Raw genomic sequence first — 48,077 nt, 5'->3', positions numbered from 1 at the left:
ACTTGGGGAAGAATGGCTCAAGGCGCGCCATCTGCGCGTCGCTCAACCAGAAAAGATCAGACATGTTCACCGCTCGTTTTCGAGCCGTGAATCATGCCCTCAACCCGAAATCAATGGGTCCTGACTCTAAGAAAATCGGCGAAAGGCGACGGTATGAAAAAGGGCATCTTACTTCTGGCGGCGGTGGTGATCATCGCAGCATTGGCTTTCGCATTCAGCAAGAAAGACGAATCCGGAACTAAAACAGTTGAAGAGGTACCCACGCCCCAAGTTGAGGCATACGAAATTTCCGTCGAAGCAACCGCGATATCCGCCTACAAAGTTTTGCTAAAAGTCCAAACGACCATCCCCTTGCCCGTTGACGTTATGGCAAGTGTGTCCATCAAAGACCAGAAGCCAACCGACACCTATATTGGTGCATCGAGAAGAGTGACGCTTAACACACCGGAGCAAATCATAGAGATTGATGGATCAAGTGAAAATTTGCCCCGTGGCGCCTACTTCGCCGAAGTGACGTTCTATCCAAGATGGGGTGCGGAATCTGGTCCTGCGGCAGCAAAGAAGATCAAAGAAGAAATCTCGGGTCAGGATAGCGTCGCGCTTGCAGGTTCAGGCGCAAGCAAAGACGACACAGATAGGAAGAATGATTCCCAAAAGTGGGTCATGTTGAATGTAGAAATTGGAACACCATGGAACGAAAATCTCTTTGTTTCGAAGCTTGGTAGATTCACGAAATCGGCGGCTGACCTGAATCTTCACGATGCATATTACTTCCCGGATACAGACATGACTATCATCGTAAGCCGCATTAAAGGGACAGTGGCGATTTGGAGAATGGGGCGGGCCACGAAGTAGCTCGCCGAAATAATTAAGACTGTAACGAAAAAGCCCCGACGCAGTGAAGCGCCGGGGCAAAGCCGTTCGGAACAATCCCGAAGAACGAACGCCCATCAGGCCGACAGGCCATGCCGCCCGAGTTCGAAGGTCATTCAATCGCGTTGACGATGGGTCCGGTTGCGAACGGGGCGTCAATTTCGACGCGGGTTCCGATCTGTTCTGCCATGCCTTGCGAGTAGAAAGAGGGGCGCAGCCCTTTCAAGGCCGCGTTCCAGCTGGTCGGCTTCACCGCTAACACGATCCGCGACCAGCCGGTTCCGCCCGCTCCAGACACAAGTCAGGATGCAGGCGTAAAATTTCTTCACTTCCCCTCTTGCGCCCGGTTTCAGAGTTGCATAGAGAGGCGCTCACCACAGCGTGGCCCGTTCGTCTATCGGTTAGGACGTCAGGTTTTCAACCTGAAAAGAGGGGTTCGACTCCCCTACGGGCTACCACTGGTTTTCCCCGACATTTCAGATGTGATCGCGCAGCGCTGACATCAGGCTTTTCGCCCGATTGCAGCGACTTGCCGCCCATTCCTCAGCCAAAACATCAAGAAAAAGGGAGCGAGGGCGGCGTGCCGCACCCCGCTCCGCAGGCGGCGGTTCCGCGGCAGAGGGGGAACGGAACCGCCTTGTCGCACAAAGCGCCGATCACTCGGCGCGCTTGTATCCCGTGACCATCGACCGCGGCAGATTCTCGCGATGCCGATAGCTCGCCAGCGCCACCCCGCCGAGGTGGAAGAGCACCAGAACCAGGGTGAGATTGGCGAAGAACCCATGCACTTCTTTCCAGGGGTTTTCCTCGCCCTCTTCTCCCTCTTCATGCCCGGCGCTCTCGGCCTTGGTCTCCTCCTGCGGCAGTTGCTGGATGATCCCGGCCAGCGGCCCGCGCCCGTCTTCCGAGGCGAGCGTGGCCATGCCGGCAAAGGCCGTCACCGCCAGCGAGGCAAGCAGCGCCACCACCATGACCCCGCCGGCCGGGCTGTGGCCGACATAGCGCGGCGAGCGGCCGGCGATCAGCGCCCGCAGGTAATCGAACGCGCGGAAGGGGCCGGTGACGAAATCGGTGAACCGCGCCCGACGCGGCCCGACAACGCCCCAGAGAATGCGGATCGCCACGGTCACCGCGATGGCATAGCCCGCGAAGGTGTGCAGCCACTCTGGCTCGCCTTCGGTCAGATAGGCCACGGCGAATCCGACGATCAGCACCAGATGGCCGATCCGGACCAGCGGATCCCAGACCTTGATCTGCGGCTTTTCGGTCTGTGTCATCGTCAACCCCTCCGCTCGGGCAGGGAAGGCCCCGCATGGTCAGGCATAAGGCATCCGCCTGCGGCACTGGGCGCGGCGGACAAATCGGCGACAGATCTCATTCCTCGGGTCTCCGGCTCTCTGTTTCGAACTAAGCCCCTTCTGCGCTCTCGCGCCTGACATCCCGCTGACAGCGCGATGTCAGCTTGCCGTCAGCGCCGGAAGGCTAAAGAATGCGGATGATGAAACGCCTGCTGTCGCTGCCCCTGCTGATCGCGCTCGCCCTGCCCGTGCTGGCGGACGCCGATGACCATGACCGCGCCCGCAGCGCGCTGGAGCGGGGGCAAATCCTGCCGCTGACCGATATTCTGGCCATCGCCCGCGACCGGGTTGGTGACGGGCGGCTGATCGGGGTGGAATTCGAATATCACGAAGGTCTCTATATCTATGAGCTTGAGATGATCACCCCCGACGGCCGCATGATCGAACTGGAGCTGGACGCCGCCACCGGAGCCGAGATCGGCGCCCATCCGGGCCGGGACGACTGATGCGCGCGCTGGTGGTCGAGGACGACCCGAGGATCGCCGCCGATCTGGCCGCGGCGCTTGGCGGCGCCGGGTTCCTGACCGAGATCTGCGGCGACGGCGAACAAGCCTGGTTTCGCGGCGATACCGAGGACTATGACCTGATCGTGCTCGACCTCGGGCTGCCGGGGCTCGACGGGTTGAGCGTGCTGAAACGCTGGCGCGCCGGCGGCCAGGCGGTGCCGGTGCTGATCCTGACCGCGCGCGGCACCTGGCAGGAGCGGGTCGCCGGGATCGAGGCCGGCGCTGACGATTACCTGCCGAAACCGTTCCGGATGGAGGAGCTGGTGGCCCGGGCCCGCGGCCTGATCCGCCGCGCCGTGGGGCACCCCGCGGCGGTGCAGCAGGCCGGGGCGCTCAGCCTCGACACCAACCGGATGACGGTAACGCTGGCGGGCCAAACGGTGCCGGTCACCGCGCTGGAATACCGGCTGCTGTCCTATCTGGCACTGAACCGCGACCGGGTGGTATCGCCCTCGGAACTGCTGGAGCACCTCTATGGGGACGATGACGCGCGCGAGGCCAATGCGCTCGAGGCGGTGGTGGCGCGGTTGCGCCGCAAGCTGGGCAAGGGGGTGATCGGCACCCGGCGCGGCTTTGGCTATTTCCTGGAAGGTGACGCATGAGGCACCCGCTGCGCCACCTGTCGCTGCGTCTGCGGCTGGTGCTGGCCGGCGCGCTGGCGGTGGTCCTGGCACTGGGGCTGGCCGCGCTCGGCCTGTCGCTTCTCTTCGGCACCCATGTGGAGCGCCGGGCGCAGGCGGAACTCTCCATGCAGCTCGATCAGGTGCTGGCGGGGCTGGCGCGCAAGGATGGCGCGTTGACGCTGGCGCGCGAACCCGCCGATCCGCGGTTCGGCCAGCCCTATGGCGGGCTCTATTGGCAGATCGTCGACGGCGACCGGGTGCTGCGCTCTCGCTCGCTCTGGGATTACCGGTTGCCGCAGATGGATGATCTGGGCGACGGGCTGACCCACAGCCATCATCTGCCCGGCCCTGACGGGGCGCCGCTCCTGGTGGTCGAACGGCAGGTGCAATTGCCGCAAAGCCTTGGTGGCGATCGCATCCAGGCCTCTGTCGCGGTCGAGGCCGGCTCGCTCGAGGCGGCGCGGCAGGATTTCCTGGCCGACATGCTGCCCTATCTGGCGCTGCTGGCGCTGGTGTTGATCGCCGCCGGCGGGGCGCAGGTGATGGTCGGGCTGAAACCGCTGCGCGAACTGGGGGTCCGGGTCACCGCGCTGAGGCAGGGAACCGCGCGGCGGATGGGAGAGGACTGGCCAAAGGAGGTTCGCCCGCTCGCCACCGAGATCGACGCTTTGATCACGGCGCGCGAGGCGGATATCGACCGCGCCCGCGCCCGTGCCGGCGATCTGGCGCATGGGATGAAGACGCCGCTGCAGGCGCTGATGGGCGAGGCCGGCCGGCTGCGCCGCGCCGGTGAGGCACAAAGCGCGGCGGGGATCGAAACCATCGCCCGCGTGCTGCAACGCCATGTCGACCGTGAACTCGCCCGCACCCGCGCCGCCGCCCGTGCCCGCGATGCCCGCGCCGATGTCGGACAGGTGGTGCGTGGCGTCATCGCCGTGCTGCGCCGCACCCCCGAAGGCAGCGGCCTCGACTGGCAGAGCCGGATCGCACCGGGGCTGGTCGCGGCGATGGAGGAGGGCGATCTGGCCGAAGCCTTCGGTGCGCTGGCCGAGAACGCGGCGCGCCATGCCCGCGACCAGGTGACGATCGCCGCCGCGATGGCCGGCGACGGGCTGATCCACCTCAGCCTCACCGACGACGGGCCGGGCATCGCCCAGGGGCAGCTCACCGCCCTCACCGCGCGGGGCGCGCGGCTCGATCAGGGCGGCAGCGGGCTGGGGCTCGCCATCGCCAGCGATTTCGCCGAGGCCGCTGGCGGTGGCCTGCATCTGGAGAACACCGGCGCCGGCCTCAGGGCAGAGCTGCGGCTGCCCCCTGCCCCGCCCGATCGCGCCGGCGATCAGGCCATATCTTAGATGCGGCTCAGCGGCACCAGGTGATTGTCCCAGCGCACATCCGACTGGCCCAGATCATGCGGGCCGTCGGCCTCGAACATGATCATCCGCCCGGTGCCGGCGGAGGCCAGAAAGCCGTCGGACCGCGCGCCCAGACCGCAGACATCCTCCATCGGCAGAATCTGCGCCAATGCCCCGGTTTCGGCATCAAAGACCTGCACCCGCGCGCCAAGCGGCGAGGAGACCGCGAGATAGCGCCCGTCGCCGGAAAAGGCGACGCTGCCGCCATAGCCGTTCATCTGCGCCGCGACCTCGGGCTCGGTTCCGAACAGTTGCAGCCGCGGCGCCTCACCCCGGCGATGCACGCCCAAAATCGGTGGCTGATCGCCCTGCCCGCCTTGCCACTGCATGGCAAAGCCCACCAGCCCGTCGGCGCGCACGTCGATATGGCGGATCGAGTTCTTGTGTAGTTCGGGATCCAGTTCCACCGCCTCCAGCAGGCTGCCGTCGAGCCTGAGATAGCTCAGGTTCGGTTTCATGAAGGGGATGTTCAGCTTGCTCCGGCCGCTGTCGGGATGGGTTTCGATCCCGCCGTTGGCCACCACCAGCGTCTTGCCGTCGGGCATCAGCCGCAGCTCATGCGGGCCGACCCCGTTTGAATCGAACTCGCCCACCCGGGTATAGTTCGACGCCACGTCCCAGACCCCGATCACCCCGCGCGCGGCGTCAAAATCGTTCTCGACCGTGAACAGCAGATCGCCCTCGCGGGAAAACACCCCATGGCCATAGAAATGCCGTCCCTCGGGCGCCTCAAGCTCGGCCCTTGTGGTGCCGGCGGCGCAGTCGATGACGAAGGCGAAGGTGCCGGGCCGGCGGGCAAAGCCCACCGCCTCGGCCCGATGCGGATGGGCGGCGGCGGCATGGCCGCGTCCGGGGATCGGCTGACGGAAGCGGATCGTGCCATCGGCGCCCAGCCCCAGCAGGCAATAGGAGCCGTCCGGCGCCTGCGCCGCCGAAAGGTAATCGGGGGCCCCCACCTCGGCCCAGGTGACCGCCGGGGCCAGCCCGCTGGCCATCAGGCCCGCCAGAAATCCACGCCGCGAGGTCATGATCAATCCCCATCCAGAGAGTTGAAGCCCGCCGCCGCCCCCAGCATCGGGCCCATGTATTGGTTGACGTCGGTCCGGATGGTGCGGATCGCGTCCTGCAAGGTCTCTATCCGGATCCTCCCCTGCGGCGTCGCCACCCCGGCAAAGACCGGATCGTCGGTCAGCTTGTCGGCCCGGCTGAGGGCATAGTCGAAGTCCTTGTCGATCCGGCCCGCAACCTCTGCATCGCCCTCGTCCAGCAGGTCGGAGAGCCGGCGCAGCGCGGTCAGCGACAGCACCACATGCCGTAGCGACCGGCCCGACCGCCAGGCCTCGGCCCGGGTCGGGCGCGGCGCGTCGATCTTGCCCATCGGCCGGCCCAGCCGCAGATCGGCGTCGACTTCCAGATCGGTGACCACGGCCTTGAAGAATTCCTGCAAGACCTCGTCGTCGGTCTTATACGGGCTGTCGGGCCCCGGGTTGCGCATCAGATCGGCATAGCGTTCGCGCCAGTCGGCCTCGAGCGCCGCAGAGGTGCGGGCAATGTCGGCGGCCTGGGCCCGGACCAGCCGGCAGCGGTAATCGGCGGTCTCGGGGGTGGCGAGATCGGTATCGTAGAGCAGGTATTCCATCGCATAGAACCCGCGACCGGCGACCGAAACGGTGGCAAAGCCATCGGGCGTGTCGACCACCGGATCCTGCTGGGCGATCAGCCCGTCAAGCGTCTTCGGGATCATGCCGCGGCTATCGGGCCAGAAGGCCAGCGCGAAACCGCGCGTCTCGGCCTCGGCCGGGCCGAAGCGCAGATGGCTGACGTCGATCCAGGCATCGAAGGCCTGATTATAGGCCGCGCGCAGCGGCGCGCTGTCGGCGGCGCAATCGGCCTGGGCGGCGGCGTCGAGATCGGCGGTGCGCGCGGCCAGGGTGCTCATGCCCGGCAGCACCAGTTGATCGAGGATCGCCTCGGTCTTCGGCCCGGCCTGCGCCACCGGAGCGGCGAGCGCAGTGAACAGGGTGACGGCGGCAGGGATGAGATATCGCATTCAAAGGCTCTCCAGAAACCGGATCAGGGCGGCGCGATCGTCGGGCGGCAGGCCGATCACCCGTTCGCGCTGGGGCTGCGCCTCGCCCCCGTGCCAGAGGATCGCCTCGAGAAGGCTGCGCGCCCGCCCGTCATGCAGGTAACCGGCACGCGGATCGACCACCCGTGCCAGACCTATAGCCCAGAGCGGGGCGGTGCGCCACTCCGCCCCGGAGGCGCGGCCTTCGACCAGATCGTCGGCAAGCCCCGGCCCCATGTCGTGCAGCAGCAGGTCGGAATAGGGCCAGATCAGTTGAAAACTCTGTTCCGGCTGGTCTTGCAGCCGATGGGTGACGAATTTCGGCCGGTGGCAGGCAGGGCAGCCGATGTCGTAAAACACCTGTTTGCCGCGCAGCACCCGCGGATCATCGACATCGCGCCGCGCCGGCACGGCGAGGTTGCGGGCGTAATAGACCAACACATCAAGCGCCTTGGCGTCGGCCTCGAACACCCGGGCATCGCCATCGCCATGTGGCGCGGTGCGACAGGCGGGCTCAGCCTCGGTGCAGTCCCCCCAGGGCGCCGGATAGAGCGGGGTCGAGATGCCGATATCGTCGGAGAAGGCCCGGGCGCTCTGATCCTCGACCGTCGGCTGGCCGGCCTTGAGACCGAAGCGGCCCAGCATCGGGCGCTGATAGAGCGTCGACCAGACGATATTGGCCCGGCCCGAGACGCCATCGCCATTGGCGTCGTCGGGATCGGCGCCGGCCAGGATATCCTCCGCCGGGATCGCCTCGAGCAGCCCCAGACCGATCATCGCCGGCGCCACCCTCGGGCTGACGGCGCTGCCCGTGGCCAGCGGACCATGGGCCAGATCATCCAGGTGATACTGCGGCGCCCTGAGGCGGGCGATCTCGCCACCTTCAAGGGGGATCTCGATCTCGTCATAGCTGACGGTCAGCCGGTATTCCGGCTTCAGCCCCACCACGGCGCGGTTCTGCATCTGCCGGCCATAGACCGGATCGGGCCCGGTGGGGTGATACCCGGCGATCCCGGCCATCGCGCCGGCCTCCGCCCCCGTCGGGCGGGCAACATGCAGGACCAGCGACAGCGCCTGTTCGCCTGCCGCCGGCGCATGGCCACGGCCGTCGCGGGGATGGCAGCTCAGGCAGGAGCGCGCGTTGTAGAGGGGGCCCAGCCCGTCCGAGGCCTTGGTCGAGGAGGGCGAGGACACCCAGAGCTTTTCGAAGATCCCGTGCCCCAGGCGGAAGTCCAGCCCCCGCGTCTGGTCAAGATTGGCGGAGGGCTGCAGGAAGGTGTCCCGGTCGGCGCGAAACACCGTCGCGGCGCCGCCCGGGCGCGCCTCGAAAGCCTCCGGCGCGGAGAAATCCGTGGTCGGGCGCAAGGCCGCCGCGATCCGCGCGGTCTCCTCGGCACTGCGTGGCAAGGGGGTCAGATGCGGCTCGTTCAAGGCCGCCTCTTGAGCGGAACCGGCGCCCGCGATCAGGGCGAGCGCCAGCGCGAGCGCGGGCTTATTCGCCCGCGTCCATCTTCGAGGCGTTGAGCTGCGCGTATTTTTCGGCGCCAAGGCGGTCATAGAGGTCCAGTTGGGTTTCGAGGAAGTCGATATGCCCCTCTTCATCGGCCAGCAGTTCGTCGAACAGCTTCATCGACACGAAATCGCCAACCTTGTCGCAATAGGCGCGCGCCTCGGCATAAAGCGCGCGGGCGTCGACCTCGGCGGCGAGATCGCATTCCAGCGTCTCTTTCGGAGTCTGGCCGATCCGCAGGGGATCGAGTTTTTGCAGGTTCGGGTGACCTTCAAGGAAGATGATCCGCGCGATCAGCTTGTCGGCATGCTGCATCTCCTCAATGCTTTCCTCGCGGCTCTTGGAGGCCATGGCGCCCAGCCCCCAATCCTCTTGCAGACGGTAATGCAGCCAATACTGGCTGACCGCCGTCAATTCATGCCGCAGGGATTTGTTGAGGTATTCGATAACCTTGACGTCGCCCTTCATCGCCTTACTCCCGTCCATTCACTTCTGTTAGATGCACGCGGTCGAGACTGCGCGCGAGGATGGGAATTTGCAAATTGGAATTCTTCCGCATGGTTTCGAGGAACAGCGGCATGCAGCCGCCGCAATCCGCCGACTTGCCCAGGGCGCGATAGACCTTGCGCGGGGTGATCAGCGTGTCGGGGTCGGCCGCCCGCATCCAGTCCACCGCGGCGTGAATGTCGGAGTCACTGATGTTCATGCAGTGGCAAACGATCATGCGGCGACCTTCTGACTGGGAGCGGCGATATTTCCTAGCTTATTAGTCAGCTTTTAGCGGGCCCGCCAGTATTTTCCGATGCTTTCTATCAGATATTCGTTCAGATTTGCGTGAGGCCGCGCCGATGGCGCGACCTCGAACGGCTATCGGCTGACCCGAGCGGCTCAAGCTCAGGCGCCGAAGGGAATCACCAGGTTGACCCCCAGCGCGGTATCCTTGGTGCCGGCCTCATCCACATAGGCCAGCGCGCCGCCCAGGACGAACCCGTTGGCAAAGGTATACTCCGCCCCGACCGAGGTCAGATTGGTGTGCCCCTCGCTGTCGATGTCGCGGCTGGCGAAGGTTCCCGACAGCGTCCAGTTGCCGATCGCATAGGCCGCGTTCAACGTCGCATAGGTGGCGTCATCGGCGGTGCCGCCGTAGCCATCGAAGGCCGCGACCTCGGCCAGAACGTCGATGCCGCCAGCGAAGGAATGGCCGATCCCGAGCAGATAGCCCTTTTCATCCTTCACGTCGCCAGTGCCCGCGCTCAGATAGCGAATGCCGGCGTGAACATAGGTGTCGTCCCATTCCTTCGACCATTGCAGGGCGACGTTGTTCAGCTTGCCGGTATTGCCGGCGCCGCCGTCATTCGACGAATTGCGCCCGCGGTTGTAGCCCAGCGATTTGCTGAGCACCGTGTCGTCGGCATAGAACAGCCCATAGGACAGCGCCCCGGCCCCACCCAGATCGACATCGACCAGGACACCGATCTGTTCGGACAGCTCATAGTCCTCGGCGATGGTCGTGCCGTAGAAGCCGGCGGCCACATCCCAGGCCACCCCCCAGATCGGATGCACCTTGCCGGCCTGAACCACCACCGGCCCGAGATCGAATTCGACCCCCAGCTCATGCGCGTAGAGCCCCATCTGCTTGAAGGCACGGTTCTCGGTCGGATCGACCACCGACTCCCAGGTCAGCCCACCGAACAGCGCGACACGGTTGGTCAGGGCGAAGCGCGCGTTGATCTCGCCGGTGGCATAGGTGTCGCGGATCTCGCGGCTGGAGTCGTCGGAATGGATCACCTGGTCGTTGCCGATCTCGAGCGAGCCACCCAGGGACAGGCGACTGGTTTCCTGCGCCTGGGCGACAGGCGACAAAAGCAGCAGCGGCGCGCTGGAGACCAGCGCGACAGTCAGTTGTTTCTTCATGATCTTCTTTCTTGGAGGAGAGGGCGCCTGGCGGTCGCGCGGCAATGGCGCGGACTGGCTCGGCACAACAGCGGAGCCCCGAAGGGCTCCGCTGGAAATTCAGGATGTCATCTGGCGCTTACTGGAAGACGGCCGAGGGGTTGTCGAGGCTGTCGGAGCCTTCGAACTCCAGCTTGTCGACATTCAACGCGGCGACGATGCGTTCGATCGTCTTGGTCTGGTCGATCAGCCCGTTGACCCCGCCCATGATCAGAGCCGCGCCGGCGGTATTGCCCCGCGCCAGCATCTGGTCATAGGCAAAGCCGGCCTCTGCCGCGATCTTGATATCGAGCAGCGCGTTGACGGTGGTCGCCAGCTTGCCCTTCATCTCGGCATCAAGCTCCGGGTTTGCCTCGGCCACGAGGTCAGCGAGCGAGGGGCCGGACACCACGGTGCCGTCAGCGCCGACATACCGGCCCAGATAGACGTTACGGATGCCGATACCGTCATAGAAGTGGCTGTTATAGGTATTGTCCGAAAAGCAATCATGCTCTTCTTCCGGGTCGTTCAGCATCAGGCCCAGCCGCATCCGCTCACCCGCCTGCTCACCATAGGACAGGCTGCCCATGCCGGTCAGAATGGCGACGATGCCGGCATTCTCGTCCTTCAGCACATTGGCGCGCGCCTCGCCGCCTTCGACCCATTGCGCCGCCATCCAGTCCAGGTCGCTGACCAACAGATCGGTCGCCGCCTTCAGGTATTCGCCGCGACGGTCGCAATTGTCATGGGTGCAGGCGTCGCCCTTGGCGTAATCGGTCCAGGGCCGGTTGCCGGCGCCGGGTCCGGTGCCATTCAAATCCTGCCCCCAGAGCATGAATTCGATGGCGTGATAGCCGGTGGCGATATTGGTCTCGATCCCCTCGGCCTCCTGCAGGGTGCCTTCCAGCAGCTCGGGCGTGATATGGGTGGCATCCACCTCTTTGCCGGCAACCATGGGTTTCGGATTGGCGATCACGTTCAGCTTGGCGAGCGGGTTCTCATCGCTGTCGCCATAGGAGGGATCAACATAGTCGATCAGCCCCTCGTCCAGCGGCCAGCCGTTCACCTTGCCTTCCCATTCGTCGACGATCGGGTTGCCGAAGCGGAAGACCTCGGTCTGCTGATAGGGTACCCGCGCCTGTTTCCAGGCGGCCCTGGCGGCCTCCAGAGCCTCGGGCGACGGGTTGGCGATCAGCGCGTCGACCGCCACCTGCAGCCGCTTGGCCGTCGCGGCGCTGTCACCATAGGCGGCAGCGGCGATGTTCACATAGGTATCCAGCACGGCGGCCTTGTCGGCGGCCAGCGCCGGCACGGCTGCGACCGAGCCGAACAGCACGGCAGTCAGGGCGAGACGTTTCATTCCGAAGTCCTTTCAGTCGGCGATTGATCCCGGAAGAGCCTGCCGCACCGGCCACGGGGGCATGGTGGGCAATCCTGGCGCTTTCGCGATCCTGAAACACGGGCATCCCCGCGCAGACGGGGGCTCGCTCAGAACCTGATAAAATTCGTCGGAATTGTCAGGCGCCGGCCTCCGGCCGGCGGGAACCTGGAGCGACCCCTGCCCCGGCAGCCGGTCCTGCGGCGTCAAAGCCACGGGACCGGACCACAGAGCGGATCACCCGATCACATGACCGCCTCGATCAGCACCGGGCCGGGGGTGTCGAGCCCGGCGGCGAGCGCCAGCGCGAGCTGGGCGGTATCCTCGACCCGGGTCGCCTCGACCCCCATGCCGCGGGCGAGCGACACCCAGTCCAGCGTCGGACGGTCGAGTGACAGCATGTCGATGGCGCGCGGACCGGGGTTCTGCACGCCGACATTGGTCAGCTCGCCGCGCAGGATGTTATAGGCACGGTTGGCAAGGATAACGATGGTGACGTCCAGCCCCTCGCGCGCCATGGTCCAGAGGCCCTGCGGCACATACATGCCGCTGCCATCGCTGATCAGGGCCAGCACCTTGCGATCCGGACAGGCGACCGCGGCGCCGACCGAGACCGACAACCCATAGCCGATCGAGCCGCCGTTATTCTGCAACAGGCTGTGCTGGGGCGCGCCCCTGGTCGCCTCGGGCAGATGGCCGCCGCTCGACACCGTCTCGTCGACCACGATCATGCCCTCGCGGATCGCATTGGCGATCACCGGGGCGAGGGTCTTGGGCGTCAGGGGCGACAGCGGCGGCAGATCGGGCAGTGCCGCCACCTCGATCAGCGCCGATGTCGCCCCTGCCCCGGTCGCCGCCACCAGTGCCTCGAGCGCGGCACCGGTATCCATCGCGGCGGTGGCGAGCGGCACGAATTCCGCCCCCGGCCGGGTCAGCCGCGCCGGCTTGCCGGGATAGGCGAAAAAGCCGATCGGTTCGCGCGCGCCCAGCAGCACGATCTTGCCATAGGGTTCCAGCGCCTTCAGCGCCAGATCGATCGGATAGGGCACCCGCGGCATCGCCACCCGGCCGGCGCCGCGTTCGGTGCGCGGGTTGGCCCATTCCGACATCAGCGTGCAGCCGGTCGCGGCGGCAATCTTGCCCGCCAGCGCCAGGTTCTCTTCGGTCAGGGCGCCGGCGCCCAGCAACAACAGGCTGCCTTCCAAGGCGAGCGCCTTGGCGGCCTCTTCGACCAGCGCGGCATCAGGGCCTTCGGGCGCCTCGGGCATCAGCGCCTCGGCCACCACGCCGCCCTCGGTCCAGGCGGTATCGCCCGGCAGGATCAGCGTCGCCACCCGGCCCGGGGTGGTGCGCGCCTGCTGCACCGCGCGGGCGGCATCGGCGCCGACCTCCGCCGTCGAGAGCGAGGTATGAACCCAGGCCGACATCGGCCGCGCGATGCCTTCGATATCCGCCGTCAGCGGCGCGTCGAGCGCGACGTGGGTCGAGGCGTGCTCGCCGACGATATTGACGATGCCCGACCCGGCCTTCTTGGCGTTGTGCAGGTTCGCCAAGCCGTTGGCCAACCCGGGCCCGAGGTGCAGCAAGGTCGAGGCCGGCTTGCGCGCCATCCGCCAATAGCCATCGGCCGCCCCGGTCGCCACGCCTTCGAACAGCGCCAGCACCGAGCGCATCCCCGGCACATGATCCAGCGCCGCGACAAAGTGCATTTCAGAGGTTCCGGGGTTGGTGAAACACACGTCCACATCGCTTGCCAACAGGCTGCGCACCAGGCTTTCGGCGCCGTTCATGTCGTTCTCTCCTCAAAACAAAAAGGGCGGGATCGCCTGCCGCGACCCCGCCCGCACCGTTTCACGCCCCGCTGACCGGGGCCAGAGCGAATTTACTTCAGACCACGTTCGATGCGGTCCAGCGTCACCATCGCGGACAAAGTCTGGGCGACCGAGGCATTCGGCTCGCGCCCTTCCTTGATCGCGGCGACGAATTCACGATCAATCAGCTCGATCCCGTTGTTCGACACCGTCACACCGGACAGATCGATGGGGTTCTCGTTGCCGTCAAAGAGGTCGTCATAGCGGGCGATATAGGTGCCGTTGTCGCAGATATAACGGAAGAAGGTGCCGAAGGGCCCGTCATTGTTGAAGCTGAGCGACAGGGTGCAGATCGCGCCCGAAGGCACCTTCATGCCGATCGACATATCCATCGCGATGCCCAGATCGGGGTGAATCGGCCCCTGCAGGCCGAAGGCCTCCGAGGCGGTCTCACCGGTCTGATACTGGAACAGATCGACGGTATGGCAGGCGTGGTGCCACAGCAGGTGATCGGTCCAGCTGCGCGGTTCGCCCTTGGCGTTGGAATTGGTTCGCCGGAAGAAATAGGTCTGCACATCCATCTGCTGGATCTTCAGCTCGCCCGCCTGGATCTTGTTGTGGATCCACTGGTGCGAGGGGTTGAAGCGGCGCACCTGGCCGGCCATCGCCACCAGCCCGGTTTCCTTCTGCTTGGCCACCACGGCCTCGCTGTCGGCCAGCGAATCCGCCATCGGGATTTCGACCAGCACGTGCTTGCCGGCCGCCATGCAGGCGATCGCCTGTTCGGCATGCATCTGGGTCGGCGTCGCCAGGATCACCGCGTCGACATCGTCACGCGCCAGACATTCCTCCAGCGTGGTGGCGGCATGGGGAATGCCGCGTTGGGCCGCGAAGGCCTCGATCTTTTCCTTGGTCGGCCCCATCACCGAGGTCACCTCGACCTCTTCGATATTGGCCAGCGCATCAAGGTGCTTGATGCCGAAGGCGCCATAGGCGCCCGCCACGCAAAGTCTCATCTCGGGAGTCTCCGTCAGCTATGGTTTTCCAGAATGATATGGCCCACCGCGGTATTCGAGGCGGGAACGTGATAATGGCGGTGAACCTCGGTCACCTGTTCGTCGAGCGCACCGCGCATGACCAGCCACATGACCATCTCGATGCCTTCCGAGCCGGTCTCGCGCAGATATTCCACATGTTCGATCTTGCGCGCGGCCTCGGGGTCATTCGCCATCATGTCGAGGAACCGCTGATCCCATTCGGCATTGATCAGCCCGGCGCGTTCGGCCTGAAGCTGGTGCGACATGCCCCCGGTGCCGAAGATCATCACGTTCAGATCCTCGGGATAGCTGTCGATGGCGCGGCGGATGGCCTTGCCCAGGTTATAGCAGCGGTTGCCGGTGGGGGCCGGGTATTGCACCACATTGACCGCCAGCGGGATCACCGGACAGGGCCATTCGTCATCGACACCCTTGTCGCCGAACATCACCGACAGCGGCACGGTCAGCCCGTGGTCGACCTCCATCTCGTTCATGATGGTCAGGTCGAATTCATCAAGGATGACCGATTGCGCGATATGGGAGGCGAGCCGTTGATGTCCCTTGACCACCGGCACCGGACGCGGCCCCCAGCCTTCGTCGGCCGGGGCGAATTCCGCCGCGCACCCCAGCGCGAAGGTCGGGATGCAGGAGGCATCGAAGGCGGTGCAATGGTCGTTATAGACCAGGAAGATGACGTCGGGCTGGTTTTCCTTCATCCACTCGCGGCTTTTGACAAAGCCGTCGAACACCGGTTTCCAATAGGGCTGGTCGGTGATGCCGGTATCCATGGCGACGCCGATGGCGGGCACGTGGGAACACCCCACGCCTGCGGTAATCCGGGCCATTACTTGTCCTCCCATTCGGATTTATAGCGGTTGCCCTCGATCGACCGGCCCCCGTGCAGCATCATGTCGCGATACTCTTCGCGGCTGACGCCGGTCATCATCGCGGCGAGATCCTGGAAGGTGATCCCGTCGAAGGCGGCGAGCTTGGAGGTGTAATAGATGTTCCCCCCCAGTTCGAGCAGCCGGTTCCAGGCGCGATCGCGCACCGCCTGTTTCTGCGCCTCGGTCATCGGAAAGCGCGACATATATTCCTCGGGATCGGCGGTCAGCGCCTCCCGGTTCTTCTGCAACCTCAGCGAAATGCAGAACTGGTTGAGATGATATCCCTCGCGTGAGCGGTCGGCATCGAAAACGAAGGTGCCGGGGATATCGTCATAGGGTTTGTCCTGTCGGTCGGTCATCGCCGCTCCTCCCCCTGAAGCCTTTGGTGAATCCTCTGGGCGCGGGTCCGCAGATGGCGCCCCGGGCCGCTTCGACTTACCAGCCCCGCCGCCGGGTCAGAAATTCAATGCCGCGCGGAGGCATTCGTTTCTGTTATAGATGGAATACATCTTTACTCCACCCCCGCCTTCACCTGGGCCCGGATCAGATCGAGAAACCGCGCCTGGGTGGGGGTCGGACGCCAATTGGCGCGATAGGTCAGGCCGATGGGGCGCGCGCTTTCCGGCAGCTCGATCGGCAAGGGGGCGAGGATGCCATACTCCTGCTCCACCTCGATCTGCTTGCGCGACATGATGGTGACGTAATCGCCCCGCATCATCAGCCCGCGCACCAGCACCAGCGAATTCGCCACCACCCGCACCGGCGTGTCGGGAAGCTGCGGGATTTGCAGCCGCTCATAGAGATAGGTCCCCGAGGGCGTCGGCAGCGGCGGCGCGATCCAGGGGTAATCGAGCGTATCCTCGAGTGTCAGCCCCTGTTTTCCGGCCAAAGGATGGGTCCGCGCGGCGACCACCGACAGGGTGTCGGAGAACAGTTCCTCCTGCACCACATCCTCGGCCGGCAGCGGATCGCGCAGCGCCCCGATCAGCAGGTCGAGATCGCCGAACCGCAGATCGCGCAGCAATGTGCTATAGGCGCCGTCGACGCATTGCAGTTGCAGCTGCCCGTTGCTTTCGCGCAAGAGCTGGTCGATCGCCGCCGGCAGGATGGTGGTGCGCGACAGCGGCATGGAGCCCACGGCGATCCGGGTGGAATCGCGGCCCAGAAATTCGCTCACCTCGAACTGACCCTGACGGATTTCCGCATTGGCCAGCCGCACGTGATGGGCAAAGGCCTCGGCCGCAGGCGTGAGCATCACGCCGCGCCGGACCGGTTCGAAGAAGCTGAGCCCAGAGAGCCTCTCAAGATCGCGGGCGGCCCGATGCACGGCGGGCTGCGAGACGCCAAGTTCGCGCGCCGCATGGCTGAAGTTGCCGGTCTGCGCCACCGCGATCAGCGCCCGAAGCTGCACCGCCGTGGTCAGACGATGGAAATCCCGCCGCCCCGCCGGCGCCGGGCGCGGCGCCCGTTTGCGCGCCTGCCGCTCGCCATCCTTCAGCAGATCGAGCGCCCGGGTCACCCGGGCCAGGAAGATCTCGCCGATCTCGGTCAGAAACATCCCCTCGGGCCGGCGATCGAACAGCCGCGCCGACAAGGTCTGTTCCAGCTTGGCCACCGCCTGGGTCACCGCAGGCTGCGACAGGTGCACCGCATCGGCCGCCAGATTGATCCGATTGAGCGCTGCAACCTGTTGCACCGCTTGCAGATGCCGCACATTGGGAAATACGAAATCCATCCGATCCCGCCCTTCTGTTCTGGCCTGCCCCGGCCGGGGCCTTTCGCCACATCTATAACATCTGCCAATTCGCAAAGCCAAGCTTCCAACTGGCGCGGCACGCCGTCACAGGCCTATGGTCACGCCAATTCGCGCCGCATCGCAAGGCGGCGCCCCAACGTTCGAGGAGGAGGCCCGATGGACCCCGATTACCTGCCGTTTCACCCCAACCCCAAGGTGCCCGATTTCAAGGTGCCGGCGGGCAGCGTCGATGCCCATTGCCATGTCTTCGGCCCGGCCGCGAAATTCCCCTATTCGCCCAAGCGCAAATACACCCCCTGCGACGCGCCGAAGGAAAAACTGTTCGCGCTGCGCGACTATCTGGGCTTCTCGCGCAATGTGATCGTGCAGGCCTCGTGCCACGGCACCGACAACGCCGCGCTGATCGACGCGCTTGAGACTGCCGGCGACCTGGCCCGCGGCGTCGCCGTGGTCTCGCCCGACATCACCGACGAAGAGCTGGCCGCAATGGATGCCGCCGGCGTCCGCGCGGTGCGCTTCAACTTCGTCAAGCGGCTGGTCGATGCCACCCCGAAAGAGGTCTTCATCGGCATCGCCGAACGCATCGCCAAGCTTGGCTGGCACATTGTGGTCTATTTCGAGGCCCCCGATCTCGAGGATCTGATCCCCTTCCTGGAAAGCCTGCCGACCACCGTGGTGGTCGACCACATGGGCCGCCCCGACGTGAGCAAGGGCGTCGATCACCCCGACTTCCAGCGCTTTGTCGACCTGCTGGCGCGCAACCAGAATTTCTGGACCAAGGTGAGCTGCCCGGAACGTCTGACCGTCGCCGGCCCGCCCTATGCCGATGTCGTCCCCTTCGCCCGGCATTTGGTCGAAACCTTCCCCGACCGCGTGCTCTGGGGCACCGACTGGCCGCATCCGAACATGAAATCGCACATGCCCGACGATGGTCAGCTGGTGGATGTGATCCCGCAGATCGCCCCCACCGAGGAGCTGCGACAGAAGCTTCTGATCGACAACCCTATGCGCCTTTACTGGCAGACCGAGGCCTGAGGCCGCAGCAGAACAGGGAGGAGCCCCATGGAGATCACCGATTTCGATCACCACACGCCGATCGAGGGTACCACGCTCTTCGACGGCGAGATGGCGATGAAGGGATATGCGCTGAACAAGATGTGCTATTCCTTCAACGCCGCCGCGGCGCGGGAGGCCTATCTGGCCGACCCCGAGGCCTATATGGAAAAATACGGCCTGAACGAGGAACAGAAGCAGGCCTGCCGCGACAAGAACGTGCTGGCGCTGATCGCGGCCGGCGGCAATATCTATTACCTCGCCAAATTCGCCGGCATCTACCGGCTCGACATGCAGGACATCGGCGCGCAGCAGACCGGCATGTCCAAGGCGGAGTTCCAGGAAAAGCTGCGCCGGGCGGGGGATTGAGACAATGGCGAAACTTCTGGGCGGCCTGACCACCTCGCATATCCCGGCGGTGGGCAACGCGATCCACAAGGGCCTGTTCGACGAGCCCTATTGGAAACCCTTCTTCGACGGCTACCCGCCGATCCGCGCCTGGCTGGACAAGAACAAGCCCGACGTGGCGATCAATATCTACAACGACCACGGGCTGGGCTTCTTCCTCGACAAGATGCCGACCTTCGCGATCGGCGCCGCGCATGAGTACCGCAACGAGGACGAGGGCTGGGGCATTCCGCAGCTTCCCCCCTTCCCCGGCGATGCGCCCTTCAGCTGGCACATCATCGAAAGCATGGTGGAGCAGGAATTCGACATCACCTCGTGTCAGGAACTGGCGGTGGATCACGGCTTCGTGGTGCCGATGCAGCTGTTCTGGCCCGGGGCGCCCAACAACCCCGACATGCCGCGCGCCATCCCGATCAGCGCCAATACGGTGCAGCACCCGATCCCGACGCTGAAACGCGCGCTCGATTTCGGCAAGGCGCTGCGCAGGGCCATCCTCAGCTATCCCGAGGATATCAAGGTGGTGGTGCTGGGCACCGGCGGGCTCAGCCATCAACTCGACGGCGAGCGGGCGGGCTTCATCAACAAGGAATTCGATCAGTATTGCATGGAGAAAATCATCACCGACCCCGAGGCGCTGACGAAAATCTCCCGCCGCGAACTGGTGGAAAAGGCCGGTGCCCAGGGCACCGAGTTCCTAATGTGGATGATGATGCGCGGCGCCTTGGGCGACAAGGTGCGCCCGCTGCACGCCAATTACCACATCCCGATCTCGAACACCGGGGCCGGCACCATGCTGCTCGAATGCGTCGAGTGAGCTGACCGGCCGCGGCAGAGGGGGCTCTGCCCCCGTCTCCTGCGGAGACTCCCCCGCCGTATTTGAACCGAGAAGAAGGGCGCGGCCATGGCGGCGCCTTTTTTCGTGTCAGCCCTTGGCGAAACGGCCGGGGCGCGCCACATAAGGGACAGGAGGTTCCCGATGCCCGGCTGTCTTGACGTGCTGATCGTGGCTCATGGCCAGCCCTCCGCCCCCGCCCCGGCGGAAGCGGCACTGGCGGAACTCGCGGCCAAGGTGGGGCACCTGCTGCCCGCGCACCGTGTCGGCTCTGCCACATTGGCCGCCGCCGGCGCGCTTGAGGCGGCGCTGGACCGGCTCGGCTCCGACGGCGTGATCTATCCCTTTTTCATGACCGACGGCTGGTTCGTCCGGCAAGCCCTGCCGAAACGGCTGGATGGGCACCCGGCGCAGGTCTTGCCGCCCTTGGGGCGCGATCCGGCACTGGTGGATCTGGCGGCGGACTATCTGGCGCAGGAATGCGCCCTGCGCGGCTGGGAGCCGGCGGCAGCTGCGCTGCTGATCGCCGCCCATGGCTCGGCCCACGGTCCCCGCGCGGCGGCGGCGACGCGCGACTTCGGCACCGCGCTCACCCCGCTCTGGCCCGGGCGCCCACCAGTCTATGGCTTTGTCGAGGAGGCGCCGTTCCTGGCCGAGGCCGCGCGCGACCTGCCCAATCAAACGCTGTGCCTGCCGGTCTTCGCCGCCGAGGGCGGGCATTATCGCCAGGATGTGCCCGATGCGCTGGAGACCGCCGGCTTCCTCGGCGCCCTGTTGCCGCCGCTCGGCCAGCATCCGGGGGTGCCGGCGCTGATCGCCGCCGCGATCAGCGGCTAGTGGCGCGGATATAGGCCTCGATCTCGGCCAGCTGCGGCGCGCTCAGCCTGAGGCCGAGCTTGGTGCGGCGCCAGACCATATCCTCCGCCCCGCGCACCCATTCCTTGGCGATCGCCCAATCAAGCTCTGCCTGGGTCAGCGTGGCGCCGAAATCGCGGCCGAGATCGGCGGCTGTCTTTGACTTGCCAAGGATCACCCGCGCCTCGGTGCCATAGGTGCGGATCAGCCGCCGCGCCCAAGTTTGCGTCAGGAAAGGATACTCCGCCAGCAGCCGTTCGATCTGATCCGCGACGCCGGCAACCGGGAAATCGCCACCGGGCAGCGCCACGCCGGCGGTCCAGTCCCCCTTGGTCACCTCGATCGCCTGGCCGATCTTGGCCAGCGCCGATTCCGCCAGCCGGCGATAGGTGGTGATCTTGCCGCCGAAGACATTCAGCAGCGGCGCGCCGTCGCGGTCGAGCACCAGCACATAATCCCGCGTCGCCGCGGTGGCCGATTTGGCACCGTCGTCATAAAGCGGGCGGACGCCAGAATAGGTCCAGACCACATCGGCCGGGGTCAACTGGCGTTTGAAATACTCGTTGGCGAAGGCCAGCAGGTAATCGCGTTCCCCCTCGGTGCAGGTCGGCGGCACATCGGGGCCGGCATGATCGGCGTCGGTGGTGCCGATCAGGGTGAAGTCATCCTCGTAAGGGATTGAAAAGATGATCCGCCCGTCGCGCCCCTGGAAGAAATAGCACTTGTCGTGATCATATAGCCGCGGCGTCACGACATGGCTGCCGCGCACCAGCCGCACGCCCCCGGGGGCGGAGCTGTGGAGCATGCCGTGCAGCACCTCGCCCACCCAGGGGCCGGCGGCATTGACCAGCATCTTCGCCTCGACCACCGTCTCGGTTCCATCGACGCGGCGCAGGGTGATCGCCCAGTGATCCGCCTCGCGGCGCGCGGCGATGACCTTGGTGCGGGTCAGGATCTCCGCCCCCCGGGCGGTGGCATCGCGGGCATTCAGCACCACCAGCCGGGCATCCTGCACCCAGCAGTCGGAATATTCATAGGCGTGTCGGAACCGCTCCTTCAGCGGCGCGCCGGCGGGCTCCTGGCGCAGGTCGAGCGTCCGGGTCGCGGGCAGGATCTGCCGCCCGCCGAGATGATCGTAGAGGAAGAGACCCAGCCGGATCATCCAGGCCGGCCGGCGCCCCTTCATCCAGGGCATCACCATTCCGAGCATCCGGGAGGCCGGCGTCGCGGTGTCGAAGCGCATCTCGCGCTCATAGGGCAGCACGAAGCGCATCGGCCAACTGATATGCGGCATTGCCTTCAGCAACACCTCACGTTCGATCAGCGCCTCGCGCACCAGGCGGAATTCGAAATACTCCAGATACCGCAGCCCGCCATGAAACAGCTTGGTCGAGGCCGAGGAGGTCGCCCCGGCCAGATCCCCCTGTTCGGCCAAAGTCACGCTCAGCCCCCGGCCGGCGGCGTCGCGCGCGATGCCGCAGCCGTTGATGCCGCCGCCGATGATGAAGAGATCGCGCATGTCGCCCCGTCCGGTCCCGTCGGTGAATGTCACGCCCCAGCGGTTAGCGCGACAAAGATGAAAAGTCACCCGTTCGCATAAAATTCCCGTGTAACAGTTTGATCAAATTCAAGCAGACGCTTGCCTGATTCTATTCCGGCGCTAGAGTTTTGCCGACACCCCGACGCCGAACCGGGCGGACAGACCCAGCCAGCCAGCCGGCCAATCGCAAGGAATGCCCATGCAGTATTTCAAACCCGCCACCTTTGAAGAGGCCGTGGCGCTTGCCGCCGGGGCCGAGGGGATCACCCGCATCCTCGCCGGGGGGACGGATGTTCTGGTCCAGATGCGATCGGACATCGTCACCCCGGATACGCTGATCGACATCAAGGCGATCCCCGGCACCCATGAGATCGCACCGACCGAGGACGGCGGCTGGCGGCTGGGCGTGGCCGTCACCGGCGCCGAGATGCGCGAACACGCCGACCTGGGCCAGGACTGGCCCGGCGTGGTCGAGGCGATGGACCTGATCGGTTCGACCCAGGTGCAGGGCCGGGCGACGCCGGTGGGCAATCTGTGCAATGCCTCCCCTGCCGCGGATTCGGTGCCGGCGATGATCGCCGCCGGGGCTCGCGTCAGCATCACCGGGCCCGAGGGGGACCGCGAGCTGGCGGTCGAGAACATCCCCGCCGGCCCCGGCAAGACGGTATTGAAGAAGGGCGAGATCATCACCGCCCTGATCCTGCCGCCGCGCGGGAAAAACGGCGGCGACGCCTATCAGCGCTTCATCCCGCGGACCGAGATGGATATCGCCGTGGTCGGCTGCGGCATCAACCTGACGGTCGAGGGCGAGGTGATCACCGCGGCCCGGATGGCGCTTGGCGCCGTGGCCCCCACCGCCGTTCTGGTCCCGGCCGCCGCCGACGCCCTGGTCGGCCGGACGCTGGACGAGGCGGCGCTCGCGGCGCTGGCCGAACTGGCCGAGGCCAGTTGCAATCCGATCGACGACAAGCGCGGCACGATCAAGTTTCGCACCCATGTGGCGGGCGTCCTGGCCCGGAGGGTGGCACAGATCGCCTATGACCGCGCGAAGGGAGCCCAGGCATGAGCAAGACGCATGTAACCGCGAAAGTGAATGGCGATGAGGTCGAATTCCTCTGCGACCCGCGCGAAACCCTGCTGGACGTGCTGCGCGACCGGCTGGGGCTGACCGGCGCCAAGGAAGGCTGCGGCACCGGCGATTGCGGCGCCTGTTCGGTCACCGTCGACGGCCGACTGGTCTGTTCCTGCCTGATGCTGGGGGTCGAGGCCGAGGGCAAGGAGATCGGCACCGTCGAGGGCATCGCCCAGGGCGAAACCCTGCATCCCCTGCAGAAGAAGTTCATCGAATATGCCGCCCTGCAATGCGGCATCTGCACCCCGGGCATTCTGATCGCGGCGAAATCGCTGCTGGAGAAGAACCCCGACCCGACCGAAACGGAAGTCCGTTACTGGCTGGCCGGCAACCTCTGCCGCTGTACCGGTTATGACAAGATCATTCGCGCCGTGATGGATACCGCGGCCGAAATGCGGGAGGCCTCGTAATGGCGTTGGACAGCTCGAAAACCACCGGGTTCAAATATGTCGGCACCCGTCCAGATCGTCCCGACGGGCTCGACAAGGTCACCGGCCGCGCCAAGTTCGGCGCCGATGCCACCGCGCCCGGCATGCTCTTTGCCGCGATCAAGCGCAGCCCGCATGCCCATGCGAAGATCGTCAAGATCGACGCCAGCAAGGCGCTGGCGATGGAGGGCGTCAAGGCCGTGGTCACCCGCGCCGATTTCGCCACCGGGCTGACGGGCGAGGATTGGAATATCCTGGAAAACGTCATGGCGGGCGAAAAGGCGCTCTATGACGGCCACGCCGTGGCCGCCGTCGCTGCCACCTCGGCGCTGATCGCGCGCGACGCGATCAAGGCGATCGAGGTGGAATATGAGCTGCTGCCGCATGTCACCGATGTCGACAAGGCGATGGAACCGGGCGCCCCGGAGATCCGCGACGGCGCCGCCGATACCTCTGTCCCCGCGGGGCTGCACCCGAACGTCGTGCGCTATTACGAAAGCGGTCACGGCGATATCGAGGCTGGTTTCGCCGAGGCCGATCTGGTGGTGGAGGATCACTTTACCACCGAGGCAACCCACCAGGGCTATATCGAGCCGCACGCCTGCCTCGGCACGCTGGGCGGCGATGGCAAGGGCGAGCTTTGGTGCTGCACCCAGGGCCACTGGAACGTGCAAAAGGTCTGCGCCGCGCTGCTGGGGCTGGAAACCAGCCAGCTGCGCGTCACCGCCTCGGAAATCGGCGGCGGCTTCGGCGGCAAGACCACCGTCTTCATCGAACCCGTCGCGCTGGCGCTCAGCCGCAAGGCCAACCGACCGGTCAAGCTGGTGATGACCCGTTCGGAAGTGTTCCGCGCCTCAGGCCCGACCTCCTCCACCTCAATGGAGGTCAAGATCGGGATGAAGAAGGACGGCACCCTCACCGCCGCGCAGGGCATCTTCCGGCTGCAGGGCGGCGCCTTTCCGGGCGCGCCCTGCGACATGACGGCGATGTGCGCCTTCGCGCCCTATAACCTGAAGAACGTGCATCAGGTCGGCTATGACGTGATGACCAACCGCCCGAAACAGGCCGCCTATCGCGCGCCGGGCTCGCCGATGGCGGCCTTCGCGGTGGAATCGGTGATAGACGAGCTTTGCAATCAGCTCGGCCTCGACCCGATCGAGGTGCGGCTCAAGAACGCCTCGCGCGAGGGCACGCAGGCGAGCTTCGGCCCGAAATGGCCCCGCATCGGCCTGGTGGAAACGCTGGAAGCCGCCAAGGCGCATCCGCATTACGCCGCCCCGGTGAAACCGGGCCAGGGGCGCGGGGTGTCCTGCGGCTTCTGGTTCAACCACGGCGGCGAAACCTCGGTCTCGCTGGCGATGTCCGAGGACGGCTCGGCCCAGATCATGGTCGGCACCCCCGATATCGGCGGCTCGCGTGCGTCGATGGCGCTGATGGCGGCCGAGGTGCTGGGGATTCCTTACGAGAACATCCGCTGCACCATCGCCGATACCTCTTCGCTGGGCTATAACGAGATCAGCCATGGCAGCCGGGTGACCTATGCCAGCGGGCTCGCCACCATCAAGGCGGCCGAGGCGGCGGTGGAAGAGCTGTGCCGGCGCGCGGCGGCGAAATGGGACATCCCGGAAGAGGCGGTCTATTGGGAGGATGGCTATGCCAAACCCTCGGGCCCCAATGCCGGCGATCACGAGCCCCTGCACATCACCGAGCTGACCGCCGACATGGGCGCCACCGGCGGGCCGATCAACGGCCATTTCGAGGCGACACCGGAAGGCGCGGGCGTGAGCTTCGCCGCCCATATCGTCGATGCCGAGGTCGATCCCGAGACCGGCGCGACCAAGGTGGTGCGCTATACCGTGGTGCAGGACGCCGGCAAGGCGATCCACCCCACCTATGTCGAGGGCCAGTTCCAGGGCGGCGCCGCCCAGGGCATCGGCTGGGCGCTGAACGAGGAATATATCTATGGCGAGGACGGGCGGCTGCAGAACGCCGGCTTCCTCGACTACCGTATTCCGGTGGCCTCCGACCTGCCCTTCATCGACACGGTGATCGTCGAGGTGCCGAACCCCGGCCACCCCTTCGGCGTGAGGGGTGTCGGCGAAACCTCGATCTGCCCGCCGCTGGCGGCCATCGCCAATGCGGTGTCGAATGCCGTGGGCGTGCGGATGCGGCACTTGCCGATGCGCCCCGCCCGCGTGCTGGAGGCGCTGGAGAGCAAGAATGGTTGAGGTCCGGCTCTGGTCCGGGCTGCGCCCCCTGGTCGACGGACGCGACAGCGTCGAGGTCGAGGGGCGCACGGTGGGCCAGATCCTGACCGCCCTCCGCCGCGATTACCCCGCGCTCGGGCCGACGCTCGACGCCGGCGTCTCGGTCGCCGTCGACGGCAAGATGATCTCCTCCTCCCTGACCGAACCGGTCGGGGAGGACAGCGAGGTTGTGCTGATGGCGCGGCTGAAGGGGGGATAGGGGGCGCTTGCCCCCCTTTTCTCCCCAAGCAACAGAGCCTCCCCTGCCCCCATCGGCGAGGAACTGGACCCCGTTACCCGGCGGCCAGCACCGCTGCCCACCCAGTCCCCCACAGCCCGAGCCCGAAGGTAAGATGCGCAATCGCGCTTTGATAGCGCGCACGCCATGGATGCGGCGTCTTGCTGGCCGCGACCCCGGCCCCCAGACAGGGCTGAAGCAGAAAGAACGGAACCGTCACGGTTCCGAGACCAAACGCCAATGACGGCCACAAGGCCGGGGCGGCCAGCCAGGTTGACGGGACGATCGCAAGGAACAGGCCCGCGAACATGATCCCGATCGCATAATGTGCGCCCCAGCCGATGGCCCGCTCGGCCCAGATCGGCGCACTCCGGCTGATCGGCCGATGCAGCAGAACGCCCCGGGGCAGATGCCCCAACCAGCGCCCGACCAGCGCGTACTCCAATCCCTTCACGCCAAACAGCCGATGGCGCGCCACCGCGACGAGGTCCATGAACAGCGTCGCGCCGCCGCCTAGAAGAACGGCATTCAAAACCGTCTGCAAAGCACTGTTTTCACTGAAAGGCATCTGTTGGTCTTCCTTGCCGATTTGCGTCATGCCGGGCAGGATGCCACTTGAAGTCGACTTGAGGTCAAGCATCATGATGGACATTTCCGAAGTGGCCCGGAAAAGCGGTATTCCCGCCTCTGCCCTGCGCCATTACGAAACGATGGGGCTGATCCGCTCGGTCGGACGGCACGGGCTTCGGCGCACCTTCGATGCCGATGTGCTGATCCGCCTGTCGTTGATCTCTCTGGGCCAGATCGCAGGCTTCTCTCTGGCGGAAATGGCCGAGATGCTGGGCGATAGCGGCCCGCCCGAAATCAAGCGCGACCGGCTGCTCAGCCAGGCCGACACATTGGATGTGCGCATCAGGGAACTGACGGCGCTGCGCGATGGTCTGAGACATGTGGCCAATTGCAGCGCCCCCAGCCACCTGCAATGCCCGAGCTTCCGTCGCCTGATGCGCACGGCCCTGGCCCGCAATATGCGACAGCGCCAGGCATCGCGGGCGAAGCCCGCCCTTGGCAAAGGTCAGTGACTCGGCAAACGCGTCTTTCAGGTGCTGTCACGCTTCCGGCCACGGCCGGGTGGCGCGCCCCCTCCCGGATGACAAACCACCCCGCTGCGGCCGCTTGTCCTGCCATTTTCTGCCGCTTTCGGGTGACAATCCGGGGCTTTCGCGCTATCTCCCCCGGCAAGACCAAGACAACCGACAGGAGGAGACGGCCGGATGACAGATCGGCACTCAGACGCACCACGCGCCAAAGATGCCATGTTCCGGCATGATCTTCAGCCCTGCCCCGTGCCCTCGGTCCTTGTTCCTGCCCGAGTCGGCACCATGTTCTGAAAAATTCGTGATCGCCCTGTGAAACTGATCCGCCCGGCTCCCTCCGGGGCTGGACAGTGTCACAAAATTGCTTAGGCAAGATGAAACCCGCTGTCGCCCGCTACGTTGGAGAACCGACTTGTCCCTCTTTCTGATCGCGGCCCTGCCCTTTCTCGGCGCCGTGTTCCCTGCCCTGCTGATCCGCGCCGGGCGCAATGCCGCCTCGCTTTCGACCGGGGGCGTCACCCTGCTGGCCCTGATCGGGCTGCTGACCAACGCCCCCGCCGTCCTGCGGGGTGAGGTCGTCACCGCAAGGCTCGCCTGGCTGCCCGATCTGGGGCTCAACGCAAATTTCCAGCTTGACGGCCTCGGGCTCCTCTTCGCCTCGCTGATCCTCGGGATCGGCCTGCTGATCATCTCCTATGCGCGCTTCTATCTCAGCCGCGAGGATCCGATGGGGCAGTTCTACAGCTATCTGCTGCTGTTCCAGGGCGCGATGGTGGGCATCGTGCTGTGCGACAACATCCTGCTTCTGCTGATTTTCTGGGAACTGACCTCGCTCTCGTCCTTCCTGCTGATCGGCTTCTGGAAACACCTGCCCGAAGGGCGGCAGGGGGCGCGGATGGCGCTGACGGTGACCGGGGCCGGCGGGCTGTCGATGATCGGGGGCATGCTGATCCTGGGCCATATCGTGGGCAGCTATGACCTGAGCGTCATTCTCCAGCACAAGGATCTGATCCAGGCCTCGCCGCTCTATGCGCCGGCGCTGATCCTGATCCTGCTGGGCTGTTTCGCCAAATCGGCGCAATTCCCCTTCCACTTCTGGTTGCCGCACGCCATGGCCGCCCCCACCCCGGTGTCGGCCTATCTGCATTCGGCCACCATGGTGAAGGCGGGGCTGTTCCTGATGGCGCGGATGTGGCCGGTGCTGTCGGGCACCGATCTGTGGTTCTACATCGTCGGCTCGGTCGGGCTGATCACCATGGTGCTGGGCGCGGTGATCGCGCTGTTCAAGGACGATCTGAAAGCGCTGCTGGCCTACTCGACCGTCAGCCACCTCGGGCTGATCACCATGCTCCTTGGCTTCGGGACCGAGGCCGCGGCGGTCGCCGCCGTCTTCCACATCATCAACCACGCGACCTTCAAAGCCTCGCTGTTCATGAATGCGGGCATCATCGACCACGAGACCCATACCCGCGACATCAAGCTCTTGGGCGGGCTGCGACACCTGATGCCGCTGACCTTCACCCTGGCGGGGATCGCGGCGCTGTCGATGGCCGGCATCCCGCCCTTCAACGGCTTCCTGTCGAAGGAAATGATGCTCGAGGCCGCCGCCCATGCCGACTGGGCCGGGGTGACCTGGCTGGTGCCGGCGCTGGCGGTCTTCGGCGCGCTCTTCTCGGTGGCCTATTCGCTGCGCTATATCGCCCATGTCTTCCTGGGCAAGAAGCGCCACGATTATCCCAGCCATCCGCATGATCCGGGCCCGGGCCTCTGGCTGCCGCCGGCGATCCTGGTGGCGCTTGTGGTGCTGATCGGGCTCTTCCCGAATACCTTCGCCACGCCGATCGTCACCGCAGCCGCTGCGGCCGTCACCGGGCACGAGGTGCATTTCCACCCCGCCCTCTGGCACGGGCTGACCCCGGCGCTTTACATGTCGATCGCGGCGGTTCTGGGCGGCATCCTGCTGCTGCTGGCCTATGGCGGTGCCCGCGCGGTCTGGAACAACCTGCCCCGCCCCGAGGCGAAGGCGATCTTCGACGCCATCATCGGCGCCGCCACCGCGCTGGCGCGGGGCATCACCCAAGGCCTGCACAACGGCTCGCTCACCCGCTATGCGGTGATCTTCCTGGTCTTCACCGTCGGACTTGGCTGGTACGCTTTCGGCAGCGGCAGTCTCGGCCCGCGGACCCACGCCACCCTGCCGATCACCGCGATGCCGCTGCTGGGCTGGTTCTGCCTGGTCGGCTCCTCGCTCTGCGTGGTGGCCTTCCACCGCAACCGGCTGCTGTCGCTGGTGCTGATCGGGGTCTCCGGGCTGATGGTGTCGCTGAGCTTCAGCTATCTCTCCGCCCCCGACCTGGCGCTGACCCAGATTTCGGTCGAGGTGGTGACGATCATCCTGATGCTGCTGGCGCTGAACTTCCTGCCGCAGGATACGCCGAAGGAAAGCAGCCCGGCGCGGCGGACCCGCGATATCGCGATCTCGGTGGTTGCCGGGCTTGGCATGGGCGGGCTGATCTATGCGATGATGACCCGCGATTTCGCCATGCCCTCGATCGCGGAATACCATCTGGCGAATTCCTACAAGGGCGGCGGCGGCCACAATGTGGTCAACGTCATCCTGGTCGACTTCCGCGGCTTCGATACCTTCGGCGAGATCACCGTTCTGGGGATCGCCGCGATCATCATCTTCGCGATCACCGAAGCGACGCTGGGAAGCCGGGTGCGGGCACGCCTGCTGAACCGCAAGCCCTGGAAGCAACTGGCGGGCGATGCCCACCCGCTGATGATGGTGGTTGCCACCCGGGTGATGATGCCGATCGCCTTCATGGTCGCCGCCTATATCTTCTTCCGCGGCCACAACATGCCCGGCGGCGGCTTTGTCGCCGGCCTGATCGCCGCCATCGCCGTGATCATGCAATACATGGCCTCGGGCTTCGGCTGGGCGGCGGAGCGGCAAAGGCTGCCCTATCACGGCATCATCGGCACCGGCGTTCTGGTCGCCGCCGCCACCGGCATGGGCGCCTGGTTCAACGGCAAGCCGTTCCTGACCAGCGACTACGGCTATATCCACCTGCCCTATCTCGAGGAATTCGAGGTGGCGACTGCCGCGCTCTTCGATCTGGGCGTGTTCCTGGCGGTCTGGGGCGCGGTGCTTTTGGCGCTGCAGAGCCTGTCGCGCTATGCCTGGCAGCCCGGCATCGCCAGCGCGCATCCGATGGACATCAATCCCGAGCGCGAAGAAGACGACACCAACGAGAACGAGGGGCACTGAGCGATGGAGATCCTTCTGGCCAGTGCGGTCGGCATCCTGACCGCCGGCGGCATCTATCTGATCCTGCGGCAGCGCACCTTTCCGGTGATCCTGGGGCTGTCGATCCTGTCCTATGCGGTGAACCTGTTCCTGTTCGCCACCGGTCGGCTGGCGCTGAACCAGCCGCCGATCCTGAGCGAGCACGCCACCGGATATACCGACCCGATTCCGCAGGCGCTGGTGCTGACCGCCATCGTGATCTCCTTCGGGATGACCGCCGTGGTGCTGATGATGGCGCTGAGCGCCTATCTGGCCGCCCGTGACGACCGCATCGACATGTCCGACGACAAGGGAGAGGACGCATGAGCAACCTGATCATCGCGCCCATCGTCCTGCCGGCGGTGGTTGGCCCCTTCATCCTGATGGCGATCCGCTTTCACAGCGATCTGCAGCGGGTGTTCTCGGTCGCCTCGGTGGTGCTGCTGAACATCATCGCCCTGGCCCTGCTCTGGCATACCATGGACGGCTCGATCGAGGTCTATGAACTGGGCGACTGGCCGGCGCCCTTCGGCATCGTGCTGGTGCTGGATCGGTTGTCGGCGATGATGGTGCTGCTGACGACATTGCTGGCGCTGCCGGTGCTGCTCTATGCCATCGGCTCGGGCTGGGATACCCGGGGGCGGCATTTCCACGCGCTGTTCCAGTTCCAGTTGATGGGCATCCTCGGCGCCTTCCTGACCGGCGACGCCTTCAACCTCTTCGTCTTCTTCGAGGTGCTGCTGATCGCCTCCTATGGGCTGATGATCCACGGCGGCGGCTCCAAGCGGCTGCGGGCCGGGGTGCAATATGTGGTCTACAACCTGCTCGGCTCCAGCCTGTTCCTGATTGCCCTGGGAACGATCTATTCGGTGACCGGCACGCTGAACATGGCCGATCTGGCGGTGCGCGTCGCCGCCCTGCCGGCCGAGGATACCGCACTGATCCGGGTGGCGGCGGTGCTGCTGCTCCTGGTCTTCGCCATCAAGGCGGCGGTGCTGCCGCTGCATTTCTGGCTGCCGGCCTCCTATGCCAACGCACCGATGCCGGTGGCGGCGCTCTTCGCCATCATGACCAAGGTCGGCGCCTATGCCATCCTGCGGATGTACACGCTGGTCTTCGGCCCCGATGTGGCGGCGACCCAGGGGCTGGTCGGCGACTGGCTGCTGCCGGCGGCGCTGCTGACACTGACGGTGGGCTCGATCGGCATCCTCGGCGCCAGGGAGCTTGGCCGGCTGGTCGCCTTCGGCGCCATCACCTCGATGGGCACCCTGCTGATCGCCATCTCGCTCTTCACCCCGCAATCGACGGCGGCGGCGCTCTATTACGCCATCCATTCCACCTTCACCGCGGCGCTGCTGTTCCTGGTCGCCGATCTGGTGATCGAGCGGCGCGGCGGCAAGCTGATCCCCTGCCCCGCCATGCCGCAGAGCGGGCTGATCTCGGCGCTCTATTTCGCTGGCGCCATCGCCATGGCGGGGATGCCGCCGCTGTCAGGCTTCATCGGCAAGCTGCTGGTGCTCTCGGCGGCCTGGCCCAGCCAACAGGTCTGGCTGATCTTTGCGGTGGTGCTGACCACCTCGCTGATCACCATCGTCGGCCTGACCCGCGCCGGCAGCATCCTGTTCTGGAAATCGCACGACCGCAGCGTCCAGCCGCCCGAAGAGGAGGAGGACGATATCGGCAAGCCGATGAGCCCCGAGCTCGCCTCGGCGCCGGTGCCCGGGCTTGCCTTCGTCTCGGTCTTCGTGCTGCTTGCCGGGCTGGTGGCCTTGACGGTGCTGGCAGGCCCGGTGCTGAAATATACCGAGGCCACCGCCGGGCAGCTGTTCGACCCGACCGGCTATATCGAAACCGTTCTGCAAAGGCGCTGACCCATGAGACTGCTTGCCCGGATCTTTCCCCACCCGATCCTGACCGGCCTCCTGACGCTGGTCTGGCTTCTGCTGGTCAACCGCTATTCGATCAACTCGCTGCTGTTCGGGCTGTTTCTGGGCACGGTGATCCCCTTCATCACCCGCCCCTACTGGCCGAACCGCCCGCGGCTGCATCATCCCGTCAAGATCGTGGTCTATATCGGGATCGTGATCTGGGATATCATTCTGGCCAATTTCACCGTGGCCAAGATCGTGCTGTTCAAGCCGAACGCGGCGCGCAAGCCCGCCTGGGTCACGGTGCCGCTGGATCTGAAGTCGCCCGAGGCGATCACCGCCCTGGCCGGCACCATCACGCTGACCCCGGGCACGGTCAGCGCCGATCTGTCGGCCGGCGGGCATTACCTGCTGGTCCATTGCCTGGACGCGCCCGATCCGGACGCCATCCGGGACGACATCAAGACCCGTTACGAACGCCGCCTGATGGAGATTTTCGAATGATCCTGAGCTATGCCATCTATTTCGCCACCGCGTGCTTTGCGCTGGCGCTGCTGATGAACCTCTGGAAGATCGCCACCGCCGCCGGTGTCGGCGACCGGGTGCTGGCGCTGGATACCATGGTGATCAATGCCATCGCGCTGCTGATCCTCTATGGGCTGGCGAATGGCACCGAGATCTTCTTCGAGGCGGCGATGATCGTCGCCATGCTTGGCTTCGTCTCGACCGTCGCCTATGCGCGCTTCATGCTGCGCGGCAATATCATCGAGTGAGGCCCAGCGATGTCCCCGATCTTTGAATATCTCATTGCCGCCGCCCTGGTCCTGGGCGGCGTGTTCGGCCTGATCGGCTCCTATGGGCTGATCAAGCTGAACGATCCGATGTCGCGGCTGCATGCGCCGACCAAGGCCACCACGCTCGGGGTCGGCGGCGTGCTGATCGCCTCGATGATCCATGCCATCGTCTCGGAAGGGCATGTCTCCTGGCACGAGCTGCTGATCACGCTGTTCCTGTTCCTGACCGCGCCGATCACCGCCAATTTCATCGCCAAGGCGCATATCCACCGCCACGAGACGCCCGAGAGCCTGCCGCCCGCCGGCAAGGACCGCATCTGGGCCACCCATGACACCCGGCCCGAGGATCAGCCCGCCGCCCCCCCGGCGCCCGGTTCGCCGCACTGAGCCGCGGGCGCCGTCGTGGACCGCTTCGCGCAGCCGCTGACCCGTGATCTGGTCCTGATCGGGGGCGGCCATGCCCATGCCCTGGTGCTGCGGATGTGGGGGATGTCCCCGCTGCCCGGCACCCGGGTGACGCTGATCAACCCCGGCCCCACCGCGCCCTATTCCGGCATGCTGCCGGGCTTCGTCGCCGGCCACTACCACCGTGACGATCTGGATATCGACCTGATCCGGCTGGCCCGCTTCGCCGGCGCCCGGGTGGTGCTGGGAGAGTGCCAGGGCCTCGACCCCGAGGCTAAGCTGATCCGGGTGCCGGGCCGGCCGCCGATCGGCTATGATGTCTGTTCGGTCAATGTCGGCATCACCTCCTCGATGCCCGACCTGCCGGGGTTCGCCGATTTCGCCGTGCCGGCCAAGCCGCTCGGCCCCTTTGCCAGCCGTTGGGAAAGCTATCTGGCCGGCGATGGCCCGGCCCGTGTCGCGGTGATCGGCGGCGGCGTCGCCGGGGCGGAGCTGATCCTGGCGATGGCGCATGCCCTGCGTGCCAAGGGCCGGCCGGCCGAGCTGACGCTTGTCGAGCGTGCCCGCGCGCTCTCTGCGCTGGGGGCCGCGGCGCAAAGGCGGCTGCGGGCGGCGCTCTCTGCCCATGGGGTGACGATCCGTGAAGGGGTCGAGATCGCCTATATCGATCAGGGCGCCGTGGTGTTGGCCGGCGAAGAACGGATCGCCGCCGATCTCATCACCGGCGCCGCCGGCGCCCGCCCCTATGAATGGATCGCCGAGACCGGGCTGGCGGTGACCCGCGGCTTCATCGCCGTCGATCCCAGCCTGCAAAGCAGCGATCCTTCTGTCTTCGCTGCCGGCGATTGCGCCGATCTGATCGAAAGCCCGCGCCCCAAGGCCGGCGTCTATGCGGTGCGCGAGGCGCCGATCCTGCTGGCGAACCTGAAGTCCGCCCTGATGGGGGCCGCGCGACGGCGGCGCTACCACCCGCAGCGCGATTACCTCAAGCTGATCTCGCTGGGCGAGCAATCGGCCTTGGGGGAGAAATGGGGCCTCCCCTTCTCGGGCCCGCTGATCTGGCGCTGGAAGGACCGGATCGACCGCCGCTTCATGGACCGGTTCGGTGATCTGCCGGTGATGCGCCCCCCTGCCCCGCCCGAACTGCGCGCCGCCGGAGCCGACGAGTTGCCCGACAAGCCGATGTGCGGCGGCTGCGGCGCCAAGCTGGGGCGCGGCGCGCTGCGGGCGGCGCTGGCGAGCTTGCCGGCGGGGGATCGCCACGACGTGACGGCGCTGCCCGGCGATGACGCCGCGATGCTGACGCTGGGCGGCCAGCGGCAGGTGATCACCACCGACCATCTGCGCGCCTTCACCGAAGATCCGGTCACCATGACCCGGATCGCCGCCATCCATGCGCTTGGCGATATCTGGGCGATGGGGGCAGAGCCGCAGGCGGTGACCGTCACGCTGATCCTGCCGCGGATGACCGCGACGCTGCAGCAGCGGACCGCAACCGAGATCATGGGCGCCGCCGATGCCATCTTTCGCGCCGAAGGGGCCGAGATCGTCGGCGGTCACAGCTCGATGGGCACCGAGCTGACCATTGGGTTCACCCTGACCGGGCTGCTCGACCGCGATCCGATCACCCTGGCGGGGGCGCAGCCGGGCGACGCGCTGATCCTGACCAAGCCGATCGGCACCGGCGTGTTGATGGCGGCCGAGATGCAGGGCGCCGCGCGCGGCGGCTGGATCGCGGCGGCCTTCGCCCAGATGACCCGACCGCAGGGCGATGCCGCGCGCCTTCTGGCCGGGGCGCATGCGATGACCGATGTCACCGGCTTCGGCCTGGCCGGGCATCTGCTGAACATCTGCGAGGCCTCGGGGTTGACGGCGCGGCTCGACCTTGCTGCCGTACCGCTGATGGCCGGCGCGCGGGAGCTGTCGCACCGGGGCTATCGGTCGACGCTCTTCGCCGACAACCGGGCGCTGGCGCCGGAGTTGCCGAGCGATCCGCTCAGCGACCTGCTGTTCGATCCGCAGACCGCCGGCGGGCTGCTGGCCGCCGTCGCCGCCGATCAGGCCGAAGCGCTGGTCGCGGCACTGCGCGCGGCCGGGCATCCGGCGGCACGGATCGGGAGCCTGACCGCCGGCGGCCCAGGGCTGAGCCTGATCTAGTTTGGCGCCAGGCCCCGCAGCCGGCGGATCAGCTCCCGCGCCTCGGGTGGCGGCGGCAATTCCTGCCGGCGGTAATCGCTGCCGTCGCGCGACCGGGTGAAGAGCCCCAGCCCGCAAAGATCGCGCCGCAACAGCGCGGCATCGCCGAACCCATGCGCCGCATTGAGCCGCGCGTTCACCTCGCGCTCGTGCAGGGAAATACCGGCCGGAAACCGCGACCACAGCGCCCAGAGGCAGAGCAATTGGATCTGGCGCCGCGACGGCCAGCGCAGCAGCCGGCCCGCCGCGTCGAATTGGTTCAGGGCACGCTCCACCAGCCTGAAATCGACGGCGGCGACCAAGGCAGGCGTATCGAGCCGCGCCTCGGCCGCATGGGCGGCGCGCAGGTGCTGGAAGTTGCGATAGCCCGCCGCCCGGGCGAGCATGTTCATCACCTCCAGATGCGACGGCGCCGCCTCGCGCGTCTGGAGCTGGCGGCCAAGCGCGCGGGCGAAGGCGGAGATATCGGGGGAATTCAGCGGAAAGACCTGTTTCGACATGACATGTCCTCAAGGGGCCGCGTGAGACTGTCGTGGTCGCTGACTTACGACGCGGCACTGGACGGAGATGTCGAATGCTGTCGATGACTTGGAGCAGGTTTAGCTGCCCCTCTCGGGGCCAGCGACGCCTCGGTGAACTGCCGACCGTGCGGGAAACCTAACCGACCTGCACAGCCGGGGCAAGGATCAGCCGGCCCAACCTTCGACGATCCGCTCGATCTCAGCCGCGACGTGATCCAGCCCCGGCGTATCCAGCCGATCCGTCGTGACCCGGGCCAGAACCTCCGCCCCGATGGCGCGGCGGGATTTGTCATAGGAGGGATCATAATGCTGTTCCATCAGCGCCCGGGTCAGCGCCAGCTTGTCGCCCGCCACGATCAGCGCACCCCAGCCATCGACCACCGCGTGGCCGCGATGCGCCCGCAGCGGATCGAGCCGGTCGCGCAGCCGGTCGCCGCCAGACAGGATATCGTCATAGGCCCGCGCCAGATAGGTCGCGCGCGCCTCGATCGGCGCGGCGATCTCGATCCGGGGCGCGGCCTTCATCACCTCCCAGAGCGCGGGAGGAATGATCCGCTCACCGATCTTGCTCGATTCCGCCTCGATCACCACGGGACGGGAGGGATCGAGATCGAGGAAGGCGCCGACAAGCGCGGATTCGAACCCCTTCTGGCTCGGTTGCGGCTGAGCCATATCGCCCAGAAGCGAGCCGCGATGCGCCGCCAGCCCCTCGAGGTCGAGCACCTGAACGCCCCGCTGTTTCAACAGATGCAACAGATCGGTCTTGGCGGTGCCGGTATAGCCATCGAGCAGCACGGCACGAAATGGCAGCCGCCCGTCGTAGAGCGCGCGATAGACCAGCCGGCGATAGGTCTGATAGCCGCCCTTGATGCTGTCGGCCCGCCAGCCGATCTGGCCCAGCATCCAGGTGAAGGAGCCCGAGCGCTGACCCCCGCGCCAGCAATAGACCAGCGGCCGCCAGCCGCCCTCGTAATCCTTCAGCACCGTCTCGATGTGACGGGCCGCGTTGTGGAACACCAGCGCCGCGCCCAGCTTGCGGGCCAGAAACGGGCTTTCCTGCTTGTAGATGGTGCCGACACGGGCGCGTTCGTCATTGTCCAAGACCGGCAGGGAGATCGCGCCGGGCAGGTGATCCTCGGCATATTCGGCGGGGCTGCGGACGTCGATCACGGTGTCGAAACCATGGGCGAAAAGATCGGCGAGCGTGGCGAATTCGATGGGCATGTGATTGCTTAGCGCGGTCCGCAGCGCAGGGGAAGCGCGCGGTGCAAGCGCCGGGAGATCAGGGGGCTTTCCGCCCCCTCTTTGCGCGGACCGCGCAAATTCACCCCCGAGGATATTTGCAGCTAGAAAAAGGGGGGCCCGGCCGGGTGCCATGGAAGGGGGATGCCTTTCCCCTATTATATGTGTACTTGCCAATAGCCATGGCGCGCAGCGGAGTGAGAGAGAATGGACATTCATACCATGCCGGGGCATCTGATCCGGCGGCTCAATCAGATCTCGGTGGCGCTGTTCATGGATCGGATGGCGGCGGCCGGTTTGAAGCTGACGCCGGTGCAATTCGCCGCCTTGAGCGCGATCCGCGATCATCCCGGCATCGATCAGGCGACGGTGGCGGGGCTGGTGGCCTATGATCGCGCCACGCTTGGCAAGGTGATCGACCGGCTGGATGCGCGCGGGCTGGTGCTGCGGCGGATCGCGGCCCAGGACCGTCGCGCCCGCGAGCTGACGCTGACCGAGGCGGGCGAGGCGTTGCTGGAGACCGCACGGCCGCATGTGGACGCCTTGCAGCCCGACATTCTGGCCGGGCTCGACGCCGCCGAGCGCGCCGAGGTGCTGCGGCTGCTGCACAAGGCGACGCTGGCGGGCAATGCGCTGAGCCGCGCGCCACTGAAGGCGCCGACGGAAGAGGAGTGAGGCAGCCTCAGTCGTCCCCGAAGGGTTCGATCAGTTCCTCGATCAGATCGGGGCCTTCGGCGCGGCTCGAATTGATCCTGGAGCCGACCCTGCGGCGGGTGAGGAGGTCGTCGGGCGCCGGGTGCATCAACCGGGCGGCGCCATGGCCCGCTTCCCCCAGCCAGAGCGGCCAATCCTCGGGTTCCAAGATCAGTGGCATGCGATCATGCACCGGGGCGAGCGTGGCATTGGCGGCGGTGGTCACGATGGCGCAGGTCGGCAGCGGCGCGTCCCGCCCCCAGTCCTGCCAGATGCCGGCGAAGACCATCGGTGCCCCGTCACGGCGCAGCACATACCAGGGCAGCCGGGTTTCGCCGCGGCGTTCCCATTCGTAAAAGCCCGAGGCGATCAGCAGGCAGCGGCGCTGTCGGCAGGCGTCGCGAAAGGCGGGCTTTTCGGCCAATGTCTCGGCCCTGGCGTTGAACAGCAGCGGACCGCCGGTCAGGGTCTGATACCAGCTCGGGACAAAGCCCCAGCGCATCGGCCGCAGGCGCCGCAGCCCCGCCGCGCTGTCGATCACCGCAACCTGGTCGGTCGGGCAGATGTTATAGTTCGGCACCTCTGGCAGATCGTTCGCGGGCTGTGCCTGAAACACCTTTGCCATCGCCTCGACCGGCAGGGTCAGCGCATAGCGTCCGCACATATGCTGTCTTTCTCGGCCGCGCCGTTTGAATTCGCCTTGCCCGACCGGTAGGGTTCGGCCGATACCGGGGCTGATCCCGATCCCGCCTGTTGCCGGACGTCAACAAATCATCGTGTAAAGTCCTCATGATCCTACAACCGCCCCATGTCATCGCCCAGACCCAGTTGATGAATGGGCAATCCCGGCAGGCGTTCAAAACCGCCAAGGCCGCGATGGCGCGTCATCCGAAGAATGCGCTTCTCCCCAATGTGGCGGCGCTGGCGCTCTGTGCCCAGGGCAAGCCGCGCGAGGCGGTGCCGCTGTTCCAGAAGGCGATCCAGATCGACCCCGGTTTTATCGACGCCCAGCGCAATCTGGCGCAGACGCTGGTTCTGCTGAACATGGCCGACAAGGCGCTGGTGCTGCTGCAGCGGCTGATCCGGCAGCAGCCGGAGGATGAGGGGGCGCAATACCTCTGTGCCCAGGCGCTGTCGCAACTGGGCCGCACCGAGGAGGCCGAGGCGGCGGTCGGCCGGGCCATCGCCCTGGCACCGCGGCTGGCGCGCAACTATAACCTGCGCGGGCTGTTGCGGAACCGGCTGGGGCTGACCGATGCGGCGCTGGCCGATTTCGAGGCGGCGCTGACGCTTGATCCCAACAACGTCGAAACCCTGGTGAACATCAGCCTGCCGCTTGCCCGGCTGACCCGGCATGACGAGGCGCTGAGCACGGCCCAACGGGCGGTGATGCTGGCGCCGGATCACATCGGGGCGCATCTGCGGCTGGCCGAGACCTGGGTCGAAGCCGGGCAGAGCGCCGAGGCGCGGGCGGAATATCACGCCGTGCTCGGGCTGGAGCCGCAGAATGCCGAGGCGATCGAGCAACTTGCCACCCTGCAGGACCGGGAGGAGAACGGCGCGCTGCTGACCATCGCGCGGGCGGCGCTGAAGCGCGCACCGGCACATTCACCCGACCGCGCCGGGTTGAACTTCGCCCTGGCGCGCATCGCCCAGCAGGCCGGCGACAGCGACGGCGAGGCCCGGCATCTGGCCGAGGCCAACCGCGAGATGGCGCGGGCCCTGCCCTATGACGCCGCCGCCGACAGCGCGCTGACGGACCGGATCATCGGCTATTTCCCCCTGCCGCCGGACCCGGCGGTGGCCGAGTCGGTCACACCGATCTATGTGCTGGGCCTGCCGCGGTCGGGCACCACGCTGGCCGAGGCGATCCTGGCGGCGCATCCCGCCGTCATGGGGCTGGGCGAGCAGATCGCCGCCGGCCGCGCCTTGATGCCGCTGATCGAGGCGGGCGAACCGATCGGGCCAGAGGCCCTGGAGCAGCTGCGCCAGACCGAAAAGCGGCTGCATCCGCCGCTGCCCGAAGGCTGCCGCGCCTTCGTCGACAAGATGCCGGAGAACTATCGCCTGCTGGGCTTCCTGCTTGCGGCCCACCCCGAGGCGCGCATCATCCATCTGACCCGCGATCCGCGCGATGTGGCGCTGTCGATGTGGCGCGGCCGTTTCGCCGGCAGCGCGCTCAGCTATACCTATGATCTCAAGGCGATGGCGCATCGGTTCAACCTTTACGCCCGGCTGATGGCCTTCTGGCATGCCGAATTCCCCGGTCGCATCCTTGACCTGAGCTATGAGGAGATGACCGGCGATGTCGAGGCCGCGAGCCGGCGGTTGGCCGAATTCTGCGGCCTCGACTGGGTGGCCGCGATGGCGCGGCCGAATGAAACCCAGGCCGCCGTGCTGACGATGAGCGCGACGCAGCTTCGTCAACCGGTGCATCGCCAATCGGTGGGCAAGTGGCGGGTGCAGGCCGAGGCCCTGCGCCCCTTCACTGAGGCGCTTGATCCGAGGCTTTGGCCCGCGTTGGCCGGGTGATCAGGCCGCAACCACCAGATCGCCCAACCGCTCGATATAGACGACCCGGATCATGCCCGTGGCCAGCACCGCCTGGGTATGGGCATAGTTGAAATGTTGCTCCAACGCCTCGGGACCGGTCCAGCCTTCCCAGAAGGTGAAGCGGCGCGGATCCTCGAGGTTCTGCCGAATGTCGAAGCTGATGCAGCCCGGCTCCTCCCGGGTGGCGCGGACCAGATCGGCCAGCATCGCGCGGGCGGCCTCGGGGTCGGCGCCTTCGGTCAGATCAACGGCGGCGCTGATGTAATATCCCGACATGGGGTATCCTTTCTGAGGGTTGTGTCTGAGGCTCGTGATGATGACCGCGGAGGTAATGCTGACGAATTCGGAAATATATGGACATGTTCGGGGTTATAGATTCCATATCTGGAATCATGCTGGATGATCTTTCCCTCTTCGTTCATATCGTGCAGGCCAACGGGCTGGCGGCGGCGGCGCAGCGGCTGAACCTGCCGCCCGCCACGGTCAGCCGCCGGTTGCGCCGGCTGGAGGAGACGCTCGGCCTGCACCTGATTCATCGCTCGGCACGCCGCTTTGCCCTGACGCCGCAGGGCGAGGTCTATTACCGCGAACTCGCCGACCAGGTGGGGCGGATCGAGGCCTCCTTGCGGGGGTTGAGCCATGATCTGCACAGCCTGAGCGGGCGGCTGACGGTGACGGCGCCGACCAATCTGTCGGTCAGATTGCTGCGCCCGATGTGGCGGGAGTTTCAACAGGCTCATCCCGAGATCGCCCTTGATCTGCGGCTGTCGAACCTGATGACCGATCTGGTCGCGACCGGCGCCGACCTGGCGCTGAGGATCGGGCCGCAACCCGATTCCGGCTTTTTCCAGAAACGCCTGGGCCTGGCGCGCAGCGTTCTGGTCTGCGCCCCCGGCTATCTCGCCGCGCATGGCAGCCCGGAGAGCCCCCGCGATCTGCAGGCGCATCGGATCGTCGGGTTTGTACCCTTGCCGGAATGGCGGCTCAGCCACGTCGAGACGGGCGAGACCCAGGTGGTGCAACTGTCCATCGCCGCGGCGGTTGACGATATCGCACTGCAAAGGGAATGGGTCTGCGATGGTCTGGGGATTGCGCTGTTGCCAGTGTCGGAAGTCAGCGAGGAGATCGGCAACGGCCAGCTTTGTCGGGTATTGCCGGAATGGCGCGGGCCGGATCGCGAGATCTTCGCCATCTGGCCCTCGGGCCGGCTGCTGAGCGCCCGGGCACGCGCCTTGCGCGATTTCATGGCCCGTCACATCGGTGCCCTGCCCTATCTGCAAGGCGAACTCCCCCCAGCGCCGGGGACCGATTGAGGCGAAGGGCCAACCCCTCCCCCCAGGAGGGGAGAGGGGCGAGAGGCCTCTACTTCTTGATGATCCGCTCGTCGGTATAGGGCTGATAAGGCGAGTTCGCCGCCAGGTATTCGGCGGTCACATCGGCCAGATCGGGGCCGAAGTCATAGGCCTTCTTGTCGTCTCCCGAGAACATCTTGTAGCCGTCACCGCCGTTGCGGACATAGTTGTTGGTGACCGTCAGATAGGAGGCCTCGGGGTCGATCGGCACATAACCGTCCTCGCTGGCGACCAGCACCTCGGTGATGCGACCGCCCATCGGCGGTTTCGACGGATCCCAGGTAAAGGCAAGACCAGAGACTTGCGGGAAGCGGCCGCCGCCCTCCTCGGCCTGCGACACCCCGCTTTCCAGCGCGTCGATGATGGTCTGGCCGGTGACCTCGAAGGTCGACAGCGTGTTCTGGAACGGCAACACCGTCAGCACCTCGCCCATGGTGACGTCGCCGGCGTCGATGCTGGCGCGCAACCCGCCGCCGTTGGTGATGGCGATGGTCACGCCCTGATCGGCGACCCGGTCCAGCATGGCGTCGGCGACCAGATTGCCCATGGCGCATTCGCCGATCCGGCAACTGTCGCGCGACCCGTCGATCGGCGCGGCGGCGCTGGCGATCACCTTGTTGCGGACTTCCTCAAGCGGGGCCGCCGCCTCCTTGACCCGGGCGCTGATGGCCGGATCCTCGGCGACGCTGGCGTCCATCACCAGCGGCTCGCCCTCGGCGGCGGTCAGATTGCCGGCGTCATCGAAGGTGACGTTCAATTCACCCAGGAACTTGCCATAGGCATAGGCCTGCACGATCGCCACGCCGTTCACCATGGTGGGATAGGGACCGGAGGCCTTGTCCGAGGTATTGCTGAGCAGCGTATGCGAATGGCCGCCGACGATCACATCGACGCCCTTGGTCTCGGCCGCGATGCGCTTGTCGACGTCATAGCCCGAATGGCTCAGCACGATGATCTTGTTCACCCCCTCGGCGGTCAGCCGGTCGACCTCGGCCTGCACGGCATCGACCGGATCGGTGAAGATGATGTTCGGCCCGGGGCTGGAAAGTTCCGGATTGTCCTGCGGCGTCAGCCCGATGATCCCCAGCTTTTCGCCGCCGCGTTCGATCACCACCGATTTCTGCACCGGCCCGCCCTTCAGCGCCGGTTCCCCGCTGAGATCGGCGTTCGCCATCAGCACCGGAAACTTCACCAGCTCAAGAAAGCTGGCCAGCACCTCGGGGCCATTGTCGAATTCGTGGTTGCCCACCGCCATGGCGTCATAGCCGAAGCGGTTCATCAGCTCGGCCGCGAGCTTGCCGTGATAGTAGGTATAGAACAGCGAGCCCTGAAACTGGTCGCCGGCATCGAGCAGCACATAGGTATTGCCCGCCGCCTTGGCCGCCGAGATCGCGGTGGACAGCCGGGCGGAGCCGCCGAAGCATTTGCCGGCCTCGTTATCCTCGGCCGAACAGCTGCTGTCGTATTTGCTGATCGGCTCGAAACGGGAATGGAAATCGTTGGTATGAAGAATGGTCAGCTTGTAATCGGCAGACGCCGCCCCGGCGCTGAGCGCCAGCAGCGCGGCAGAGGTCAAAAGGCGAAACGACATCGGATTCCTCTCCGTCGGGTTGTTATGCTGAGATGTTGCATTGCGGCAGAACCCAAGTCAAAGCGTGTCTGCGCCAGAGTTTCCCGCCTGTCCCTGTCACAAATCGCCCGCCCGGATCGTCATCATTTCTGTTAGACATGATGATGGAGTCCTCAAGATGACAGAACGACTGAGCTATTATCAGGCCTCGCCCGAAGCGCTCGCCGCCATGCTGGCGCTCGAGAAGGCGACCCATGCGCTGTCGATCCCGCTTCGCTTGCGCGAGTTGGTCAAGATGCGGGTGTCGCAGATCAACGGCTGCGCCTATTGCCTGAACATGCACGCGCCCGACGCCCGCGCGGCCGGGGTGTCGCAACAACAGCTCGACGTGCTGGCGGCCTGGCGCGAAAGCCCGGCCTTCGATGCCCGCGAACGCGCCGCGCTTGGCTGGGCCGATGCGCTGACCCGGCTCGAGGCCTCCGGCGCGCCGGAGGCGGATTATGCGGCGCTGACCGCCGCCTTCAGCCCGCGCGAATGTGTCGACCTGACGCTGGTGATCAATGTGATCAACGCCTGGAACCGCTTTGCGGTGGGCTTCCGGTCGGTGCATCCGATGCGCAAAGATGCCGCCTGATCCGCGCCTGCCCCTGTTCTTGCGCGAGCGCCGCCGTCTGGCGGGGCTCGCCTATCGCATGACGGGATCGGTCGCCGACACCGAGGATATCCTGCAACAGGCCTGGCTGCGCTTAGCTGCGCAGCCGCTTGAGGCGATCGAGACGCCGCCGCGCTGGCTGGGCGCGGTGGTCACCCGGCTTTGCCTCGACCATCTGAAATCCGCGCGTCAAAGGCGCGAAACCTATGTCGGCGCCTGGCTGCCCGACCCGCTGGTCCGCGACGCCGCGCCGGACGCCGAACAGGACTGGATGGTGACCGAGGATGTCAGCATCGCGCTGATCCTGACGCTCGACACCCTGACGCCCGAGATGCGGGCGGCCTTCCTGCTGCGCGATGCCTTCGACTATTCCTTCGAGGAGATCGCGCGGGTGATCGACAAGACGCCCGCGGCCTGCCGTCAACTGGTGTCGCGCGCGCGTAAACGTCTGGCCGGGGCCGAGGCCCCTGCCCGCATCGCATCGACGGATCAGGCCGCCCCCATCGTCGCCGCCTTCTGGCATGCCAGCCGGACCGGCGACATGCAGGCGCTGCTTGACCTCTTCGCCGAGGAGATCGAAGTGCGCACCGATGGCGGCGGCAAGGTGCCGGCGGCGATCAACGTGCTGCACGGGCGCCGGCGTGCGGCGGGGCTGTTCGCCGGGCTCGGGCGCAAGCGGGCGCTGCCGCCGCCGCCGCTGCCGCCGATCCGCAGGATCAACGGCGTGCCCGGCTTCGTGACGCGCGAGGCGGGCAATGTGCTGCAAACCACCGCGCTGGATATCCGCGCCGGCCGGATCGTTGCGGTCTGGATCGTCCGCAACCCCGACAAGCTGCGGCATCTGGCGGGCGCGGCACTGCCTTAGGCCGCCGAGGCTGCGTTCACCCACAACACAAAAAAGCCCCGCTGCTCCAGACGCCAGCTTTCATGATCAGCGACTCGATCGCGCTACATAATGCTATTCTCACACTTCCTATGTATTGCCCGCGACGTCGGCCTCCTCAGCCGAGGCGTCAACACCCGCCATAGTTCTTCGCCCCGCTGGCGGTAATCGTGTACCGCCCTCCTCTCGGTCCGATATGACAATAGCTGGAGGACTGTCTCCGCGGCTGAATGCGCACCGAATAGCGCGACGCGGATTTCCGCAACTGTCTTCCCCACTCACAGGCCAGACCGTCGCCGTCGCGATCCAAGCCTTCGGGATCAGACACCGGCCCGCCGCGGGCAAGGAAGTATTTCTGGGCCTCGGCCGCTGACGGAAAGTCCTTACAGTTCACATCCGTCGATGAGGCTGCTTCACGCCGATACAGGCGCTTCCCGTAAGCCGAGGCAGTCGTCCGCCCCAGATAATCCACTCCGAAGGATGTTTGCCCCCGACTCCCGAGTTCTGCCTCGATATAGGCGATCTGGAGCGGGTCACTGGTCTGGAAGTGCATATTCCATAAGGTGGAGCTGGTTTGCGCCGCGTAGTTCTGCGACATCGTTCCCGGTGCAGCGCAAGCGCCAAGCAGGATGAAAAGTGTTCCCCCAATGTGACACAGAACCCCAGGCTTCATGTTTCGCCCCCCTTTTCAGCCTGAAACGATCATCATGATCGGGGCAGCCGAATCCCAGGTCAACGGCTTTCAGCCGATACCTCTCGGTTGCTGGAACTCTTGGCCGGCTGACCTCCGCTATTGACCCCAGCCTCGCACCAGCACCCGCGCCAGGGCAACGGGGTCGGCATCGAGATGTCCGGTCAAGAGATGCAGCCAGGCCATGGCCATGACCGCGCTGGCCATGTCAGCGGCGGAAACATCTTCGGCCAGTTCGCCGCGGGCGGCGGTGCGGCCGATCACCTGCATCAGGCTCTCCAGCCGCTCTTGCCGATAGGCCTCCAAGGCCTCGGCCAGGTCCGGATCGCTCTGGGCTGCGGCGATGATATGGCGAAAGACCGCACCCTCCGGCCGGCCCCAATGCGCGAAGAGCAGCCGCAGCACCGCCGCGACATCGCCTTCGAGCGTGCCGGTGTCCGGAAAGGCGCCGATCTGCTTCTGCCGTTCATAAACAGCCAGCAGCAGCGCGCCGCGCGTCGGCCACCAGCGATAGACCGTCGCCTTGCCCGCCCGTGCCCGGCGTGCCACCGCCTCCATCGTCAACGCGCCGATACCGCCGTCCTCGACGATCTCTGCCGCTGCGTCCAGAATCGCCGCCTCGGTCGCCGGATTACGCCGCGCACCGATCGAGCCGCGTTTTCCGGCACATGCGTCGCCCTCGTCACTTTTTGCCATGCCCGCCCCTTTACTTTCCTCCGGTCGGGCACATACTAACGGAACGTTCCGTTTCATTAAAGGGAAATCCAGAGGGAAACCCGATGTCCACCACCTCTCCTCCTCCCCAGCTGACGCGGCGCCCGTCGCGGTTCCGCTTCGCGCTCTTCGTCTTCTGCGGCGTCTACCCGCTGGTCACCGTGCTGCTCTATGCGCTGATCCCGCTGACCCGGGATTGGGAAATCTGGCAGCGCAATCTGGTCATGGTGCCGATCATCGTGGCCTGCATGGTCTATGTGATCATCCCGCAAATCCAGCGCCGCTGCGCCCGCTGGATGTAACCCGCGCCTGCCGGGGATTGACCGTGGCGTCATTCCCCGGCAGATGATCCCCATGCTGATCTACAAGATTTTCCGTGCCGATGAATGGGCCGCCCTGCAAGCCGCGGGTGAGACCACGGGTGCGCCGGTGGATGTCGCGGACGGTTTCGTCCATTTCTCCACCGCCGAACAGGCGGCCGAAACGGCAGCCAAACATTTCTCCGGGGCCGAAGGGCTGGTGCTGCTGGCCTGCGCGGCCGAGGCGATGGGCGAGGCGCTGACATGGGAGGTCTCGCGCGGTGGCGCGCTCTTCCCGCATCTCTATCGCCCGCTGCGCCTCGCCGATGTGCTCTGGTCCGCGCCGCTGCCGCTGGTCGAGGGCCACCACCAATTCCCGGAGCAGATGCAATGAGGCTGATCGACCGCGCCGGGCTTGCGATCCTGCACCGTTTCGACCCCGAGGTCGCGCATGGGCTGTCGCTCAAGGCGCTGAATGCCGGGCTGGTTCCCGGCCCCGGCCCGATCACCTCGCCCCGTCTCAGGACGCGGCTGGCCGGGCTCGATCTGGCCAATCCCATCGGGCTGGCCGCCGGGCTCGACAAGAACGCCGAGGCGCTCGCCCCGTTGGCACGCTGCGGCTTCGGCTTTCTCGAGGTCGGCGCCATCACCCCCCGGCCGCAACCCGGCAACCCCAAGCCGCGCCTGTTCCGGCTGGATCAGGACCGCGCCGCGATCAACCGCTTCGGCTTCAACAACGGCGGGATGGAGGCGGTGCTGCCCCGGCTGAAGGCCCGGCCGCGGACCCTGCCCGTCGGCCTCAACCTCGGCGCCAACAAGGACAGCGACGACCGCGCCGGCGATTTCGCCCGGGTACTGAGCCATTGCGGCGCCGCGCTTGATTTCGCCACGGTCAACGTCTCCTCCCCCAATACCGAGAAGCTGCGCGATCTGCAGGGCAAGGCGGCGCTGACCGCGCTGCTGTCCGGCGTGATGGCGGCCCGCGATGCGCTCGAGCGCCCCATTCCGATCTTCCTGAAGATCGCCCCCGACCTGACCGAGGCCGAGATCGCCGACATCGCCGAGGCCGCCCGCGACACAGGCGTCGATGCGATCATCGCCACCAATACCACCCTGTCGCGCGAGGGGCTGCAAAGCCCGCATCGCGATCAGGCCGGTGGCCTCTCCGGTGCGCCGCTGTTCGAGAAATCGACCCGGGTGCTGGCCCGGCTCAGCCTGATGACCGGGGGGCAAATCCCGCTGATCGGGGTCGGCGGCATCGCCTCGGCCGAGGACGCCTATGCCAAGATCCGCGCCGGCGCCTGCGCCGTGCAGCTCTATACCGCGCTGATCTATCAGGGCATGGGGCTTGTCGCGCAGATCGCCCGGGGGC

The 48,077-nt window shown here is 66.2% G+C and carries 50 protein-coding genes and 1 tRNA gene (1 of these 51 only partly in view); 29 read left to right on the top strand and 22 right to left on the bottom strand.

Annotated features, from left to right (window positions below):
* The first annotated feature begins 153 nt into the window (after positions 1 to 153).
* Together ACN0V4_RS15280 and ACN0V4_RS15275 are read left to right on the top strand one after the other, a co-directional pair.
* Positions 154 to 855 (top strand): hypothetical protein, encoded by a 702-nt coding sequence (locus ACN0V4_RS15280; RefSeq protein WP_417677593.1) that lies wholly within the window; start codon positions 154 to 156, stop codon positions 853 to 855.
* Between the two features lie 401 nt (positions 856 to 1,256).
* Positions 1,257 to 1,331: transfer RNA gene (locus ACN0V4_RS15275), tRNA-Glu, on the top strand.
* Between the two features lie 198 nt (positions 1,332 to 1,529).
* Here ACN0V4_RS15275 and ACN0V4_RS15270 read toward each other — a convergent pair.
* Positions 1,530 to 2,150: a cytochrome b/b6 domain-containing protein gene (locus tag ACN0V4_RS15270; protein ID WP_417677591.1), complete on the bottom strand. Its 621-nt coding sequence runs from the start codon at positions 2,148 to 2,150 to the stop codon at positions 1,530 to 1,532.
* Positions 2,151 to 2,371: 221 nt separating this feature from the next.
* Here ACN0V4_RS15270 and ACN0V4_RS15265 point away from each other — a divergent pair, with 221 nt between their 5' ends.
* The 3 genes from ACN0V4_RS15265 to ACN0V4_RS15255 are packed head-to-tail and all read left to right on the top strand — an operon-like array spanning position 2,372 to position 4,715.
* Positions 2,372 to 2,677 (top strand): PepSY domain-containing protein, encoded by a 306-nt coding sequence (locus ACN0V4_RS15265; protein WP_417677589.1) that lies wholly within the window; start codon positions 2,372 to 2,374, stop codon positions 2,675 to 2,677.
* The gene (locus tag ACN0V4_RS15260) at positions 2,677 to 3,339 is read left to right on the top strand and encodes a response regulator transcription factor (protein WP_417677587.1); all 663 of its coding nucleotides are present in this window, start codon (positions 2,677 to 2,679) and stop codon (positions 3,337 to 3,339) included. Before ACN0V4_RS15265 ends, ACN0V4_RS15260 begins: the two co-directional genes overlap by 1 nt.
* Positions 3,336 to 4,715 carry a sensor histidine kinase gene (locus tag ACN0V4_RS15255; protein ID WP_417677585.1) on the top strand — a complete coding sequence of 460 codons (1,380 nt, stop codon included), beginning with the start codon at positions 3,336 to 3,338 and terminating at the stop codon, positions 4,713 to 4,715. The genes ACN0V4_RS15260 and ACN0V4_RS15255 overlap by 4 nt, the downstream gene beginning before the upstream one ends.
* Here ACN0V4_RS15255 and ACN0V4_RS15250 read toward each other — a convergent pair.
* The 12 genes from ACN0V4_RS15250 to ACN0V4_RS15195 form a co-directional block, all read right to left on the bottom strand.
* Positions 4,712 to 5,803 (bottom strand): DUF1513 domain-containing protein, encoded by a 1,092-nt coding sequence (locus ACN0V4_RS15250; protein WP_417677583.1) that lies wholly within the window; start codon positions 5,801 to 5,803, stop codon positions 4,712 to 4,714. The two genes, ACN0V4_RS15255 and ACN0V4_RS15250, sit on opposite strands and share 4 nt — an antisense overlap.
* 2 nt (positions 5,804 to 5,805) lie before the next feature.
* Positions 5,806 to 6,825, bottom strand: coding sequence for an imelysin family protein (locus ACN0V4_RS15245; protein ID WP_417677581.1), 1,020 nt, complete (start codon positions 6,823 to 6,825; stop codon positions 5,806 to 5,808).
* Entirely contained in the window at positions 6,826 to 8,400 is a 1,575-nt protein-coding gene (locus ACN0V4_RS15240) for a di-heme oxidoredictase family protein (RefSeq protein ID WP_417677579.1), read from the bottom strand. It lies immediately after the preceding gene.
* Positions 8,336 to 8,821 (bottom strand): bacterioferritin, encoded by a 486-nt coding sequence (gene bfr, locus ACN0V4_RS15235; RefSeq protein WP_417677607.1) that lies wholly within the window; start codon positions 8,819 to 8,821, stop codon positions 8,336 to 8,338. The genes ACN0V4_RS15240 and bfr overlap by 65 nt, the downstream gene beginning before the upstream one ends.
* A 4-nt stretch (positions 8,822 to 8,825) precedes the next feature.
* Positions 8,826 to 9,077 carry a (2Fe-2S)-binding protein gene (locus ACN0V4_RS15230; RefSeq protein ID WP_417677577.1) on the bottom strand — a complete coding sequence of 84 codons (252 nt, stop codon included), beginning with the start codon at positions 9,075 to 9,077 and terminating at the stop codon, positions 8,826 to 8,828.
* A gap of 170 nt (positions 9,078 to 9,247) precedes the next feature.
* A complete protein-coding gene (locus tag ACN0V4_RS15225) occupies positions 9,248 to 10,267 on the bottom strand; it encodes a hypothetical protein (RefSeq protein WP_417677575.1) in 1,020 nt (339 codons plus the stop codon).
* Between the two features lie 118 nt (positions 10,268 to 10,385).
* A complete protein-coding gene (locus tag ACN0V4_RS15220; RefSeq protein WP_417677573.1) occupies positions 10,386 to 11,645 on the bottom strand; it encodes an imelysin family protein in 1,260 nt (419 codons plus the stop codon).
* Between the two features lie 263 nt (positions 11,646 to 11,908).
* On the bottom strand, positions 11,909 to 13,453 hold the full coding sequence (locus ACN0V4_RS15215) for an acetolactate synthase large subunit (protein WP_417677571.1): 1,545 nt from the start codon (positions 13,451 to 13,453) through the stop codon (positions 11,909 to 11,911).
* Between the two features lie 92 nt (positions 13,454 to 13,545).
* A complete protein-coding gene (locus ACN0V4_RS15210) occupies positions 13,546 to 14,490 on the bottom strand; it encodes a Gfo/Idh/MocA family oxidoreductase (protein ID WP_417677569.1) in 945 nt (314 codons plus the stop codon).
* 14 nt (positions 14,491 to 14,504) lie between these two features.
* Positions 14,505 to 15,356 carry a class III extradiol dioxygenase subunit beta gene (locus ACN0V4_RS15205; RefSeq protein WP_417677568.1) on the bottom strand — a complete coding sequence of 284 codons (852 nt, stop codon included), beginning with the start codon at positions 15,354 to 15,356 and terminating at the stop codon, positions 14,505 to 14,507.
* The gene (gene ligA / locus ACN0V4_RS15200; protein ID WP_417677566.1) at positions 15,356 to 15,757 is read right to left on the bottom strand and encodes a protocatechuate 4,5-dioxygenase subunit alpha; all 402 of its coding nucleotides are present in this window, start codon (positions 15,755 to 15,757) and stop codon (positions 15,356 to 15,358) included. The genes ACN0V4_RS15205 and ligA overlap by 1 nt, the downstream gene beginning before the upstream one ends.
* Before the next feature lie 152 nt (positions 15,758 to 15,909).
* Entirely contained in the window at positions 15,910 to 17,133 is a 1,224-nt protein-coding gene (locus ACN0V4_RS15195; protein ID WP_417677564.1) for a LysR family transcriptional regulator, read from the bottom strand.
* Positions 17,134 to 17,310: 177 nt separating this feature from the next.
* Between ACN0V4_RS15195 and ACN0V4_RS15190 the strand changes: the two genes are divergently transcribed.
* The 4 genes from ACN0V4_RS15190 (at position 17,311) to ACN0V4_RS15175 (ending at position 20,284) form a co-directional block, all read left to right on the top strand.
* A complete protein-coding gene (locus tag ACN0V4_RS15190) occupies positions 17,311 to 18,189 on the top strand; it encodes an amidohydrolase family protein (RefSeq protein WP_417677562.1) in 879 nt (292 codons plus the stop codon).
* A 27-nt stretch (positions 18,190 to 18,216) separates the two neighbouring features.
* Positions 18,217 to 18,576 carry a protocatechuate 4,5-dioxygenase subunit alpha gene (locus ACN0V4_RS15185; RefSeq protein ID WP_417677560.1) on the top strand — a complete coding sequence of 120 codons (360 nt, stop codon included), beginning with the start codon at positions 18,217 to 18,219 and terminating at the stop codon, positions 18,574 to 18,576.
* Positions 18,577 to 18,580: 4 nt separating this feature from the next.
* On the top strand, positions 18,581 to 19,429 hold the full coding sequence (locus ACN0V4_RS15180) for a class III extradiol dioxygenase family protein (RefSeq protein ID WP_417677558.1): 849 nt from the start codon (positions 18,581 to 18,583) through the stop codon (positions 19,427 to 19,429).
* A 162-nt stretch (positions 19,430 to 19,591) separates the two neighbouring features.
* Positions 19,592 to 20,284, top strand: coding sequence for a CbiX/SirB N-terminal domain-containing protein (locus tag ACN0V4_RS15175; protein WP_417677556.1), 693 nt, complete (start codon positions 19,592 to 19,594; stop codon positions 20,282 to 20,284).
* On the opposite strand, the gene glpD is transcribed toward ACN0V4_RS15175, so the two are convergent.
* Complete coding sequence (gene glpD, locus ACN0V4_RS15170; protein WP_417677554.1) at positions 20,274 to 21,821, bottom strand: glycerol-3-phosphate dehydrogenase; 1,548 nt, start codon at positions 21,819 to 21,821, stop codon at positions 20,274 to 20,276. The genes ACN0V4_RS15175 and glpD overlap by 11 nt on opposite strands.
* A 220-nt stretch (positions 21,822 to 22,041) precedes the next feature.
* On the opposite strand from glpD, the gene ACN0V4_RS15165 reads away from it, so the two are divergent.
* Genes ACN0V4_RS15165 through ACN0V4_RS15150 form a run of 4 tightly spaced genes read left to right on the top strand, consistent with a single transcriptional unit; the run spans position 22,042 to position 25,868 of the window.
* Positions 22,042 to 22,908 (top strand): FAD binding domain-containing protein, encoded by an 867-nt coding sequence (locus tag ACN0V4_RS15165; RefSeq protein WP_417677552.1) that lies wholly within the window; start codon positions 22,042 to 22,044, stop codon positions 22,906 to 22,908.
* Positions 22,905 to 23,384 carry a (2Fe-2S)-binding protein gene (locus ACN0V4_RS15160; protein ID WP_417677550.1) on the top strand — a complete coding sequence of 160 codons (480 nt, stop codon included), beginning with the start codon at positions 22,905 to 22,907 and terminating at the stop codon, positions 23,382 to 23,384. Before ACN0V4_RS15165 ends, ACN0V4_RS15160 begins: the two co-directional genes overlap by 4 nt.
* Complete coding sequence (locus ACN0V4_RS15155; RefSeq protein ID WP_417677548.1) at positions 23,384 to 25,630, top strand: xanthine dehydrogenase family protein molybdopterin-binding subunit; 2,247 nt, start codon at positions 23,384 to 23,386, stop codon at positions 25,628 to 25,630. Before ACN0V4_RS15160 ends, ACN0V4_RS15155 begins: the two co-directional genes overlap by 1 nt.
* Positions 25,623 to 25,868, top strand: a complete 246-nt coding sequence (locus ACN0V4_RS15150) for a MoaD/ThiS family protein (RefSeq protein ID WP_417677546.1) — start codon at positions 25,623 to 25,625, stop codon at positions 25,866 to 25,868. The genes ACN0V4_RS15155 and ACN0V4_RS15150 overlap by 8 nt, the downstream gene beginning before the upstream one ends.
* A 73-nt stretch (positions 25,869 to 25,941) precedes the next feature.
* Here ACN0V4_RS15150 and ACN0V4_RS15145 read toward each other — a convergent pair whose 3' ends face one another.
* On the bottom strand, positions 25,942 to 26,529 hold the full coding sequence (locus ACN0V4_RS15145) for a DUF2938 domain-containing protein (protein WP_417677544.1): 588 nt from the start codon (positions 26,527 to 26,529) through the stop codon (positions 25,942 to 25,944).
* Between ACN0V4_RS15145 and ACN0V4_RS15140 the strand changes: the two genes are divergently transcribed.
* The 8 genes from ACN0V4_RS15140 (at position 26,528) to selD (ending at position 35,496) form a co-directional block, all read left to right on the top strand.
* Positions 26,528 to 26,968: a helix-turn-helix domain-containing protein gene (locus tag ACN0V4_RS15140; RefSeq protein WP_417677542.1), complete on the top strand. Its 441-nt coding sequence runs from the start codon at positions 26,528 to 26,530 to the stop codon at positions 26,966 to 26,968. The two genes, ACN0V4_RS15145 and ACN0V4_RS15140, sit on opposite strands and share 2 nt — an antisense overlap.
* A 427-nt stretch (positions 26,969 to 27,395) precedes the next feature.
* Positions 27,396 to 30,254: a monovalent cation/H+ antiporter subunit A gene (locus tag ACN0V4_RS15135; protein WP_417677540.1), complete on the top strand. Its 2,859-nt coding sequence runs from the start codon at positions 27,396 to 27,398 to the stop codon at positions 30,252 to 30,254.
* A gap of 3 nt (positions 30,255 to 30,257) precedes the next feature.
* Positions 30,258 to 30,599 (top strand): Na+/H+ antiporter subunit C, encoded by a 342-nt coding sequence (locus tag ACN0V4_RS15130; RefSeq protein ID WP_028094912.1) that lies wholly within the window; start codon positions 30,258 to 30,260, stop codon positions 30,597 to 30,599.
* Positions 30,596 to 32,143, top strand: a complete 1,548-nt coding sequence (locus ACN0V4_RS15125) for a monovalent cation/H+ antiporter subunit D (RefSeq protein ID WP_417677537.1) — start codon at positions 30,596 to 30,598, stop codon at positions 32,141 to 32,143. The genes ACN0V4_RS15130 and ACN0V4_RS15125 overlap by 4 nt, the downstream gene beginning before the upstream one ends.
* A gap of 3 nt (positions 32,144 to 32,146) precedes the next feature.
* On the top strand, positions 32,147 to 32,644 hold the full coding sequence (locus ACN0V4_RS15120; protein ID WP_417677536.1) for a Na+/H+ antiporter subunit E: 498 nt from the start codon (positions 32,147 to 32,149) through the stop codon (positions 32,642 to 32,644).
* Positions 32,641 to 32,913 carry a K+/H+ antiporter subunit F gene (locus ACN0V4_RS15115; protein ID WP_417677534.1) on the top strand — a complete coding sequence of 91 codons (273 nt, stop codon included), beginning with the start codon at positions 32,641 to 32,643 and terminating at the stop codon, positions 32,911 to 32,913. Before ACN0V4_RS15120 ends, ACN0V4_RS15115 begins: the two co-directional genes overlap by 4 nt.
* A 9-nt stretch (positions 32,914 to 32,922) precedes the next feature.
* A complete protein-coding gene (locus ACN0V4_RS15110; RefSeq protein WP_417677532.1) occupies positions 32,923 to 33,321 on the top strand; it encodes a Na+/H+ antiporter subunit G in 399 nt (132 codons plus the stop codon).
* A 15-nt stretch (positions 33,322 to 33,336) separates the two neighbouring features.
* Positions 33,337 to 35,496, top strand: coding sequence for a selenide, water dikinase SelD (gene selD / locus ACN0V4_RS15105; RefSeq protein WP_417677530.1), 2,160 nt, complete (start codon positions 33,337 to 33,339; stop codon positions 35,494 to 35,496).
* Here selD and ACN0V4_RS15100 read toward each other — a convergent pair.
* Complete coding sequence (locus tag ACN0V4_RS15100; protein ID WP_417677528.1) at positions 35,493 to 36,035, bottom strand: DUF2087 domain-containing protein; 543 nt, start codon at positions 36,033 to 36,035, stop codon at positions 35,493 to 35,495. The two genes, selD and ACN0V4_RS15100, sit on opposite strands and share 4 nt — an antisense overlap.
* 186 nt (positions 36,036 to 36,221) lie before the next feature.
* Positions 36,222 to 37,280 carry a tRNA 2-selenouridine(34) synthase MnmH gene (gene mnmH / locus ACN0V4_RS15095; RefSeq protein ID WP_417677526.1) on the bottom strand — a complete coding sequence of 353 codons (1,059 nt, stop codon included), beginning with the start codon at positions 37,278 to 37,280 and terminating at the stop codon, positions 36,222 to 36,224.
* Positions 37,281 to 37,505: 225 nt separating this feature from the next.
* Here mnmH and ACN0V4_RS15090 point away from each other — a divergent pair, with 225 nt between their 5' ends.
* Complete coding sequence (locus tag ACN0V4_RS15090) at positions 37,506 to 37,973, top strand: MarR family winged helix-turn-helix transcriptional regulator (RefSeq protein ID WP_417677524.1); 468 nt, start codon at positions 37,506 to 37,508, stop codon at positions 37,971 to 37,973.
* Between the two features lie 7 nt (positions 37,974 to 37,980).
* On the opposite strand, the gene ACN0V4_RS15085 is transcribed toward ACN0V4_RS15090, so the two are convergent.
* The gene (locus ACN0V4_RS15085) at positions 37,981 to 38,655 is read right to left on the bottom strand and encodes an SOS response-associated peptidase (RefSeq protein WP_417677522.1); all 675 of its coding nucleotides are present in this window, start codon (positions 38,653 to 38,655) and stop codon (positions 37,981 to 37,983) included.
* Between the two features lie 125 nt (positions 38,656 to 38,780).
* On the opposite strand from ACN0V4_RS15085, the gene ACN0V4_RS15080 reads away from it, so the two are divergent.
* On the top strand, positions 38,781 to 40,523 hold the full coding sequence (locus ACN0V4_RS15080) for a tetratricopeptide repeat-containing sulfotransferase family protein (protein ID WP_417677520.1): 1,743 nt from the start codon (positions 38,781 to 38,783) through the stop codon (positions 40,521 to 40,523).
* Here the strand turns inward: ACN0V4_RS15080 and ACN0V4_RS15075 are convergent, their stop codons facing one another.
* Positions 40,524 to 40,820, bottom strand: coding sequence for a putative quinol monooxygenase (locus tag ACN0V4_RS15075; protein ID WP_417677518.1), 297 nt, complete (start codon positions 40,818 to 40,820; stop codon positions 40,524 to 40,526).
* A gap of 116 nt (positions 40,821 to 40,936) precedes the next feature.
* Here ACN0V4_RS15075 and ACN0V4_RS15070 point away from each other — a divergent pair, with 116 nt between their 5' ends.
* On the top strand, positions 40,937 to 41,857 hold the full coding sequence (locus tag ACN0V4_RS15070; RefSeq protein ID WP_417677516.1) for a LysR family transcriptional regulator: 921 nt from the start codon (positions 40,937 to 40,939) through the stop codon (positions 41,855 to 41,857).
* 49 nt (positions 41,858 to 41,906) lie between these two features.
* Here the strand turns inward: ACN0V4_RS15070 and ACN0V4_RS15065 are convergent, their stop codons facing one another.
* Positions 41,907 to 43,487 carry a bifunctional metallophosphatase/5'-nucleotidase gene (locus tag ACN0V4_RS15065; protein ID WP_417677514.1) on the bottom strand — a complete coding sequence of 527 codons (1,581 nt, stop codon included), beginning with the start codon at positions 43,485 to 43,487 and terminating at the stop codon, positions 41,907 to 41,909.
* A gap of 157 nt (positions 43,488 to 43,644) precedes the next feature.
* On the opposite strand from ACN0V4_RS15065, the gene ACN0V4_RS15060 reads away from it, so the two are divergent.
* Both ACN0V4_RS15060 and sigJ read left to right on the top strand, forming a co-directional pair.
* Complete coding sequence (locus tag ACN0V4_RS15060) at positions 43,645 to 44,100, top strand: carboxymuconolactone decarboxylase family protein (protein ID WP_417677512.1); 456 nt, start codon at positions 43,645 to 43,647, stop codon at positions 44,098 to 44,100.
* A complete protein-coding gene (gene sigJ, locus ACN0V4_RS15055; protein WP_417677510.1) occupies positions 44,090 to 44,983 on the top strand; it encodes an RNA polymerase sigma factor SigJ in 894 nt (297 codons plus the stop codon). Before ACN0V4_RS15060 ends, sigJ begins: the two co-directional genes overlap by 11 nt.
* Positions 44,984 to 45,131: 148 nt before the next feature.
* Here the strand turns inward: sigJ and ACN0V4_RS15050 are convergent, their stop codons facing one another.
* A complete protein-coding gene (locus ACN0V4_RS15050) occupies positions 45,132 to 45,599 on the bottom strand; it encodes an excalibur calcium-binding domain-containing protein (protein WP_417677508.1) in 468 nt (155 codons plus the stop codon).
* A gap of 192 nt (positions 45,600 to 45,791) precedes the next feature.
* On the bottom strand, positions 45,792 to 46,388 hold the full coding sequence (locus tag ACN0V4_RS15045; protein WP_417677506.1) for a TetR/AcrR family transcriptional regulator: 597 nt from the start codon (positions 46,386 to 46,388) through the stop codon (positions 45,792 to 45,794).
* A gap of 83 nt (positions 46,389 to 46,471) precedes the next feature.
* Between ACN0V4_RS15045 and ACN0V4_RS15040 the strand changes: the two genes are divergently transcribed.
* The 3 genes in view from ACN0V4_RS15040 to ACN0V4_RS15030 are tightly spaced (at most 52 nt apart) and all read left to right on the top strand, a layout consistent with a single transcriptional unit that may run on beyond the window.
* Entirely contained in the window at positions 46,472 to 46,708 is a 237-nt protein-coding gene (locus ACN0V4_RS15040) for a hypothetical protein (RefSeq protein WP_417677504.1), read from the top strand.
* Positions 46,709 to 46,760: 52 nt separating this feature from the next.
* Positions 46,761 to 47,099 (top strand): DUF952 domain-containing protein, encoded by a 339-nt coding sequence (locus tag ACN0V4_RS15035; protein ID WP_417677502.1) that lies wholly within the window; start codon positions 46,761 to 46,763, stop codon positions 47,097 to 47,099.
* Positions 47,096 to 48,077, top strand: partial view of a quinone-dependent dihydroorotate dehydrogenase gene (locus tag ACN0V4_RS15030; protein ID WP_417677500.1) — the 5' portion only. It continues 77 nt past the right edge of the window; 982 of the gene's 1,059 nt are visible here — the first part of the coding sequence; it begins with the start codon at positions 47,096 to 47,098; its stop codon lies off the right edge, out of view. Before ACN0V4_RS15035 ends, ACN0V4_RS15030 begins: the two co-directional genes overlap by 4 nt.

The organism is Pseudodonghicola sp. (genome assembly GCF_048268305.1).
GTDB lineage: Bacteria > Pseudomonadota > Alphaproteobacteria > Rhodobacterales > Rhodobacteraceae > Pseudodonghicola.
The sequence above is the reverse complement of the archived record's forward strand: the minus strand, read 5'-3'. Positions and strand labels throughout refer to the sequence as shown.

Excerpts from the sequence above, each read along its gene's own strand:
- ACN0V4_RS15280 (WP_417677593.1), top strand. The coding sequence starts at position 154 with ATGAAAAAGGGCATCTTACTTCTGGCGGCGGTGGTGATCATCGCAGCA.
- ACN0V4_RS15270 (WP_417677591.1), bottom strand. The coding sequence starts at position 2,150 with ATGACACAGACCGAAAAGCCGCAGATCAAGGTCTGGGATCCGCTGGTC.
- ACN0V4_RS15265 (WP_417677589.1), top strand. The coding sequence starts at position 2,372 with ATGAAACGCCTGCTGTCGCTGCCCCTGCTGATCGCGCTCGCCCTGCCC.
- ACN0V4_RS15260 (WP_417677587.1), top strand. The coding sequence starts at position 2,677 with ATGCGCGCGCTGGTGGTCGAGGACGACCCGAGGATCGCCGCCGATCTG.
- ACN0V4_RS15255 (WP_417677585.1), top strand. The coding sequence starts at position 3,336 with ATGAGGCACCCGCTGCGCCACCTGTCGCTGCGTCTGCGGCTGGTGCTG.
- ACN0V4_RS15250 (WP_417677583.1), bottom strand. The coding sequence starts at position 5,803 with ATGACCTCGCGGCGTGGATTTCTGGCGGGCCTGATGGCCAGCGGGCTG.
- ACN0V4_RS15245 (WP_417677581.1), bottom strand. The coding sequence starts at position 6,825 with ATGCGATATCTCATCCCTGCCGCCGTCACCCTGTTCACTGCGCTCGCC.
- ACN0V4_RS15240 (WP_417677579.1), bottom strand. The coding sequence starts at position 8,400 with ATGACCGCCTTGGCGCCGAAAAATACGCGCAGCTCAACGCCTCGAAGA.
- bfr (WP_417677607.1), bottom strand. The coding sequence starts at position 8,821 with ATGAAGGGCGACGTCAAGGTTATCGAATACCTCAACAAATCCCTGCGG.
- ACN0V4_RS15230 (WP_417677577.1), bottom strand. The coding sequence starts at position 9,077 with ATGATCGTTTGCCACTGCATGAACATCAGTGACTCCGACATTCACGCC.
- ACN0V4_RS15225 (WP_417677575.1), bottom strand. The coding sequence starts at position 10,267 with ATGAAGAAACAACTGACTGTCGCGCTGGTCTCCAGCGCGCCGCTGCTG.
- ACN0V4_RS15220 (WP_417677573.1), bottom strand. The coding sequence starts at position 11,645 with ATGAAACGTCTCGCCCTGACTGCCGTGCTGTTCGGCTCGGTCGCAGCC.
- ACN0V4_RS15215 (WP_417677571.1), bottom strand. The coding sequence starts at position 13,453 with ATGAACGGCGCCGAAAGCCTGGTGCGCAGCCTGTTGGCAAGCGATGTG.
- ACN0V4_RS15210 (WP_417677569.1), bottom strand. The coding sequence starts at position 14,490 with ATGAGACTTTGCGTGGCGGGCGCCTATGGCGCCTTCGGCATCAAGCAC.
- ACN0V4_RS15205 (WP_417677568.1), bottom strand. The coding sequence starts at position 15,356 with ATGGCCCGGATTACCGCAGGCGTGGGGTGTTCCCACGTGCCCGCCATC.
- ligA (WP_417677566.1), bottom strand. The coding sequence starts at position 15,757 with ATGACCGACCGACAGGACAAACCCTATGACGATATCCCCGGCACCTTC.
- ACN0V4_RS15195 (WP_417677564.1), bottom strand. The coding sequence starts at position 17,133 with ATGGATTTCGTATTTCCCAATGTGCGGCATCTGCAAGCGGTGCAACAG.
- ACN0V4_RS15190 (WP_417677562.1), top strand. The coding sequence starts at position 17,311 with ATGGACCCCGATTACCTGCCGTTTCACCCCAACCCCAAGGTGCCCGAT.
- ACN0V4_RS15185 (WP_417677560.1), top strand. The coding sequence starts at position 18,217 with ATGGAGATCACCGATTTCGATCACCACACGCCGATCGAGGGTACCACG.
- ACN0V4_RS15180 (WP_417677558.1), top strand. The coding sequence starts at position 18,581 with ATGGCGAAACTTCTGGGCGGCCTGACCACCTCGCATATCCCGGCGGTG.
- ACN0V4_RS15175 (WP_417677556.1), top strand. The coding sequence starts at position 19,592 with ATGCCCGGCTGTCTTGACGTGCTGATCGTGGCTCATGGCCAGCCCTCC.
- glpD (WP_417677554.1), bottom strand. The coding sequence starts at position 21,821 with ATGCGCGATCTCTTCATCATCGGCGGCGGCATCAACGGCTGCGGCATC.
- ACN0V4_RS15165 (WP_417677552.1), top strand. The coding sequence starts at position 22,042 with ATGCAGTATTTCAAACCCGCCACCTTTGAAGAGGCCGTGGCGCTTGCC.
- ACN0V4_RS15160 (WP_417677550.1), top strand. The coding sequence starts at position 22,905 with ATGAGCAAGACGCATGTAACCGCGAAAGTGAATGGCGATGAGGTCGAA.
- ACN0V4_RS15155 (WP_417677548.1), top strand. The coding sequence starts at position 23,384 with ATGGCGTTGGACAGCTCGAAAACCACCGGGTTCAAATATGTCGGCACC.
- ACN0V4_RS15150 (WP_417677546.1), top strand. The coding sequence starts at position 25,623 with ATGGTTGAGGTCCGGCTCTGGTCCGGGCTGCGCCCCCTGGTCGACGGA.
- ACN0V4_RS15140 (WP_417677542.1), top strand. The coding sequence starts at position 26,528 with ATGATGGACATTTCCGAAGTGGCCCGGAAAAGCGGTATTCCCGCCTCT.
- ACN0V4_RS15145 (WP_417677544.1), bottom strand. The coding sequence starts at position 26,529 with ATGATGCTTGACCTCAAGTCGACTTCAAGTGGCATCCTGCCCGGCATG.
- ACN0V4_RS15130 (WP_028094912.1), top strand. The coding sequence starts at position 30,258 with ATGGAGATCCTTCTGGCCAGTGCGGTCGGCATCCTGACCGCCGGCGGC.
- ACN0V4_RS15125 (WP_417677537.1), top strand. The coding sequence starts at position 30,596 with ATGAGCAACCTGATCATCGCGCCCATCGTCCTGCCGGCGGTGGTTGGC.
- ACN0V4_RS15120 (WP_417677536.1), top strand. The coding sequence starts at position 32,147 with ATGAGACTGCTTGCCCGGATCTTTCCCCACCCGATCCTGACCGGCCTC.
- ACN0V4_RS15115 (WP_417677534.1), top strand. The coding sequence starts at position 32,641 with ATGATCCTGAGCTATGCCATCTATTTCGCCACCGCGTGCTTTGCGCTG.
- ACN0V4_RS15110 (WP_417677532.1), top strand. The coding sequence starts at position 32,923 with ATGTCCCCGATCTTTGAATATCTCATTGCCGCCGCCCTGGTCCTGGGC.
- ACN0V4_RS15100 (WP_417677528.1), bottom strand. The coding sequence starts at position 36,035 with ATGTCGAAACAGGTCTTTCCGCTGAATTCCCCCGATATCTCCGCCTTC.
- mnmH (WP_417677526.1), bottom strand. The coding sequence starts at position 37,280 with ATGCCCATCGAATTCGCCACGCTCGCCGATCTTTTCGCCCATGGTTTC.
- ACN0V4_RS15090 (WP_417677524.1), top strand. The coding sequence starts at position 37,506 with ATGGACATTCATACCATGCCGGGGCATCTGATCCGGCGGCTCAATCAG.
- ACN0V4_RS15085 (WP_417677522.1), bottom strand. The coding sequence starts at position 38,655 with ATGTGCGGACGCTATGCGCTGACCCTGCCGGTCGAGGCGATGGCAAAG.
- ACN0V4_RS15080 (WP_417677520.1), top strand. The coding sequence starts at position 38,781 with ATGATCCTACAACCGCCCCATGTCATCGCCCAGACCCAGTTGATGAAT.
- ACN0V4_RS15075 (WP_417677518.1), bottom strand. The coding sequence starts at position 40,820 with ATGTCGGGATATTACATCAGCGCCGCCGTTGATCTGACCGAAGGCGCC.
- ACN0V4_RS15070 (WP_417677516.1), top strand. The coding sequence starts at position 40,937 with ATGCTGGATGATCTTTCCCTCTTCGTTCATATCGTGCAGGCCAACGGG.
- ACN0V4_RS15065 (WP_417677514.1), bottom strand. The coding sequence starts at position 43,487 with ATGTCGTTTCGCCTTTTGACCTCTGCCGCGCTGCTGGCGCTCAGCGCC.
- ACN0V4_RS15060 (WP_417677512.1), top strand. The coding sequence starts at position 43,645 with ATGACAGAACGACTGAGCTATTATCAGGCCTCGCCCGAAGCGCTCGCC.
- sigJ (WP_417677510.1), top strand. The coding sequence starts at position 44,090 with ATGCCGCCTGATCCGCGCCTGCCCCTGTTCTTGCGCGAGCGCCGCCGT.
- ACN0V4_RS15050 (WP_417677508.1), bottom strand. The coding sequence starts at position 45,599 with ATGTCGCAGAACTACGCGGCGCAAACCAGCTCCACCTTATGGAATATG.
- ACN0V4_RS15045 (WP_417677506.1), bottom strand. The coding sequence starts at position 46,388 with ATGGCAAAAAGTGACGAGGGCGACGCATGTGCCGGAAAACGCGGCTCG.
- ACN0V4_RS15040 (WP_417677504.1), top strand. The coding sequence starts at position 46,472 with ATGTCCACCACCTCTCCTCCTCCCCAGCTGACGCGGCGCCCGTCGCGG.
- ACN0V4_RS15035 (WP_417677502.1), top strand. The coding sequence starts at position 46,761 with ATGCTGATCTACAAGATTTTCCGTGCCGATGAATGGGCCGCCCTGCAA.